Genomic DNA, 56048 nt, shown 5'->3' on the forward strand with positions numbered 1-56048 from the left:
GGCGGCAGCCTGGAGAATCTCGCGCAGGCCGCCCAGAGCGTGGTCCAGGCCGCCAACCGGCGCCCGGAGGTCTCGGGTGTGTCGACCACGTTCAACACGAACGTGCCGCAATACCGGATCGACGTGGACCGCGACAAGGCGAAGGCGCTCGGCGTGCCGATCTCGGCGATCTTCGACACGATGCAGAGCACCTTCGGCAGCCTCTACGTGAACGATTTCACCCTGTTCGGGCGCACCTACCGGGTGAGCCTCTCGTCGGAGCCCGCCTTCCGGCAGTCGCCCGACGACCTGCGGCACGTCTTCGTGCGCTCCGGCAGCGGCGCCATGGTGCCCCTCAACGTTCTCCTGACCACCACCCGCGTCTCGGGGCCCGACGTGGTCGACCGGTTCAACGTGTTTCCGGCCGCGAAAATCCAGGGCAATCCGGCGCCCGGCTTCTCATCGAGCCAGGCGATCGCCGCCATGGAGCAGGTGGTGGCCCAGACCCTTCCGTCCGATTACTCGATCGGCTGGACCGGCTCCGCGTATCAGGAGCTGCAATCGGCCGGAACCGGCACGCAGGGGTTCCTCCTGGGCCTCGTGATGGTGTTCCTGATCCTCTCCGCGCAATACGAGCGCTGGTCGTTGCCCTTCGCGGTCATCACGGCCGTGCCGTTCGCGGTCTTCGGAGCCATTCTGGCGATCTGGCTGCGCGGCATCGAGAACGACATCTACTTCCAGGTCGGTCTCGTCACGCTGATCGGCCTTTCGGCCAAGAACGCGATTCTCATCGTCGAATTCGCGGCCGAGCGCCATCGCGAGGGCGCCTCCGTCATCGATTCCGCGCTCGAAGCGGCGCGTCTGCGCTTCCGTCCCATCGTGATGACGTCGCTCGCCTTCATCCTCGGCGTCGTGCCGCTCGCCATTTCGACGGGCGCGGGCTCCGCAAGCCGTCACTCGGTCGGCACCGGCGTGATCGGCGGCATGCTGGCCGCGACCTTCCTGGCGATCCTGTTCGTGCCCCTGTTCTTCCGGCTGGTGACCCGCGACAGGAAGAGGCGGAGCGAGGAAGATGCCGTTACGGCACCGGAAGCGCAGCGCTGAGAACGCCGTTCCGGGACCGTCAACGCTCGTCTTGAGGGCTCAACAAAGGAAGGTGACGTCCTTTCATGTCGAGCCTGCAAGTCATGTCGAGCCTGCAAGTGAAATAAGCTCAAGTTATCGCGGGTCTCAACATGTAATAATATTTATGAGACAAAAGGCTTACTCATAAATTCCTGTGACGAGGAACAAGTCCCTCTCGAAAGCTTCTTTGTCCATGGGGGCAAGATCGCCATCGAGAGGAGATCCGGCGTGAGAACGTCCTTATTATTTGGAAGGCGCAGAGAGCTTGCTTGCGGCGTAGCAGTAATGCTTGCGTTATTCTTGATTCCTCAATCATCCGAGGCGCGCCAGGGCGGGGGCGGCAGCGCCTCCGGCAGCGCCACAGACAGCAGCGGCGGGTCTCGCGGCTCGCGCGCCGACGGAGGCGGGCTGGGCATCGGAGCCAGCGTCGGCGGCATCAGCGCCGGCGTCGGGGCGAGCCTCGGCGGCTCTGAAGGCCTGGGCGCGGGTCTCGGTGCGAGCATCGGCGGCTCCAACGGCGTCAATGCCGGCGTCGGAGCGAGTGTGGGCGGCTCCAATGGTGTCAATGCCGGCGTCGGTGCGAGTGTCGGTGGATCCGGGGGCGTCAATGCCGGCGTCGGCGCGTCGGTCGGTGGATCGAGAGGCGTCAATGCCGGATTGGACGCGTCCATCGGCGGATCGAGAGGCGTCAATGCAGGCCTCGATGCATCCATCGGCGGAGCAAATGGTGTCAATGCCGGCGTCGGCGCGAGCGTTGGCGGCTCCAGAGGGATCGATGCCGGCGTCGGAATCGGGATTGGCGAAGCCACCGGCCCTGGAGCAACTCCCGGCAATCCGGGACAACCCGGCACAGGTCGTCCCGGTGCCGGCGGCGTCATCGGCAGCCCGGGAACACCGCCCGGGCCCGGCGCGAATCCCGCTGTCCCAGGCCGCATGGCCGCCGAATGGAATGCGATGAGCGAGGCCGATAAACAGAGGCTTCGCAAGACATGTGCGGGTGTGCTCGCATCGCCCGACGGCTACGAGGCCGACCTGACCGCCTTGTGCCGGTTCATGGGTCGGGTATCCTCGCGATAGAGCAGCGTGAGAAGAAGTGGAACCCGGTTCTTCGCGAAGAACCATGCTTCATCAAAGAGAGAGAGCAAGCATTCTGATCCCATCAGGACGCAATTTGCTCCAGCGCGTCGTGCGGACCCAGCGGGCCGTACGATGCGCTGGATCGCCAAACAGGTGAGGCACTGGCGTGAGCCCTGAGTTGGCGAAGTTCACAGCGTAAGGGCGATCTACCGCGTTGCGCCTACAACAACCTAACGGTTGCGTTCTCATACCAGACATGAGTCAATATCTACGGTCGAGGATAGCAGCGATCCCGTCGAGAGGGAGGTGCTTATGAGGACCTACTACGTCTTTCAGTCTCAAAAATCACCCAGGCTTCAGGGCTTCACTGACGAGCCTCAAGGTCAGTATCTTCCCAGTGACGAAGGACCATGGAAGGCGGTCAGAAGGATTGAGCCTGACGAAGAGTGGGACGTCGATACCAGCAGAGCCGTCGTGGCCGCCGGGATACTAGAAAACGGCTACTATCTATCAGGTCCGATTGAGCGATCAGGACCGCTTCATCCCGAAATCGAAAGTGACCGTGTTGAAGGCACCCCGGTATTCAATAGCGCCAATGAGCGTATCGGCACCATCAAACGTCTACTGATAGAGAAGATAAGCGGTCGCGTCACAAAGGTGGACGTAACGTTTGGCGGCTTCCTCGGGGTCGGTGTTCATCACAGCACAATCCCCTGGGAGAGGCTTGAGTATGACCCTGATCTTGAGGGATACCGTACTGACATCGCAGGGGCCTAGCGCATCGTGCGGACCCGGCGGGTCGCTGACGCAGCCCGCCGGGTCCGCTCGAACGATGCGCGCCTTTCAAGAAGGGAGCATCGGATTCGATCCCAAAAGGGGAGCCCACTTTTACGTCCGACGCTCTCGGCCAGACTTGCTCCAAGGTTCCAAGGCGATGACCAGGTTGCCGTGGTTGCGAGCGTGACGTTCTGGCGGGTGTCGTTCGTTACAGCATCGGGGGTGATATCGAACCCACATCCGATGCTGTCAGTCTCTGTTGTCGAGCATCTTTTCACGCAAAACCCGCTCCCACTTCCCGCGTTCGAGGCTCTGGTGAGAGGGAGCGGTGGCGCGATGTGGGAATCGGCTTGGCTTACGAGAAAGAGTTGATGAGGGAAGGCGGTCCCGCAAATTGTCGAACTAAGTGGCTGTTACTCATCCTCATCGGAGGCAGTTTGCCACTCGGCAACTTCTTCGGGGGTGGCCGTCCTTTTGCCAATCAGATCAGAAAGCAAGGCAACCGGAAACGAAATGCTTTTCCATATGGTGCGAATGAAAGCGTCCTGATCCAGTTCCAACAAGCGGAGGGTCACCCTGTCGGGGTGCTCGGGATCGTACTCAATGTCAAAGGAGTAATGTGGATGCTCCAAGCCATCGTCACTTTCCGCTGGAACATTGAGGGACACAACTTGATCGTCCGGGGCTGAAAAGCCGAACCGGATGCCGCGAATTGGAGGATTGTGCATTTTTATCGTTGGCGTTTATCCATCAAGCTGCTGATGGTGATTGGGGTTACCGCCGCAAGGCTTTATGGCGAAAAGAGGTCATGCCGCAAAGTTTGCACAATTGTTTAGGTTTGAGAAGATTACATAAATGCGTACTTGTATGACTATTGTCTCTTGCCAGTAAGGTCTTTGGGCACTGGAAGCAAATATAAGAAAATGGGCCGCTCCCGAACTTGGATTTGATCACAATCTGCGGCCCTGCGCCCGTATGCCCCTACGGTAGAATTTAGCCATCTGGCTTGGTCTGCTGATGAACAGGTATCCGCAAGGAGTAGTATCGTTGGCTTGTGCCACTTCGCTGAACAGTCGTTTATTGTAACATAGTGTCCATGATTTGCCCCTATGGCTGACCACTGAGAAGTGCCTCTTTCGGGGGCTTTTCCTTTGTTGCCCCATAATCTTTCAATATGGGCCAGTGCTCTGCGAAACGTAATGTGAAGTAATGCGTTGGATCGTATCTATAATATTCGAGGGTACGGAAAGATGAAGAAGGTAACTTGGCTATTCGCAGCAGCGTTGATTGGGTCGGGTATTGTCACTTCGACGCCTTCATTTGCTCAAGTCCAGTTTGGTATCGGGCCGGATGGTCCGAGCGTCAGAGTTGGACCTGATGAGCGTCGTTACGAGCGCCGCTACATTGAACGACGTCGTGTGTACGACGAGGATGATCTAAGGACAGGAAGCGTCAATCGCTGCCGGACCGTAGTCATTCGTGAAGAGGACGACAACGGCGACTTGGTCACGCGCCGGATACGCCGCTGCCGATAACCTTTTACTTGCGAAGGCAGAGGGCTTGGGAGGCGGTTGGTGTCTCCCAAGCCTCTTGGCCTAATCAACCGTAGCCTTGGCCACCTTCTGAGCCACCTTTTCCGGTCTCAGGTGCGTATATCGACTCAATGTCCATGGGTCTCCAAGCCCGCTGATCAGAGCTACATCAGGAATAGTGAGGCCATACTCGAAGAAGCGGGAGACGGCCTCATGGCGAAGGTCATGAAGCCTTGGGTCTTCCAAGTCAGCTCTTTGCCTTACCCTTTCCCAAGCGAGCCGCACAGCATTGGGCGTAACGGGAAAGACCCGTTCATCCTCCCTCTCTATCGGAGTCAGGGCCTCGATAGCCTTGGGTGTGAGGGGAATGGTGCGAGGATGACCGTTCGTGTTCGAGCTTGGTGGAGCTGAGGGGAGGCGATCCAACATCGGAAAAAATCAGTAAGATCAGTAGCTTTTGAGGTCTTCGGTTGAGGCTGTGTACCGAGCTTGTGTACCAAAATTCCTTTGCGAAGGGCCGTCAACGATTGTTCTCAGGCTTGGTGAGGCAACAAAGCCATAATGATGAGCGAGGGCATAGCCTCCTTTATTTTGTCCAGCACGCCGTCTGAGGCGTCTTTGCATACAAAAACGCATCTTTTGCTACATAGGTATTGCTCTGCGTATAGTCGAATAAAAAATATATCGCTGTAAGAAATGTAGCTCTCGTCGTGTACTATATATACAGTATCGCATTCCATCATCAATTTGATGGTGTCTGGGTCTGCTTTGGGGCGGTGGCCTAACCTAATTTGAATTGAGCATTTCACGAGCGCCGAAACGTCATTCGGTTCTCTGACAAGAGCAACTATTGTCTCGTTCTCTAATCCGTTATGAGATGATGAGAAAACTAAGCGATCTGCGAATTGATTGATAATGCAAGAAATCGACATTGCGCCTCCGCCATGCCGTTCTTCACTGAATATCGATGTATAGTTGTAGGGAGACCCGTTGTCTCTCAATGTGACTTTCAGCTTTTCTACTGTTAGCGAGAAGGTCGTTGCTCCTCCATGCACGAGTGCATTTCGGGCGATCTCTATGGAGAGGTCGCGAATAGCATCAGCTACATCCCGGCCCCATACTTCACGTAGGCAGCTGTATAGTATTGCGTCGCCAATAGTCTTGTTCTCCTGCCCGAGCTCGGTCACCTGCACTGCTTCGTCGGCAAGCCCAAGATCAGGAAGAAGGGTCATCGATAAATTAATGTCACGCCCATGCTCGTGCTCTAACTGTGCTCGGCGTTCCGCAACTTTCCGCCAGTGCTTGAGCATAGGAATAGTGAACCTTACCTCGTCTGTGTCGATTAGTTTTCCATGGCTGAAGCACATCCAGATGCCGTTCTCTATTGATGAGAGTTCCGCCGCTGTCATGCCCGGAATAACCCGGCGAGCTCCCGGTCCTCCAGAGGCCGCAGCAATATGGCATGCCATCCCTGAGCTTGATGACTTTTCAGGCCCTTCAGTACTGGGGCCAATTGTGCTAGCCCGGCATCCAGGGAAGGAGCACTTGAACCCAGCACGCTTGGCCAAAGCATCTTTGACCGTTTGCGAAAACTCGACCCGAGCCATGAACGCTTATTCTCCTACGTAGTGAGGTCCTTGTCTGTCTCCTGGGGCACGCTCTTGCAAGGGGCCGTCACGCAAGCCTCAGCCCAATCAGAGATTAAAATTCTGGTTGCGAGTGCTCATGGGTCTCCAGTCATGCGGGTCCGATCCTGTGGGATTTACCAACATTACAGGTATCTAAAGCGGGGGCATTGCCCGTAGCCACGATCCAGGTAATTTTGGAGCCGAAGACATATAACAGTGCTAGATGCGACGACAGAAAATCTGTTAATAGCGTGATAACATAGCCTCGGCAGGCAATAGGGAGCGCATTTGGCGGAAGATCAGCTTCAGAAACGAGTACAACGTTTCATCCTAGACGCAAGGGCCGCTCGCTCATCCAATTCCGTTGGAGGGCACGCCATTGGAACCGGGATCGGTGCAGTCAGGCGCGAAAACCAAGATCGAGCCCTGATCGTGCAGGCCGTTTATCAAGGTATGCCTGAGAGAAACTTTACCATGGGGGTCGTTTGCGACGGCATTGGCGGCATGTCGCACGGCGAAGATGCTGCCGTTACGGCAATCAGCGTTTTTGTGTCGCGAGTGCTGCGCTCCCCTGGTCTCGGGCCTGAAAGCCGTCTCTTTCATGCGGTTGAGGCGGCAAACGATGCTGTCTTCTCCCAACTCCGGGGGCGGGGCGGCTCAACCATAGCAGCAGCATTCTTTGATGATAATGGTCGTATAACAACAGTTAATGTCGGCGATAGCCGAGTGTACGCACTCATGCAGACCGGTGCGCTCCAGCGGTTAACGAGAGACGATACCCTTGCCGAGTTTCTCCGTAACTCGGGCAAGGAGGCTGGGCATCATGCGAACAGCCTCGTACAGTTTGTCGGAATGGGAGAGGGCATTGAGCCTCACGTCCGATCTCTATACGACATTGGTGTATTCCAACGACTGCTAGTGTCTTCCGACGGTATCCATAGCGCTCCTGAAGAGGTCTTTGGGAGCGTGCTGCGATCTGCCGAAACTAGCTCGGAGGTTATTCGCCGGTTGTTGTTGCTGTCCGAGATAATGGGCGGTCGAGACAACGCAAGTGCTGTCGTATTTGATGTACCAGCGAAGCCAAACAGATATGAGGCTCAGCAAGGGCTCAACGTAACTCTGGTCTCGTCCTTTTCACAGCTAGAGGTTTGGATACCAATTCTTGCTGAAGGTCAGAGCCGTAACGAGCGACTTACGGCGTCGTTGACAGAGGCGGCAACCCCCGACCAACGGCCGGGGAAGGCTGCGCAAGAGGGGCGGTCTACGCCGGGACGTCCACGTTCTAACAAGCGGCGTAGACCCGCCGCCAATGTGGCCGAGCAGGAAAGCGAGTTGCCGCTGGACGATCAAACTCAGCCCGAACTGAATGTTGAGTTTCCCAATAAACAAGAAGAGTAGCGCCGGTGAAGCTCCCAAGCCGTTATGTGCCTGTTGGTAAGAGCTTCCCGGGTGGAGGCATGTCAGACACTTTTGTCTGCACTGACACTCATCTTGAGAGGCCTGTTCTCATTAAGAGATTGAGGCCTGGGGTCGACCCGAAACGTATCTTGGACGAACTATCTGCTCTACAAGCCGTTCGGTCAAAGCACGTCGTCCAGATATTCGACGTAATCCGAGACGATAAGGGCAACGTAGAAGCTCTAGTTGAAGAATATTTGCCGGGAGATGAGTTTACCTCTGCTCCTACTCCATCTACTGCTGACGAGTTCTTGAAGCTCATTTTCCCTGTCGCTGAAGGCATAGCAGATATCCATCTGCATCAGCGGGTCCATCGTGACATCAAGCCGAACAATATGAAGTATGATGGTGAAGGGTGCCTAAAAATCTACGATTTTGGCCTTTCACGCTTGGACGATAACGCCAGCACGGGGGAAGTGTTTGGTACACGTGGATACATTGCTCCCGAGCTGCTTATTGCAGGCGCAGACGGTCGCACAGGGTTCACAGCTGCCGTAGATACATTCGCGTTCGGCGTTACGGCGCTACGTTGCATTCTAGGCCAGATACCGGCTGCACTAATGAATTTGCCTCCCACGCTGCCGTGCCCTGATGCAGACTTCTCGATCTTGCCCTTAGGATTGCCTCCTGAGGTTGCTTCCATACTCAACAGCTGTTTGGCAGAAGACCCAACATGTCGCCCGACAATGGTTGCGGTAAGGGACATCATAGCACTCCACCTGCTTCGTGATCGCCACCGCGCTCTACTCACGGCGCGGACTAGTGTGTTTCAACTGGATAGTTCGCGAAGAGTGGTTGGCCTTTCGGCTGCAGGTCAAGGCAGTCTGAAAGTTACATATGATGGTCTGCGATTTGTAATCAGCGATGTTTCTGGCGACGTCAGTATCAATAACATGCCCGCCAAGAATGGAGATGTTCTTCCTGGGTCCTGTGTGATTGTACTAGGTGCAGCCGCCCTCGCTTCGAGACGGACCTTCGTTACAGTAGATGTCTCACACCCTGAGGTCACAATATGACAGGGATACACCAGACTGGAGACGTGGTTGGTGGGCGGTACAATGTAGTTTCCTACATTGGCGAAGGTGGCATGCAGGAAGTATATCTTGCCACCGACCGTCTGCTCTCACGAAACGTTGCGTTGAAAGCTCCAAAGAATAGCTCCGCCACAAAACGTTTTCAAAGAAGTGCGGTTGTTAGCGCGAAGGTGAACCACGCAAACGTAGCCAAAACACTTGATTATGTTGAGACGAACGAACGCTCATACCTCATTGAGGAGCTGATCCAAGGAGAAGACCTAGGTGCAATCCTAAAATCTAGGGTGCGCTGTCTCGATCCACATATGGCCGCTCGCACACTCCATCACCTTGCGAAAGGATTAGCGGCCTCGCATCACGCAGGAGTAGTCCACCGAGACTTGAAGCCAAGCAATGTCATGGTGGTCGGTGGTGCCAACTTTAATACGCTGAAGATAACAGATTTTGGCATTGCAAAAATGGCGGCTGAGGAATTGGCGGACGCAGTTGAGGGAGGCGAGAGCACCATAACGGCATCCCAGACAGCAATTGGTGCCATCCCTTACATGGCTCCAGAAGCCATCGAGGACATTCGTAATGTCGGCCAGGCTGCTGATGTTTGGTCCTTGGGCGCTATGATGTATGAGCTTATCTCAGGAACAAAGCCCTTCGGGACAGGATACAAAGCTATTTTGGCCATCAGCAAAGCAGAGCCGCTGAAGCTGCCTGCTGCCATTCAGGAGCACGTGCAGTTTAAAGCGCTCGGTGAGCAGATATTCGCAATAATCCAGAGGTGTGTCTCCGCAGACCCGAATACTCGGCCAACGGCAGATGAGATTGTTCAAGAATGCGAACAGCTATGTTACCAAAATACCGAGCGGGAGTTTGGGGTTATCAAGCGCTTTGATAATCCTGCTTGGGGGTTCATTTCAGCGGATAAGGGCAAAGACGTTTTCTTCCACGCGCAGAGCGTATTCCCTTCGCAAAAGCTGAAAGTGGGTGATCATGTTTGGTTCGCCCGGCACCAGGGAGGTGGCAGTGATCGTGCTTTCCCGGTCCTCAAAGTGGCTCATCCGCCAGACTAGTTGTTCAGATGGGGTATTCGGCTTGAGCCCTATCAGCAGCGGCAATGGTTAGAAGGCAGCGCTTCGAGCTGATGATAGCGTGAGGGTGTTCCCTCACAAGCATCAGGAAAGGGCGCGCAGCATGAAGCACTACGCCGGACTGGACGTCTCCCTCAAGGAGACCTCAATCTGTATCGTGGACGAGATGGGTTCGATCTGCCGTGAGCTGAAGGTCCCCAGTCATCCGGAAGATCTCGCCCAGGCTCTTCAGGATCCCACTTGGCGGCTGGCTCGGATCGGGCTTGAGGCCGGGCCCCTGTCGCAGTGGCTGTTCAGCGGATTGGCCCATGCCGGCTTGCCGGTGGTCTGCATCGAGACCCGGCATACCAAGGCGTTCCTCAAGGCGCAGGTGAACAAGACCGATCGCAATGATGCTCGCGGCATCGCCCAGATGATGCGTGTCAACCTGTTCCGACCGGTGCATGTCAAGACCGTGACAAGCCAGCAGCGTCGGGCCCTGCTGACCGCCCGCAAGCTGCTACAGGAGAAGGCCATCGCGGTTGAGAACGACATCCGCGGTCTGCTGCGCAACTTTGGTCTCAAGGTCGGTGTGATTGGGCCGGTCGGATTTGACACGCGGATCCGGGAACTCGTGGACGGCAGGCCGGAACTGGCCGACATCGTGGCATCCCTGCTCGCCGCCAGGCAGAAGCTGCGGGAGGAGGTGGCCCGCCTCCATCGGAAGGTCCTAGCGATCGTCAAGGATGATAGCACCTGCCGGCGCCTGATGACGGTTCCGGGTGTCGGGCCTGTGGTTGCCCTGGCCTTCGCCAGCACCATCGATGTGCCGGCCCGCTTCCGGCACTCGAAGGCTGTTGGAGCCGCCTTGGGGTTAACGCCAGTCCTCAAGGAATCCGGAGAAAGCAAACGCATCGGATGCGTCTCCCTCTGCGGAGACGGGATGATGCGAACGCTGCTCTATGAGGCAGCGCAGGTCATGCTCACCCGCGTCAAGAAGTGGTCCTGGCTGAAAGCCTGGGCGATGAACATCGCCAAGCGAGGCAGCCTGCGTAAGGCCATCGTCGCGTTGGCCCGGCGCCTGGCTGTGATCATGCATCGGATGTGGAGCGATGGGACAGATTTCCGCTGGACCAGAGATGATGCCACGGCCTGTGTCTGATCCAGCGGCGAGGTCTCAACGATAGAGAACGCATTACAGGTTCCACCCTCCGGTGGACAGGTGTCCTTCGCGGGACGAAGGATGAAGCAAGGGCGTGCCGGGACTTGGTCGGGCGCGGCAACGTGTTCAGACCGCTGTTTAGATTGCCCGCTTCATTCTCCTGATCCCATACTGGGACGGCTTAAGAGCCGATCCCGAAGAGAAGCAAGGCCTCGCGAAGAACATTCAACACTGGGGTGTCGGACAGCTCGGAAGGCGCTTGACTTCAACCCGCCGAATAGAGAAGTCCCGGCATTTGATGGACCGGATCAAGTTTGAAGCGTTTGGGCTCGTTGAGCCAGGTTTTGCAGATGAACTCGTAGGGTGTGAGCCCTTTCAGGGCCTTGAGCCTTCGGGCGAAGTTGTAGGCGCTCACAAAGTCAGCCAGATGCTGCCGGAGTTGGTCATGGCTGTCGTAGTAGTAGCGTTTGACTGTCGCGTCCTTGAGGGTGCGGTTCATCCGCTCAACCTGACCATTGGTCCAGGGATGTCTCGGCTTGGTTAGGCGATGGTCCACATCGTTCTGGGCACAGGCATACTCAAAGGCATGCGCCCAGATGATCTCGCCGCGTTTCATCGCTTTCTTGATCAGCGGGACTGCCGAAGCTGTGTTGCTGGGCGTGGTGAAGTGAATGCCATGGTCGGTCAGGACCGTGTGCACCGTAAGCGGTGTTCTCGCCGCACCTTACATTCGCATGTGTGAGCAGCGAGACTGACGATCTTGGATTGAGGATCGTTTTGTGCCGATGGTTGACCATATGCTTGAGCCGCCGCGGCCGGTGCGGCGCCTGGAAGTGATCACCGGAGCCAGTGGACGCCGGCGCTGGTCAGCCGATGAGAAGGCGCGGATCCTGGAGGAAGCCATGGCGCCGGGCGCGGTGGTGTCCGAGGTGGCCCGCCGAAACGGGATAGCGCCGCAGCACCTGTTCACCTGGCGCCGTCAGGCCAAGTGCGCGGCGGACGATCATCCTCTCGCCTTTACCCCGGTTATTGTCGCCCCTGACGGGCCGCAGCCCACCCCGGCAGCCTGCCGGGAGGCGGTGATCGAGATTGTTGTGGCGGGCACTGTCATTCGCATCCCTCCGGGGGCCGATGGCGCAACGCTGGCTATGGTCCTGCAAGCGCTCAAGAGCCTGCGATGATCGGGCCGAGCGGGACTGTCCGCGTCCTGGTGGCCACCAAGCCCGTCGACTTCCGCAAAGGGGCGGATGGCCTCGCTGCGCTCGTGCGCGACACCATGGGGGCCGATCCGTTCTCCGGGACGGTTTATGTCTTCCGCGCCAAACGCACGGATCGCGTCAAACTGGTGTTCTGGGATGGCACCGGCGTGGTTCTCGTCGCGAAGCGATTGGAGGATGGTGAGTTCCGCTGGCCCAAGCTGCAGGATGGTGCCCTTCACCTGTCAGCCGCCGAGCTCTCCGCTCTGCTCGAGGGTCTGGACTGGCGCCGCGTGCATGCGCCACGACCGACCTCTGTGCCTGTGGAGCCCAGCTGACCCGATCCCATCCATAAGAGCCATCGCGGCTCCCGTCGAAGCATGATTCACTTCGTCCTGTGACCAGCGCGATGCAAACTCTCCCGGATGATCCTGAACTGCTCAAAGCCATGCTCCTGGCCGAGCGGGCCCGCGCTGAACGTCTGGAGCAGATTATCAAGGCGATGCAGCGTCATCGCTTCGGCCGCAGGGCCGAGAGCCTGCCTGAGGATCAACTGCTGCTCGGGCTGGAAGAGGCCGAACAGACTGAGGCCGCCGAAGGCGCCCAACACGAGCAAGCGGATCTGGCCGAGCGTCAAAGCCGAGCGGCCCAGCGGCGTCGGAACCGCGGATCCTTGCCGGCCCATCTGCCGCGCATTGAGACGATCATCGACATCGAGGATCCAACCTGTCCCTGCTGCCGCAATGCCCTGCACCGCATCGGCGAGGATGTCTCCGAGCGCCTCGACATCGTGCCGGCGCAACTGCGCGTGCTGGTGATGCGACGGCCCAAATACGCCTGCCGCCACTGCGAGGATGGGGTGGTGCAAGCCCCGGCTCCGGCCCGCGTGATCGAAGGCGGCCTGCCCACCGACGCGCTGGTCGCGCAGGTGCTGGTGTCGAAATACGCCGACCATCTCCCGCTCTACCGGCAGTCTCAGATCTACGCGCGTCAGGGCATCACTTTGGATCGTTCGACCCTGGCTGATTGGGTCGGGCGCGCCGCCTGGCACCTGCGGCCGGTACATGAGCGCCTGCTGGCGCAGCTGAAGACCTCACCCCGGCTGTTTGCCGATGAGACCACCGCACCGGTGCTCGATCCCGGCCGCGGCCAGACCAAGACCGGGCAGCTGTTTGCCTATGCGCGGGACGATCGGCCGTGGGGCGGCACGGATCCGCCTGGGGTGGCCTACGTCTATGCGCCGGATCGCAAGGCGGCCCGGCCGATCGAGCATCTGTGCGGTTTTGCCGGCGTGCTGCAGGTGGACGGCTACAGCGGCTATCGGGCTCTAGCTGGAGGCAATCAGGTCACCCTCGCGTTCTGCTGGGCGCACGTGCGACGGCGCTTTTACGAACTGGCCGTGGCCGGAGCGGCGCCGATTGCCAGCGAAGCGCTCACCCGGATTGCGGAGCTCTACCGGATCGAGAGCGAGATCCGTAGCATGAGTGCGGCGGAGCGCTGCCGGATTCGTCAGGCCAAGAGCGGTCCGGTACTGGACGCTCTCGAGCCGTGGTTGCGCGGCAAACTCGGTCTGATCAGCCAGAAGAGCAAGCTGGCCGAGGCGATCCGCTACGCGCTTGTGCGCTGGGACGGGCTGACCCGCTTTGTCGACGACGGGCGGATTGAGATCGACTCCAACGTGGTCGAGCGGGCAATCCGGCCTTTGGCCTTGACGCGCAAGAATGCACTGTTTGCCGGCTCGGATCGCGGGGGCGAACACTGGGCGATCATCGCCTCATTGGTCGAGACCTGCAAACTGTGCGGGGTGGATCCGCAGGCTTATCTCGCCGACGTGTTGAGCCGCATCGCCACCGGCCATCTCAACACCCGCATTGATGATCTACTGCCGTGGGCCTATGCCACCGCGCCGGACCTCAAGGCCGTGGCCTGAGAACACCGCTAACTGTGCACCTTGTACGGCACCGCCTTGATCAGCGCACGCAGGAAGTCGCCGGCGATCGCGGTCGTCACCTTCTCGTGCAGTTCCACGAAGGCAAACTTGCTGGTGCGGTCAATCGCAACCAGCAGATAGAGCCGTCCCTCCTCAGTGCGCACTTCGGCAATGTCGATATGGAAGTAGCCGATGGGGTAGGCCTTGAACGTCTTCCTGGCGGGCTTGTCGCCGGTCACCTCGGGCAGGCGACTGATGCCATGCCGCTGCAGGCAACGATGGAGCGATGACCGCGTCAGGTGCGGGATTGTGGCTTGCAGGGCGTAGAGACAGTCATCCAGCGGCAGGAGGGTATGCCGGCGGAAGGCGACGACGATCGCCTCTTCCTGGACCGAGAGCACCGTGGAATGCGGTGCTCTCGGCCCCGTCGGGCGATCTGCGGTGGTGTCCCGCTTCCTCCATTTGGCGACGGTCTTGGGGTTGAGGCCATGGCGTTCGGCCAGGGCCCTCAAGCTCGCTTGACTATTTTGTATTGCTCGACGGATCGCCTCAGTCGTTGTGGCGCTCCCATGGAGAACTTGGCCCATAGCGCATCCCTCCATTCCAAGGATAATATCGCACCATCAAACCCTGGGATCAAACACCTAATCCCGCTATGAACCCTAACGCAGCCCATCAATGGGAGAACATGTATCTAGAGGCAGGGGGGGCTGAGAGAGGAACGCGCTATGATTTTCTAATCAGCAGACTGCGTATCCAGATCCGCAAATTGGATGATTGGCTTGAACAGCATTATGGGATTGAGGCCGCCGAAATCGAGGCTGAGCGAGATAGGAAAGTTGCTTTAAGGGACCGCTTCGAACGTGAATTTGATCGAGCGATGGCCGAAAAGCCAGTATGGGAGAAAGCTGTACGTCGGTTCGATGTAAAACAAAGTGAACGTTCTACATTGGAGGGCCGCACACATACAAGGCGTGGATCAGACGAGGACGGTACGGGATGGTGATCGCAATAAAACCACCTATGTCACTCACCGCTTCCTATTACGCTTAGCTTGCTGGTCATAGAGGCGCGTGATTTCTGCCTCACCGGCTTGGTAAGCTTTTCGCTCTGCGCCTGTTATGGTGCCGGTTCTAACAGGGAGCATACCATCCAACTTGTATACTTCCCATTGCCATACAGCTGCGTGCCCGACACCTCCGCGAGGGCGAACTTTCACAGTATAAAAGATCTCGTCATCACTCATACTTGTCACCATGGCACATGCGGACATTGTCGGCTACAATTTGGTTAGGAGAGCTAATGGCAAACTCCATCCTCAACCACTTGTCTCTCTTGCTCATGTAGGAACGCCAGATCAAGGCCTTCGAACTTCATTTTGGCTATCTCTCTTGCTAGAGTACTTGCTCTAAACCCGTCTCCATAATTGTCCTCCGTGCGGCCGCTTGACCAACCGCCTAGCGCCTGGACCCTTTCTGAAGAGATGTTGGCCTCCCTTAGCGCATCGCGATATGTATGGCGGAACGAATTGTCGTCCGAATTGAGAAACTGACCCCCTGACGAAAGGAAGACCTGACCCCTCCTTGGCAAAGGAGGAATAGATGTCGATTGGGGTTTCAGTGGATCCTGCATTGTCGCGCACGATGCGGGGAGACGAGATGCTTCAGGCTGAGGAGGTGGCTGCGATGCTGCGGCTGCATGGGCTTGGCTGGGGTGCCAAGCGGCTGGCGAAAGAATTTGGGTGCGCGCGCAATACGGTGCGGCGCTATCTGCGCCAGGGCGGGGCTGTTGTTTTCCGCAAGCCCGTGCGCCGGACTGTTTTCGACGGGCTGGATGAGTGGCTGCGGGAGCGCTTCTTCCGGCATAGCGGCAACGCCGACGTGGTGCGCCAGGAACTGGCGAGCGAGCACGGCATCGTCATCGGGCTTCGCTCGGTGGAACTGCGGGTGCAGCGCTGGCGCCGGGAGTTGAAGGCGCAGATGCGGGCTACCGTGCGGTTTGAGACGGCCCCGGGCCAGCAGATGCAGATCGACTTCGGCGACACGCGGGTGTGGATCGGCGGTGAGCGGGTGCGGGTGCACCTGTTCGTGGCAACGCTTGGCTACTCGCGCCGGCTGCATATTCGACCCTCCCTGCGCGAGCGCCAGGCGGACTGGTTCGAGGGCATGGAAGGCGCCTTTTTGCGCTTCGGCGGGGTTCCAGCGGAAGTGCTGTTCGACAATCCCAAGGCGCTCGTCGAGCATCACGATGCGGCCACCCGGGAGGTGCGGTTCAACGGGCGGCTGCATGCCTTTGCCCGCTACTGGGGATTTGCACCCCGCGCGTGTGCGCCCTACCGGGCGCGCACGAAGGGAAAGGACGAGCGCGGGGTCGGCTACGTCAAGAAGAATGCCATTGCCGGCCGCCGGTTCGAGAGCTGGGCCGCCCTCGAGGCGCATCTGGATCGATGGACGCGTGAGGTCGCTGATCAGCGGGTGCATGGCACCACCGGCGTGGCTCCGGCAGAGCGCTTTGCGGACGAGGCCGGGGCACTTCGTCCCCTCGGCGGGCGGGCGCCGTTCGGGCAGCTGCGGGATCTGGTGCGCAAGGTTCAGGCTGACTGCGCGATCGACCTGGACACGAACAGCTACTCGGTGCCCTGGCGGCTGATCGGGGAGAGCGTCCAGGTCGTGGTGCTGGGCGGACGCGTGATCGTGCGTCATGCGGGCGAGGTCGTCGCCGATCATGCCCTGTGCCGGGGCCGCCGCCAACGGATTGTCGAGCGTGCGCATCTGGCCGGCGTGGTCGGCGCCGCGGGGCCGGTGCGGTCGGCGCCGACGGACATCGTTGTGCCGCCCGCCCTGCTGCGGCCGCTGGCCGAGTATGAGGCGCTGGTGGGAGGAGGCTGGTGATGACGGCCATCGATCACGAGGCGCTGGTGGCGATGCTCGATCGGCTCAAGCTGACGGCGATCCGCGACCAGCTCGACACGCTGCTGGACGAGGCGGCTCGGTCGGACATGACCTTGCGCGAGGCCCTGGCGTTCCTGGTCCGGTGCGAGATCGCACGGCGCGACGAGCGGCGGATCGCCATGGCGAGCAAGATCGCCCAGTTCCCGTTCGTGCGCGAGCTCGACGGCTTTGACTTCGACGCGCAGCCGTCGCTGGATCCGCGACAGGTCCGGGAGTTGGCCACCTGCCGCTGGATTGCGCATGGGGATGCGGTCTTGCTTTTAGGGCCGCCGGGCACCGGCAAAACTCATCTGGCGGTCGCTCTCGGACGCGAGGCGATCCGGCAGACCTATAGCGTGCAGTTCGTCACGGCCGCGACGCTGGTGGCAATGCTGGCCAAGGCCCATGACGATGGCTTGCTCGACAAGCAGCTGACGATCTTGGCGCGGCCGAAACTGCTGATCATCGACGAACTTGGCTATCTGCCGTTTGAGGCCAATGCGGCGCATCTGTTCTTCCAGCTGGTGTCGCGCCGCTACGAGCGGGGCTCGATCCTGATCACCTCCAATCGCTCCGTGGGCGAATGGGGATCAGTTTTTGGGGACGCCGTCGTGGCGACAGCGATATTGGATCGCCTGCTTCATCATTCGACGGTGATCACCATCCGCGGCGATAGCTACCGGCTTCGTGAAAAGCGCCGATCCGGCCTTCTGCAGAAGGCCGGAGTAGCCCTCGAAACTGAGGGAGACACAAAGCGATGAGAGGGGGTCAAACCTTCAATTCGCCCAAGGGGTCAATTCTTCGGTTCGGTTGACACGAATGAAAGGTTTTTCCATTCTCAGTAATTCCGAGCTTCTTTCTGAAGTTTGCAAACCACTTTGAAAAGTTGTCGGAAAAATAGCCTGTGCTTGCCATTGCGAGCTCTGGGAAGAGCCTTGAGCGGAGCGGGTACTTAGCTCTATTAGCGGCTACGAACGACAGGAACCCTATTCGTATCAGCTCGGGATGAATGGGTACGAAGCGCACTCCAGACGCAGTCTTGACGCGCTTCGTATCATCTTCACCTTCGCCATCAACGCTCCTGATTAAGATAACATCGGTTCCATCCAGCACCGCGATGTCATCCTCTGTCAGTTGGCATATCTCGTTCAGGCGCATCCCGGAGAACAAAGCTACCAAGGGTACCCAGAAGCGACTTCGACGGGGCCTATTAGGGCCAACCCTGGCATACCCTGCTTCATCATCCATGCAGCCCGTATAGAGCGGGGCTGAGAAAATGATCTTCAAGTCCTCTGGTTTAAAGGAGTTGCGCCGATCCTTCGCTCTAATACCGTCAGATGGTAGCTTAAGGCCGTTCGCTGGCGTGCGTTCAATTAAATGTTCGTCTGCTGCATACTTCATGATGCCCGAGAAGGCGTCTAGGTAGGTATTTGCGGTGACTGGAGACATGGGCTTGCCGACCTTTGCAGGATCAAGCTCCAGCACCCTAGAAGCACTCATTCCTTTAAATCTCTTTTCCCAATTGGGCGGCAGGCGATGAATGATTTTCAGCAAACGGTCCACTCGCTCCCGATTGATATCAACCAAAAGCGTCTTCGCGCCGATGATGTCCTTAAATACCTTGTCCTGGCTGTCATGCTTCGCCTTGGTCTTAGGTGAGCGAGCAGGCCTCCTGGGGTCGCTACGGTAACGCTCCAGCAACTCAGAAAAGGTCATCGTTGCACCGGGGTGCATTTTAGTCGCTGCCGTTAGAGCACTAAAATGTGGATCGAGTGCGAATGAGGCATTCGCCAGACGATTGAGAAGTCGCTTTTCGTGTTCGATAGCGGCTCGATGAATTACCCGGCTCAAGCGCTCAACTGCGCCTGCTTCGGAAGATAGTTTGATGCCCTGTTCCTCTAAGAAGCGCACTGTCCGCCCATAGATGGAAGCCGTAGCGCTCGAAGATGGGTCCTGATTGGATAGATACCCAAAATCCTCAAATCGCGTTTCGACGTCATCCTCAGATAGAGATAGCGTCTCTGTCTTTGCCTCCTGCTCGACGAACCATTTAGTAGCTAGTGCCCAAATCTGCGCGTCAGTAAGTGTTATAAGATTTCTGTGTCCATCAATGTGGACCGCACGGGCAGCTAGTGTTTGTTCTGCTCTGTCGATTTCGGCATGAACCTTGATCTGCTCAATCGAGCTAATACCACGTCCTGGTGAGAGCGACTCGTCGCAGCGTCAAAGCGCCTGAGATGTGATTCAACATGGCAAGCGAGGAGGTTTGCCATGTCCATTCCCGTCGCCCTCCGGCCCGATTACGATGCCGTTCGTCTGCGCCAACTTGCCCGCCGGAGCAAGGATGCCCCGCAGACCCGCCGCTTGCTGGCCCTGGCGGTGATCTACGAGGGCGGCTTGCGCACCCAAGCGGCCGAGATCGGCGGGGTCAGCCTGCAGACGGTGCGTGACTGGGTCCTGCGCTTCAATGCCCATGGGCCCGATGGGCTTCTGGACGGGAAGGCGCCGGGACAGCCTTCGATCCTGAGCGACGCGCATCGGCAGCGCCTGAGCGAGATGATCGAGAGCGGCCCGATCCCAGCCGTCCACGGGGTAGTGCGCTGGCGCCTGGCCGACCTGATGCAGTGGCTCTGGGAGGAGTACCGGATCCGGATCTCGAAGCAGACGCTCAGCCGTGAGCTGCGGTCTCTGAGCTTCCGTAAGCTGTCGGCTCGCCCGCGTCATCACGCCAGGAGCGACGCGGCCGTGGCTGCTTTTAAAAAGACTTCCCCACGCGTCTGGAGGAGATCGCGACCAACGAGGCCGGCGGCCGGCCCATAGAGATCTGGTTTGCCGATGAGGCCCGCATCGGCCAGAAGAACAAGATCACCCGGCGCTGGGCCAAGCGCGGCACCCGTCCCTCCGCCCCACGCGATCTGCGGACTGCGTCTGCTTACATCTTTGGGGCGATCTGCCCGGCCCAAGGCAAAGCCGCCGGCCTGGTCTTGCCCCGCTGCACGACCGAGGCGATGTCCCTGCATCTGGCCGAGATCTCGCAGGCGGTGGCGCCTGGCGCGCATGCTGTGCTGCTGCTCGACCAAGCTGGATGGCACGTCTCGAGGAAGCTGAAGGTGCCGCCCAACATCACTCTGGTGCCGCTGCCGGCAATGGCGCCTGAGCTGAACCCCGTGGAGAACATCTGGCAGTTCATAAGGGAGAACTGGATCTCCAACCGGATCTTCACGTCCTACACGGACATTCTCGACCACTGCTGTGCGGCTTGGAACAAGCTGATCGATCAGCCTTGGACCATCATGTCGATCGGCTTGCGCGAGTGGGCGCACCAATGATGATCAGCGGGAATTGGTATAAGTCGTTTCGCTTCGCGATAATCTGAGGTTTTCAAAGAATAGTGATACTCGGTCCTGCCTATAATCGCCCTGAGCTTCGCTGGAACTCTGTAACGAAAATAGTAGGTGCCGTCGCGCATTTGGATGTAGAGGGGGCGACGAGACATACATAAGCTCGGGCGTGAGTGTGTACCAGTAGATGGTACCAAACAGACCCAAGAAGCCTATGAAATCAAATGTTTTTTAGCGCGCTCAACAGCTTATCTGGAGCTTGGTGGAGCTGAGGGGATTCGTTGTTGTGCATATGGAGACTCAGGGAAGAAGTGCTTACGAAGGCTGGCCTGAGCCGACAGGCTGGGTCAATGGCATTGAACTTTGAGGCACGCCGTCCTATCCCGTGCTCTGCAATTCTCGCGTTCTGATGTTACAAACAATTCGACATCTGGGTCGCGATTTGGTTTAATCTAAATACAGTTGCAGAAGCGAGTGACTGCTCGCTCCAGCTTATAATTCGCTCAGGAGTGTACAGGGGCCACCTCCGCCCCGAGAACAGCAACCGGGACCTCTGACCGGCAAGACTGTAGGGAGAGCGACCCAACGAGACGGACATCCCGCCCCAGATGGTAGGGAGCAACGGCTGCTCGGCGGACAGGAGTTCCGCAAGAAGGCATTCAGAAAAAGAGGAGAAGTGTGTCTTGGTCGCTTTGACACCTCTCCGCGTACGCCGATCCTCCAACAGTCTGGCGTACGAGCTTTGATCTCAGATCAATAACCGTTTCGATCTCAACGTTCACCGGAGTTGCAAGGTCCGTCAGGTGCAAAAGGCTCACAGAGCACACCTAGTCGGGCAGCCCACAAACTCACCAGTAGGTGGAGCGGATCGGGGATGGGGCCGCCGATGCTGGTCACGGGAAACCGCCAGCCGCCGATTAAACCGGCACGTGGCTTGTTGGACGAATTGGAACTCAGGGTACGAGTCGTCGTGTTCATCTCCCCCTTGCCTTGCTCATCATTATCATCGGGCAAGGCAGGGGGGAGAAGTGCGTCAAATCTAGGGTACGAGATGAGAAGATAATTGCTTGAGAGAGATTGAGATCACCTCAGCAAATTACCGCTGGTGGCCTGAGTGAGAGCGATCACGCGTGATCGCGAGCAACGAAGGTTATCAGCGGCTCAGGGATGCGTAGCAGCCCTGCCCCCATGATCCCTTTGCTCATGCACCAATCCAAGAGCCATCTCGTGAAGACCGAAGTTCGTGATCAGCCAGAGTCCTCCGTGAGAATATCGACGGCAAAGAGCCCACTGCGGTAGGTTCTGATTATCGGCCTTGAGCGCCGTTTATAATTTTAAGGCATTTTATAATGGCATATAAACATCACCACACAGTCATGACGACGGGCTTTAGCCCGTACGACGTGGCCGAAGCCGCTCACGAACTTCTTCTCATCACATCAGGACTGCTTGGTCCCGAGGGTACGACTTGGACTCTCGATATCGAGAAGGACGCAATCAGCTTCCGCTTCCAGGAGCACGGCGATCTTCATCGCCTGCGTCAGCGCCTGGACGAGCTTCTGCCGTCCTCCGTCGATCCCGAACCATGCACCTATGGGGCGGTCATGGGTGCGGAGGTCAGCGGTTATGCGCACTGACCACTCCTTCACACATGTCGTCTCTGAGGAAGACATCTGGCTGAAAGCCAAGGAGCTAAAGGCTCGGATGGAGAGCACAGGTCTCGACATCGAGGGGCTGTACTTCGAGGACCTCGCGCATCAGGTCATGGTGCGCGATCTGCGGGAGCGGGCGTACGAGATGGAACTCGACGATCCCGAGATCGCCTGGGACTTCAACCACCTCACAGGCGAATTAGAGGTCGAGTGCTCCTTCGCAACTGTGACCGACATGGTGGCCTTCAGGCTCGCTATTGCCTGATACCGTGATGGCCTGGGGGATCGCCTCCAGGCCATTCCGTCAGGCGGCCTCGACGAGATCACTGGCTTGTGCCCGCCCGGCCCGCAGAGCCGCGTAGTAGGACGACCGGCTGATCCCGAGGACGCGGCAAGTCTCGGGTACCGTGCTGGCTGGATCATCGTGGGCCAGCATGACTTGTCGGATGAGGGCATCGGTCAGCTTCGGGGGGCGGCCAAAACGAACATTCCGTTGGCGAGCCAGCGCGACCCCAGCCTTGGTTCTCGACATGATCAGATCGCGTTCGAGGCACCCAATGCTCCCAAGGATCGTAACAAAAAACTTTCCAATTGGAGAGGACGTGTCGATGGTCTCACGCAGCGAGACCAGGACTGCGCCCTTGGCCTCGATCTCCTCGACGATCTCCAGCAGGTGCAGCGGGCTTCTCCCGAGTCTGTCGAGGGCAAACACCGTCAGCCGATCCATTGGGCGAAGGAGGTCGAGAACACGACGAAGCTCGGTGCGATCCTTCTTGACCCCGGATGCCTTCTCACGAAACACGTCGCGGTCGTCCACGCCTGCTTTGGCGAGCGCTTCAAGCTGGATCGCCCAGTCTTGATCCGATGTTGAAACGCGCGAGTAGCCGTAGTTCCGCCCCATCGTCAAAAATCTCCCGTCCGAAAACTGCCAAGTGCTGCGCAATTGTTGCACGGATTTTTTGGATTGGAAGGAAATGGCCGAACTTCGTCCAACAACGAGTCCAGAAACTCGTGCGCCAACTTAAGACATTTTAGATTGGCAGATGCAGGACGACAGATTGAGGTGACAGGTAAGGTCGCGAGATGGACCTTACCTGCACAGGTAACACCAGGATGGCTGTCCGGAGGTCACAACTCGATGTTTGTAAGCACACCCGTACGCGAACTTCGCGAGGTCCCGCAGGCACGGAAAAGCAAGGGTTTGCGAGGACGGGCTAGGCCGCGAAATCCGGAGGGGCTCTTGGTACGGAGTATAGGATTTATAAGGTTGATCAGTGTTCGATAGGTGGGGTACTCAGTCCCCACCTATCAACCGGCTTACAGCCCGAGATGGAACCGCATCCGTTCAATCCGTTTCAATTTTTCGCGAATGAGCTTTCGCGCATACGCGCGACCACGGCAATGCCAAAGAGTTGAGTTGTTATAGGCTGCACGCTCATCACGCTCGTGTGCATCCAGGGTTGCCCAGGCAGTTTGCCAAGACATAGCTTCAAGCTGTTTAAGAGTAGGAAGGCGCATCGCGCTTCTCCTTGTGAAAGACAAGTGAAGAGGACCTGAGGAGAGACTCAGGTTGCCGCTGATGCGATGCGTTGAAGGCGGCTAGTAGCGGAGCAGCTATGAGGCTACGAGCACCGTGACCTCGGAGGTCGGTGGAGCGCATATACGAACTCAACGAGATCGTCAACACAAGGCTCCGTGCTCCTTTGCTCGAAGAATCCCTCGTCGAGCTTTTTGATTGTGAAGCCTTCCTCTAAAAGGCATCCGCCTCCCACGGCGGACCATCAACTGGAAAGGTTGGGTTCGATATATCAAGATGATCTTCTTACCGAGCAGGTCCACTATTTGCACCTAGTACGATAAATCCTTGTATGAGGATCACGTGCTGCTCTCAGAACCGTTGTGGACAGATCACCTGCAAGCCCTGCGCTCGCCGGTATGCAGGTCGAATGGCGCGCCGCATGCTTACTAAGGCAACCGGCAGCCTGCACGTGATAGAGATCGACCTTGCAGCGTTCCGATATTCGGATTTCTGGCAATGGCGCGTCGCGGCTCGAAACCGAATAGATTATCGCCGCCGAGGAGATCGCTGGATGCGCGACTTCTCCATGACCGTCTGGTTGTCTTCAGATGGCCGCATACGGGGGATTGTCGTACTCGGATCGCTAACCGCGTCCGAGGTCATATCGACCTTCGATCCGCGTTGGAGGACGAGCCTCCGCCCTATTGAGCCGGACAACCTACGTAGTGAAATCCTCGCTGTCATAGACCCAGCGATGATTGCAGCCCCACCGTTATCCCGTGGGCGCTACCAGCACGTAAAGTTTTCGATATGGCCGCAGCAGCTTCGCGCCAAAGCTGCATCGCTTCCAGCTTCGCGTCCGCTAACCTCCTATGTCGAACCCATGCCGGTCTTGATCTAACGCAGCAAGTTCATGAAAAATAGCACCTCCAAACCCGCCTTCTATGATCGTACCCTTGACGAGATCACGGACCTTATCTGCCGCCGTCGCCTTCTTCGCTGCGAGCCCGTCATCATCTACGGCTTTCACTTCTCGACGATGAGTGACCTGATCGCCGCACGTCTGAGTGTCGAGGGTGGCATTGTATCGGATGGCATGGTGATCATGGTTCCACCCAGCCAACAGGCGGATGTTGAGAGCACCATCCGTCGCATAGGGATGGAAACGCGTGTCCAACAGTTCGAGGTGGTCGGCGTCAGGTTCTGGGATTCCAAAGAGCGTACTGTTTTCGATGAGGAGTTCGGCCCGCCACTCCAGTAGACTGTGTTTCCCTTTAACAGGTCGGCGGGACATCGTTACCGCCGCACACGCTAACCAGATTTTGTTTGAGCACCTGCTTGCCTGTAAACCCGATCCCGGCGATGCCATGTCCTACGCAGACACGATTCGCATAAAACTTTTGATCCAAAACGTTATGGACTTTGCTGCTGCCATTCGCGACGCTCGGACCTCGTCGGGGCTCACTCAATCCGAACTTGCACAAAAAGCAGGGGTAAGCCTTCACGCCGTTTGGGAGATCGAGAGCCGAGGCAACGGCTCCGTTGCCCTGCTCACATCGGTCTGCGCGGCACTCGATCTGCGTTTCGCTGGGTTGCCACGTGGGACGACCTTTGCCGAACAGGTAAGGATATTACGCACCCGGCGCGGCTGGAGCCAGGAGCGTCTTGCTGGACGGGCGGGCGTTTCGATCCCAGCCATCGTCCGATTGGAGAGAGGCAACGCCCGCATTGCGACCCTAAGCGCTGTCCTGTCGGTATTGGCTCCGAAGGCTCGGGCTCGGAAGCCGGAAATTGCGAATTGGGGCCAAGGCTCACGAGATGAGAGATTCACCTCAGCAGACTTTCTGGAGAAGGTCGTTTCCGTGATTGGGCCGATTAGCCTCGATCCTTGCGGTCACCGTCAGAGCAAAGTCGTGGCCGACCGATATCTCTTTGTCGAGGACGACGGATTAGGTCAGCCTTGGGTTGCGGACAGTGTCTATGTGAACCCACCCTACTCGGCGACAGGGGCTTTCGTTCGCAAGGCGCATCGGGAATGGGAGGAGGGAAGATGCAAGGTGGTGTTCGCGCTCTTGCCGGTCCAGACCCATCACTTGTGGTTCCATGAGGCTGTTGTCGGAAGTGCCGACGTATTCTTTCTAAAGGGAAAATTGACATTCGACCGGCTCGGCCAGCCCAATACTCGCGCACCGTTCGCCAACCTCATCGCGTTGTATGGTGGGGATGAGGCGATGATCGAGCGTCTGCTTGCAATTTTTGACTGCGTGCATCTGCCCCGGATGGCAACCCTCGGAGGAAAGCGAGAGATTGATGGCTCAACGACTGAAGGCTCGGAAGCCAAGCACAAAACCAAGTATGAACCAAAATATGCCGACCAGGACCCGAGCGGCGAGGCCAATCATCCACAGCGCAACCCAGAAACATTGCTGCACGATCCAGATAATTGTCAGCAAGATGACGATGCCTATTGGGGTTTGTGCGCGTAGCGTCTGCCAAGCGTCCGCGTAGGCCACAGTGGACGTGTCCCGCACACCTATTTGCGAGGCGGACGGAACGTCAGGTGGTTTTGGGCTTAGGTTGGGAGGTTCAGGAAACAGGTCGCGTACTCGCCGCAATGCCTCCGCAGCGGGGACTTCCTGTAGCCGCAGCTGATGGTACATGCTTTCCGGTGACGCGCCGTATAGCAGCACGTGCTTGGGACGCGGAGGCATCGAATGGATCGTCATCGCTCCTGAGTGCTCCTCGGAACATATTGGCTGTCGATGAGGTCGTACTCGGTTCCATCCCAGTCCATCCAGGTCGCGTGCTTCTCCTTGTCGTCGTATGGAGGCTCCCTGAGGAGCCACTTCATAACATCGTCCCCATCTAGCCCCTCGGGCATGGTGTAGACTCTTTGAGGGGCGTTGCTGTCGAGGCCAAGCGCCTCGATGAACTCTTGCGGAATAAGGCGGCGCTCACCCGTTTGCGCATCAGTAGAGTAGACCGGCGGCATAAAGGGCCGGGCGAGCCAGCGGGTATGCTCCTGATCGGCATCGTCGAGCTTGATCTGTTCAGGGGCACGGTTGAGCCGTGGAAAACGGGCGAGAAGAGCGTGGCGAGCCTGCCCATAGACCGCCTCATCGGGGATCGTTGCCACCCAGTCAGCCAAGACAAAGGAGGGGGTGTCGGGGAGCGCCTCAAAGCCAACTAAGAGCGCTTGGAGGATATCGCCATTAGTCCTGATCAAGGCATCCCTCCGGTGTCGGGTCCACATACTGCGAGTGTGGCTCGGCTGGCAGCGCCGCATCGAGCCGGGCACCGAAGAACGCCTCGAAACTGGCGAGGTCACAATTGGATCGAAAGCGCACGTACCCGTCCTGAGTGGGCTCGTAATCGGCGTACCACAGATCGCACGGATGCTGCCTGAGCCACCTGAGCGTCTCTCTGCGGATCGCTCGGCCAAAGAACCTGATTGCGTACGGAAGCTCCCGGTCCATCCACAAGAGCCCCTCCCAGTACGCGGGCGTCCCGCGTCGAATAGCAACCTGTCGCCCTCGAACGGAGACGCAGGCTGGTGGACTGGTAGAGAGTGATAGGCTGGTATGGATAATCACCATCAGCCGACCTGCTTCGAGATATAGAAGCACCGACCCTCGGAACCGTCTTTGCTCTCCCTGCCATCCAGGGACTGACCCCATTCCAGCAGAGGTCTCGCTCCGTCGTATGGGAGCAGGATATCGCCATCCATCAAACCAATGACCAAGCCGCGCACATGTGACTCGGCCATGCGGTCGATCCAAAATCTCTGTCCTGATGGGGTTAGGGACGGAGTGCTGACGATAGCATTGTATTGGTTGAGCAAGGTGTAGATAACGTTGGAGGTCCCTCCTTCCAGGCCAGAGGCACACCGACGCCACAGCGCCACCTGTGTTGCAGCGACCCCAAGCGGTTCGATCAGCTTGACTTCGTACCGCAGATAATAGGTCAGAGCAGCCTCATCCCTCTTGAACAGAAATATTTCACCGAGGTTGCCATACAAGATGTCGCCCAGGAGTGCGCTCCCGTCCTCCTGAAGCACCTTATAGGGAGCCGAGAGCAGTCGCTTTACGTAGTTCTGGCTTACCTCGGGGTGGGACAACCCGAAGTCATCAGGCATTGTATGGAGGACGGGTGTCACAAAGGACTTTCGGGACAATCCCATTTTGCCTCTTGAGTAATGGGCTTGCGCTAGACCGTTGCAGGCCACTCATCCCACGTACGTCCATCCAGCCGCCGCCCCGTCTTACTTTTCACCGTGCCACCCCATTGTTTGAAGTGGAATGCCACGCCCGATTCGAGGCAGGCATCACGGATGTCCCTGACCCAATTAGGATCAATAGGGCGCGCGCCGGGACCGCTTTCACCGCCGACAATAGCCCAATCTATGCCTGTAAGATCGAGGCCCGGCAATGGGCCAAGTAGTGGCTCTAGCGACAGAAACTTGACCTTAGCGTTAGTCTGCCGCAGTCGGTCCACGCGCCAGAGGTAATCTTGGTTCTCGACGCTCACTCCCATCCATGTGTTCTTCGGCCAAGTTAGCGCAGGGGAGAGTTCGAGTAAGCGGTCTGCGCGCTTTGTAAGTACCTGATACGTATGCTGAGGGGTCGCTGCCATGACGGCAAAGACATCTTGGATGAAGGCGAGCGGCACATCTTCATGGAAGAGGTCGGACATTGAGTTCACAAAAACTCGCCGCCCCTTATGCCATGCCTTTGGTACCGCCAGTGCGCCATAGTCGAGCACGATTCTGCCCGTCCACTTGTAGCGACCGCCTGTCTTCCTTGTGGTACCTGCGTACTTTCGCTGCCCCATTGCTTGGAGCCGAGCGGCCATGCGCATCGCATAGCAGTTCGTGCAGCCGGGCGAGACAATGGTACAGCCCGCAACAGGGTTCCAGGTTGCATCAGTCCACTCGATTGAGGAGGAACTACCCATTTCAGTTCCTCCTCGGGAACGTCACTCGGACGTTATCGCCGAATGTTGGCTGTCCTGCCCTTGGTTTGCGTTTCGCTGCCGGGGGATCGGCGATAATCCGGCCCGCAGCCTCCATTTCCCCGAGAACCCGCTTGTAGTTTTTAGCCACAAAAGGCCGATTAACGTGATGCTCGTCATACACCGCCCTCATGGTCATCGTGCGTCCAGCGAAGCGGACCGTGAGATCATCAGCAAGACCTTCGAGAGGCTGATTGAGCGAAAACAGGAGGGGGCATCGAGCGTCGGCGGGTGAGTAGGCGAACGAAGGCACGCCCTGGTCTTCTGTTGAACTCTCTCGCGCCATGATATCCTTCATTATGGTGTAGCCGAGAATGTTTTTGGACACGAACACCAAGGCATGGGACGTACGGCTTCCGTCTGCGCGCTTGAACCGGAAGGGCAACACATAATGCGCCCCAAGATCGCGGAGTGCGGCAGCAAGCTCCTCCAGAACAAAGGACTCGCGCTCATGTGGACGCATGTCGTCAAGGATGCCACGCATGCGCTCAATGCGTTCGCTTCCGAAGAGAGCATCCATATGCTTTCGGACGGCGTCGTTGTTAATACCTGCGTTGATCCTGCCGTAATTGAAGAAAAAGACACAGTCGCAACCCCAGTCCTTCACCATCGCCTGGATGAAGCCACGGGACAGACCCTTGTAGCCGAAGGGATCAACGAATGAGAAAGTGGGGCACATCTTGATGCCCCTAAACATTGCTTCGGCGTCAGCGCCTACTTCGCCGCAAAATATTTTGGGCTCGTGTCTCAACGCAGCAAGTCCGGGTAGCTCCTTGACGGCCTCCTTCAGCGAAGAAACATTATTTCTGTCCTTGTCGTTAAACATCGTAACGAGGATATCGTTGAGCCCTGGAGTCGCGAGCGCCTGTTCGAGAACCAGGAGCGGAGTGGATTTCGAGCCATCGGCGTACCTACCCGGTCCTGCAAAGAGGTCGATGTAGCCGAGGCGATCAATCTTGCCATGCTGCGCCTTGACTCCGAGCATGACCTTAGCCCACGCCACGAAATATTTCGCGACGATGTTCGCCTTTACCTCTGACTGATCGGTCTGCTCTTCAAAGAAGCCGAGTGATGCCATGCCCCCCTCCACTTTAGAGGCAGGGTAGATCAGATCAGACATGAACGAAATGGGAACATGGGAAATATTCACAATTTCACGACAGCAGGCAACTCTGGCGGTTTTCCCAAACCAAGTTAGGGTGGTATTCCTTGTCGCAAAACGCTCGCAAGCGCCGAAGGGGGGACCTTGTGACTGAACTATCACGGGAGATCGTTGAGACTTATCTCCGCCGCATGGTCGAGATTCGCTCGACGGGAGGGGCGACGAGTGAGACCTCCTACTACAGCGCGCTGGAGAACCTGCTCAATGCGGTAGGTAAAACCCTAAAGCCTCGGGTCATTGCCAACGGCCAAATCAAGAACCAGGGGGCGGGCCACCCCGATTTCGGCCTTTATACGCATGTTCAGTGCCGGGGAGGCGAGCCGATCCAGGGTCAGGGTGCGAACCCTGAACGGGGCGTCGTTGAGGTCAAGGGACTCACTGACGAGACCTGGAAGACCGCTGCGACCGATCAGGTCTCACGATACTGGAACCGCTACGGGCTCGTTCTTGTCACCAATTACCGCGATTTCCTCCTCGTTGGTCGCGATGCGAGTGGGCAGGCAACCCGCCTGGAGAGCTTCACGCTTGCGAACACCGATGCTGCATTCTGGCAGGCATGCTCAGCACCGCGTCAAGCCGCCGAGGATAAGGCCGAGGCTTTCGTTGAGTACCTACGCCGAGCACTCCACCACCTGGCCCCCCTTTCCCGCCCTGCCGATCTTGCGTGGCTCCTGGCATCTTACGCCCGTGACGCGCTGCGCCGTGTTGAAAGTGCGAGCCTTCCAGCCCTGTACGACGCCAACTATGATGGCCGCCTGATGACGACAGAGATGGCCGGTTAGGTGTGAGATGCATCAATCTTTCCCGCGATTGCGGGAGAAGGTTGATGCCGGGCATGCACGTCACCGACCGCCAGGTCAGGCGCTATATGAGTTCACGCAAGGACGGATATTCTCAGGCCGCCGCGGCGGCACGGGCCGGCTTCAGCGAGCGCACCGGTCGGCGCATCGAAGCCGACCCGGTTCTTCCCAGCCAGCGCGAGGGCCGGCGCTACCGGACGCGTCCGGATCCGTTCGCCGAAGTCTGGCGCGACGAACTCGTGCCGATGCTGGAGGCCGCGCCCCAGATCCGGGCCACCACTTTGCTGGAAGAGTTGCAACGGCTGCATCCAGGGCGCTATGGCGACGGCCATCTGCGCTCGCTGCAGCGCCGGGTGGCCCATTGGCGCGCCACCGAGGGACCGGAGCGTGAGCTGATCTTCCGACAGGAGCATCCGCCCGGTCGGCAGGCCCTCTCGGATTTTACCAATGGCGCCAAGCTCGGCGTGACCATCGCCGGCCGACCCTTTCCCCATCTGCTCTATCATTTCTGGCTCGCCTATTCCGGCTGGCGCTTCATCAAAGCCATCTGCGGCGGCGAGAGCTTCACGGCTCTCACCGAAGGCCTGCAGGAGGCGCTCTGGCAGCTCGGCGGCGTCCCGCGCGAGCATCGCACCGACCGGCTCTCGGCCGCCTACCGCAATCTCATTGATCGCGAGGACGAGGCCAAGGCCTATGCCGCGTTCTGCAACCATTATGGTCTGCAGCCCACCCGCAACAATGCCGGCATCGCCCACGAGAACGGATCGGTCGAAGCCGCCCATGGCCATCTCAAGCTCGGGCTGCGCGAAGCTCTCGACTTGCGCGGCTCGAAAGACTTCTCGGACCTGGAGGCCTACCAGGCCTTTCTGCAGGACTTCGCCATGCGCAAGAACGCAGCCGTGCAGGCGGCGCTTGCCATCGAGCGCAAGGCGCTGGCTCCTCTGCCGCGCTTTCGCACCAGCGACTACTCGGTGGCGACGGTCACCGTCACACGCTCCGGCACGATCTCGGTGCGCAATGTCCTTTACACCGTGCCCTCGCGCCTCGTCGGCTGTCGGCTCAAGGTGCATATCTACGATGATCGTCTTGTCTGCCATCTCGGCCTGAGCCCGGTGCTGACCGTCCCCCGCCGCTACTTCAAACGCGGCGGTCCCGGTGTCCGCGTCGTCGATTACCGCCATCTGGTCCATGCTCTCGTGAAGAAGCCGCAGGCCTTCCGGCACTCGGTATTCCGGGAGGATCTGTTCCCGCAGACTGCCTTCCGACGGGCCTGGGAGGTGCTTGATGCCAGGCTCGATCCAAGACAGGCGTGCCGGGTCTATGTCGGCCTGCTGCATCTGGCCGCCACGCACGCCTGCGAGGCCCAGCTGGCCGATCATCTCGCGAGCGTCCTCGCCGGCGGCGGGCTCCCGGATCTCGATCAGGCCCGGGCCCTCGTGGCCGGGCCGTTGAACGTCCAGGCGCCGGTGGTTCATGTGAGGGCGCCGGATCCGAGCGTCTATGACTGCCTGATCCCTGTCGATCCCATCGCCGCTTCAGAAGGGGCCGCACCATGACCCGATCCTCATCCGCCGCGCCGCCGGTCGACACGGCGAAGTTGCCGGTCCTGCTCACCACCTTGCGTCTGCCGACCATCTCGCGGCTCTGGCAGGAGATCGGTGCCCGGGCCGATGCGGAGGGCTGGGGATCGGCTCGCTTCCTGGCGGCCCTGTGCGAGCACGAGATCCATGAGCGACACAGTCGACGCATTGCCCGCCATCTCGCCGAGGCCGACCTGCCCCCCGGCAAGACCTTTGCGACCTTCGACTTCGCCGCGGTGCCGAGCCTGCGCAAGGCGCAGGTCCTGGCTCTGGCGGACGGGGATGCCTGGCTCGATCAGGGCGCCAACATTTTGCTGTTCGGCCCCTCTGGGACCGGCAAGACGCACCTCGCCGCGGCGATCGGCACGGCCCTGATCGAGGCCGGCCAACGGGTGTTGTTCACGCGCACCACCGACCTGGTCCAGAAGCTGCAGGCCGCCCGGCGCGATCTGAGCCTGCCGGCGACCCTGGCCAAACTCGACCGCTTCGATTGCCTGATCCTCGATGACCTCGGCTACGTGCGTAAAGATCAGGCGGAAACGAGCGTCCTGTTCGAGCTGATCGCCGAGCGTTATGAACGACGCTCTCTGATCACAACCTGCAATCAGCCCTTCAGCACCTGGAATCAGATCTTCCCGGATCCCGCCATGACGGTCGCGGCGATCGACCGTTTGGTCCACCACGCCACCATTCTGGAACTCAACACCGAGAGCTACCGGCGCCGAACCGCGACGGAGGCCAAGAGCGCCGCTGTCTAATTGTCGTCGGACGCGTCCGGCTAGTTGACGCCGCCCCCGGTGACAGGTCCACTGGGGCATGTCCTGGAAAGATCCCAACGCCCTCCAGATCAAGATCACGCTGGCCGAGATCGACCCGCCCGTGTGGCGGCGGCTGGTGGTGCCGTGGACCTGGCACCTGGGGCAGTTGCACCTTGCGATCCAGGCGGCGTTCAACTGGTGGGATTATCACCTGCACGAGTTCCGCATTGGTGGCCTGCGCTATGGCGATCCGGAGCTGCTCGAGGACGGGGCTTTCGAGGATGACGCGCGGGTGTTCGACGAGCGTGAGGTGCGGTTGCGCGACTTCGACCGGGAGCCGGGCACCTGCTTTAGCTATCTCTATGACTTCGGGGACAGCTGGCTGCACACCGTGGAGATCGAGAAGCTGCTGGCTCTCGATGCGCCTCCTCGTTTGGGGGCCTGCATCGCAGGAGCCCGTGCCAGACCGCCGGAGGACGTGGGTGGCGTGAGTAGCTATGAGCGCTTTCTCGCCATCATGGCCGACCCGAACGATCTTGAGCACACTGAGACCCGGATCTGGTGCGGCGGCCACTTCGATCCGGAGTGGTTCGATCTGGCGCTCACCGACAAGGACGTCAGGAACGCCCTCAAGCCCAATGTCCGGCGCCGCCTGCACCAGCCTAAGCCCACACGAAAAAGTCGGTCATCGTAGTTGACGCTACCCGGACATGAAAATTGTCGTTGCACACAGCCCTCAATACGGTGCGCGAGGGGCTTGAGCAGGCTCTCGGACTACACTTCGAGGGAGCTAAAGGCGAGCACTTCTTCCGCTCGACCCTGGTCCAAACTCTTTTCTACGGAGTTTTCGCCGCCTGGGTTCAGTGGTCGCGCGAACAGCCGCCAGGATCGACCGCGCGGTTCGACTGGCGAATGGCGGGATGGTCCCTACACGTGCCAATGGTGCGCAACCTCTTCGAGCAGGTCGCAACCCCAACTCACCTTGGCCCGCTTGGACTCGTAGAAGTGCTTGATTGGACTGGCACCGCACTCAACCGAGTGGATCGGGCGGCTTTCTTTTCGGCGTTCGATGTAGCCCAAGCAGTTCAGTATTTTTACGAACCTTTCCTCGCCCAGTTCGATCCGGAGCTACGGAAGCAACTCGGGGTCTGGTACACACCACCCGAAATTGTGCGCTACATGGTTGAGCGCGTGGATGCGGTGCTGCAAACTGAGTTCGGCCTCACGGACGGGTTAGCAGACCCAAATGTGCATGTGCTCGATCCATGTTGTGGTACTGGCTCTTTCCTCATAGAGACGCTGCGCTTGATAGAAGGCCGCCTCCATGCACAGGGAAGTGGGGCTCTTCTTGGTCAGGACCTGAAGCACGCCGCGATGAACCGGGTGTTTGGATTCGAGATCATGCCAGCACCCTTTGTAGTGGCGCATTGGCAAATCGGCCTGCTGCTCGCGGAGGCAGGAGCATCCTTGTCGGCAGGCCATGAACGCGCTGCGGTTTATCTTACCAACGCCCTTACCGGCTGGGAGCCGCCTCAAGGGCCGCGCGCCCAATTGATCCTACCTCAACTTCAGCCTGAGCGGGACGCCGCCGAGCAGGTTAAACAAGCGACACCTATCCTCGTTGTGATCGGCAATCCTCCTTACAATGCCTTCGCCGGAACAAGCCCGGACGAGGAGGATGATCTCGTCGTGCCATACAAGGAGGGGTTGCGGCGCGACTGGGGCATCAAGAAGTTCAATCTCGATGAACTCTATGTCCGTTTCCTGCGAGTGGCTGAGCGACGTATCGTTGAGCAGACTGGTCGAGGAATAGTCTGTTACATCTCCAGCTACTCGTATCTGAGCGATCCATCGTTCGTAGTCGCTCGCCGCCGTCTACTCGACGGATTTGATGCGATTTGGATCGACAGCCTCAACGGCGATAGTCGCGAGACTGGTAAGTTGACACCTTCAGGTGAACCTGATCCTTCGGTATTCTCGACGGAGTTCAACCGCGAAGGCATCAAGCTCGGGACCGCAGTGGGGCTGTTTGTACGAAGGGACCCACATGACGCTGGTCAGCCAGTCGTGCGGTACCGGGACTTCTGGGGTAGACAGAAGCGCGAGGAGCTAGAGGCATCACTCGCCCTCACGCCGTTCAACGACCAATATGCGGTTTCTGTCCCAACTTCGGCGAACAGGTTCAACTTTCGCCCTCAAGCCGTTTCTACCGACTATGATGCGTGGCCGAGCCTTCGAGAACTGGCCGAAGTGGAGCCTTTCAGCGGTCTGAGCGAGAAGCGCAAGGGCGCTCTCATCGACTTCGAGCGCACGTCGCTGGAGGGGAGCATCCAGCGTTACCTTGATCCCAATCTCTCATTCGAGACTGTCAAGGCATCTGGCGACGGACCGGTCGAGGATGCTGCTCGATTTGATGCACGCAGTGCACGAACCAAGATAATTGCGCGCGAGCCATACAGTGTTTCACGGGTAGTCCGCTATGCGATGTACCCTATGGACCTTAGGTGGGCATATCATACCAATATTCGCCCGATCTGGAATGAGCCCCGCCCCGAGTTCTCGGGACAGGTTCGCGACCGCAATCTTTTCGTGGTCAGCCGAATGGCTGGACGAAGACCAGATGAGGGTCTGCCTGTTATTGCGACGAGAGCCTTGGCAAATCACCACCTACTCGATCCAAATGCCCATGCGATACCCACTCGCCTGTTTACTACTACAAATGCGTCTAATGATTTGTTTGGCGGTAGCGTTCCGGTATGTCGTGCTAATCTGTCCGCTGCGGCACGTACGTGGTTGAGTGATTTAGGCTGGCCCGATCCGGACTCGGATCAAGAAACAGGGTCAGCACCATGGCTTCATGCGCTTGCGATCTGCTGTGCTCCGGAGTGGCTCTCAGAAAACAGAGCTGCCATCCTCGCGGGCTGGCCGCGCGTTCCGCTCCCGAGCGACGCAGATACGCTTAGGCAATCGGTTGCCTTCGGTACGCGGATCGCAGCGCTTCTTGACCCCGACGAGACAGTAACAGGTGTAACGGCTGGTAACCTCGCTGCTCCATTCACTGTCGTCGGCACCATTACACATGCCGGTGGCGGCCAGCTTGGTGCTAGTGACCTCGCCATCACTGCCGGATGGGGACGCGGAGGCAATGGTCGTCCAGTGATGCCCGCGCAGGGACGTATTGTCGAGCGGGACGCTTATGGTCAGGGCGAGTTGGCTGCAATTACCAGCGCGGCTCAAGCCAAAGGCGAGCATGTGGATAGCTTCATCTCGCGCCTTGGTCCACCTGTCGATGTCTATCTCAACGAAGTTGCATACTGGAGTACCGTCCCACGCTCCGTCTGGGACTTCAGTATAGGCGGATATCAGGTGTTCAAGAAGTGGCTCTCATATCGTGAAGAGGCCGTACTCGGGCGTCCACTAACCACCACCGAGGTGCGTGAAGCGACGAGCCTTGTGCGCCGCCTGACCGCGCTTATCATGATGGGGCCAGAACTCAACGCCAACTATCAACAGGTTAAGGCTGCGCTTTACGATTGGTCAGTTGCTCTGGCACAGAGTTCCGAACAGGCAGAGCAGGAAGCTGCCGAATAGTTAGCACTCGAAGCCAACACATGGACCGTTAAGAGTACTCCACCTGCCAGGGCTCTCGGAGTTTGATAGCTGATCCTGCCGTGCCCTTTGCAGATGCAGGCGAGATAGTGATCGAACCTCGCTCGTCGATGCTTCGTCCTGCATCTGCCAATCTAAAATGTCTTAAGTTGGCGCACGAGTTTCTGGACTCGTTGTTGGACGAAGTTCGGCCATTTCCTTCCAATCCAAAAAATCCGTGCAACAATTGCGCAGCACTTGGCAGTTTTCGGACGGGAGATTTTTGACGATGGGGCGGAACTACGGCTACTCGCGCGTTTCAACATCGGATCAAGACTGGGCGATCCAGCTTGAAGCGCTCGCCAAAGCAGGCGTGGACGACCGCGACGTGTTTCGTGAGAAGGCATCCGGGGTCAAGAAGGATCGCACCGAGCTTCGTCGTGTTCTCGACCTCCTTCGCCCAATGGATCGGCTGACGGTGTTTGCCCTCGACAGACTCGGGAGAAGCCCGCTGCACCTGCTGGAGATCGTCGAGGAGATCGAGGCCAAGGGCGCAGTCCTGGTCTCGCTGCGTGAGACCATCGACACGTCCTCTCCAATTGGAAAGTTTTTTGTTACGATCCTTGGGAGCATTGGGTGCCTCGAACGCGATCTGATCATGTCGAGAACCAAGGCTGGGGTCGCGCTGGCTCGCCAACGGAATGTTCGTTTTGGCCGCCCCCCGAAGCTGACCGATGCCCTCATCCGACAAGTCATGCTGGCCCACGATGATCCAGCCAGCACGGTACCCGAGACTTGCCGCGTCCTCGGGATCAGCCGGTCGTCCTACTACGCGGCTCTGCGGGCCGGGCGGGCACAAGCCAGTGATCTCGTCGAGGCCGCCTGACGGAATGGCCTGGAGGCGATCCCCCAGGCCATCACGGTATCAGGCAATAGCGAGCCTGAAGGCCACCATGTCGGTCACAGTTGCGAAGGAGCACTCGACCTCTAATTCGCCTGTGAGGTGGTTGAAGTCCCAGGCGATCTCGGGATCGTCGAGTTCCATCTCGTACGCCCGCTCCCGCAGATCGCGCACCATGACCTGATGCGCGAGGTCCTCGAAGTACAGCCCCTCGATGTCGAGACCTGTGCTCTCCATCCGAGCCTTTAGCTCCTTGGCTTTCAGCCAGATGTCTTCCTCAGAGACGACATGTGTGAAGGAGTGGTCAGTGCGCATAACCGCTGACCTCCGCACCCATGACCGCCCCATAGGTGCATGGTTCGGGATCGACGGAGGACGGCAGAAGCTCGTCCAGGCGCTGACGCAGGCGATGAAGATCGCCGTGCTCCTGGAAGCGGAAGCTGATTGCGTCCTTCTCGATATCGAGAGTCCAAGTCGTACCCTCGGGACCAAGCAGTCCTGATGTGATGAGAAGAAGTTCGTGAGCGGCTTCGGCCACGTCGTACGGGCTAAAGCCCGTCGTCATGACTGTGTGGTGATGTTTATATGCCATTATAAAATGCCTTAAAATTATAAACGGCGCTCAAGGCCGATAATCAGAACCTACCGCAGTGGGCTCTTTGCCGTCGATATTCTCACGGAGGACTCTGGCTGATCACGAACTTCGGTCTTCACGAGATGGCTCTTGGATTGGTGCATGAGCAAAGGGATCATGGGGGCAGGGCTGCTACGCATCCCTGAGCCGCTGATAACCTTCGTTGCTCGCGATCACGCGTGATCGCTCTCACTCAGGCCACCAGCGGTAATTTGCTGAGGTGATCTCAATCTCTCTCAAGCAATTATCTTCTCATCTCGTACCCTAGATTTGACGCACTTCTCCCCCCTGCCTTGCCCGATGATAATGATGAGCAAGGCAAGGGGGATGATGAACACGACGACTCGTACCCTGAGTTCCAATTCGTCCAACAAGCCACGTGCCGGTTTAATCGGCGGCTGGCGGTTTCCCGTGACCAGCATCGGCGGCCCCATCCCCGATCCGCTCCACCTACTGGTGAGTTTGTGGGCTGCCCGACTAGGTGTGCTCTGTGAGCCTTTTGCACCTGACGGACCTTGCAACTCCGGTGAACGTTGAGATCGAAACGGTTATTGATCTGAGATCAAAGCTCGTACGCCAGACTGTTGGAGGATCGGCGTACGCGGAGAGGTGTCAAAGCGACCAAGACACACTTCTCCTCTTTTTCTGAATGCCTTCTTGCGGAACTCCTGTCCGCCGAGCAGCCGTTGCTCCCTACCATCTGGGGCGGGATGTCCGTCTCGTTGGGTCGCTCTCCCTACAGTCTTGCCGGTCAGAGGTCCCGGTTGCTGTTCTCGGGGCGGAGGTGGCCCCTGTACACTCCTGAGCGAATTATAAGCTGGAGCGAGCAGTCACTCGCTTCTGCAACTGTATTTAGATTAAACCAAATCGCGACCCAGATGTCGAATTGTTTGTAACATCAGAACGCGAGAATTGCAGAGCACGGGATAGGACGGCGTGCCTCAAAGTTCAATGCCATTGACCCAGCCTGTCGGCTCAGGCCAGCCTTCGTAAGCACTTCTTCCCTGAGTCTCCATATGCACAACAACGAATCCCCTCAGCTCCACCAAGTATTTGATTCTAAAGCATTATTCCCGAAATCGCGATATTCGTGTAGCACAACGGTGTCGTACACGCTCGCCGCTGACGCGGCCCTAAGCGCTTGGAACCGCTCGGGAAATCCCTCTCGCGACTGTCGCACATCACCGTCGCACAAACCGTCCCGAACCCGTCCTAAACACCGTCCGACCGGGCTCTGGTTGCGTGGGACTGTCTGGCAATATCGAGCAAGAGTGCCTGCGGTCATCGCGCAGATCATCGGACGGACCGTCATAAGCCAATCTCTCCGTACGTCCTCATACTCGGAGGCGACTCTCTGCGAGTAAAACCTGAAACCTACCCTTCACGGACCATCATACTGTGGCACCAGCCGCTCCTGCACGAGTGGTGCCTCTAAGCGGAAGTGAACTCCACTCGGCTCGAACTCGTACCGGATGTCGGCATGGCACTGGGTCGTGAGAATCCGGCGGATCAGGGTGGACCCGAACCCACGGCGACTTGGCTCCTCGACAGGTGGACCGCCCCTTTCTGTCCACTCCAGGCGCAGCTTGCGAGCCCCCTCGTGCTCCAGAACCTCCCACCGGACCTGAAGCTTGCCTTCAGGAACTGACAGCGAGCCGTACTTTGCCGCATTCGTCGAGAGTTCATGGATTGCCATGCCGAGTGGCACGGCGAGATCAGCCTGCAACTGAACATCAGGCCCCTCCAGGATGACGCGGTCTTCAGATGCGGATTGATAAGGGCCGAGTTCCGCCGAGAGGACTTCGCCCAGAGATGCGGTCTGCCAGTAGTCTTCCGTCAGCATCGTGTGTGTGTTCGCCAGCGCCACGATCCGGGCCACAAACGCATGGTAGAACTCATCAACCGACTTGGCCGAACGGGCTGTCGCACCGACCAGGGCTTGGACGGTGGCAAGGGTGTTCTTCACCCGGTGGTGAAGTTCGCGGATGAGAAGGGCCTGCCGCTCGTGCGTCCGTTGACGCTCCTCCAGGTGCGCCTGCACCTCGCGCTGGCGTTTTCTCGCCCGAAGAGCCGAGCCAACGGCATCGGCCAGCACGTCGGGATGGAAGGGCCGCTCCAGCACAGTGACGTTCGCCAGGAGCTTGCGCAGGCGCGGATCAGGCGTGAGGCCGCGCTGGGTCAGAAGGATGAAGGGGAAGTCCGACCAGGGTGGTTGCTGGGCGATCCAGTCCGCCAGCGCCTGTCGGTGAGAAGACAGCAGGGCCTCCTCGGTCAGAATGGCACAATCCGCATCGCTCAACCCTGTCACAACGCCGTTCAGATCGGAGCAGCGGGTGGAGCCAATGCCAACCTCTCTCAGGATTGCAGCGGCGACCTCCGCATCCCGCCCCACCGGGGCCAGGATCAGAACCGACGCGCGACTAACCTGCATGGCCGTCCCGGTCCTTCAGAAGGGAGGCTTCCGCGCCGTCATAGGTGGGCACGCCTGTGAGAACCCCACGGAAGTTCGTGAGCGGTTCGCCCACGCGGACACCTGCGCTGTCAATCCGGTACTCCCGGATCGTGTCCTCGTGCAAGCCGGTCCGCTTCTTGATCACCGAGATGGCGCGGCGAATCCGTCCTTGCGCCTCAAAGAACCGCATGAGGACCACGGCATCGCTGAGGTAGGTCATGTCGATGGGCGTTGCCATCTGCCCGACCATGCCATGCTGAGCCAGGATCAGGATCGTGACCACACCCTGCTGGTTCAGATACGTGAGGAGTTCGTGCATCTGGAGGGCGACGAACTCCTCCTCAGGCATGGCGTTGAGATAGCCCGTCAGACTGTCGATCACGACCACCCGCGCACCTGCTGCCTCGACGCTCTTTCGGATGAGGGAAGAGAACTCACCGGGAGACAGGTATGCCGGATCAACCTGCTCGATTTGCAGTGTTCCGGCCTCTACGGACGCGGCAACATCCATCCCGATGCTGGCCGCCCGCTTCAGGAAGATGCGTTTGGTCTCGTCGAAGCTGATGATAAGGGACGGCTCGCCTCGACCGAGCGCCGCCTGGACATAGGCCAGCGCGAGAGACGACTTGCCGACGCCGGAAGGGCCGACAATGAGCGTGCTGGTTCCTCGGTGCAGACCGTCGCCGAGGAGCGTATCGAGTTCCGCGATGCCGCTCGTGGCAGCCCCGGTGTCGAAGTCCCGGTGGTGCTCGGCGGCGATGAGGCGGGGGAATACATGGACGCCGCCGCGCCGGATGACCATATCGTGGTAGCCGCCCCGGAAGTCCGTTCCCCGCATTTTGATGACGCGCAGCCGACGCTTCTCGGCCCCATACACAGGCGCGAGTTGCTCTAGGCGAATGACCGCATGGCTGATGCTGTGGAGGTTGAGATCGTCCTGCTCGGAGGTGAGATCGTCAAGCATCAGGACCGTGGCATTGTTCAGGAGAAAGAAACTTTTCAGCGCCAGCACCTGCCGCCGATACCGCAGGGAGCCTTGCGACAGGAGGCGGATTTCAGACAGGCTGTCGAACACCACCCGCGAGGGCTTCACCCGCTCGATCTCCTCCAAGGCCATCCTGACGGTCTCGCCGAGTTCGAGATCGGAGGAATGGACTAGGGTCTGGAGTTGCTTGGGATCGAGGCTCAGTTCGGGCGGGACAAGCTCATAGATTTCGATGCCATCCAAGGACCAGCCGTGCCGCTCAGCAACACTCAGGAGTTCACGCTTGCTCTCAGACAGGGTGATGTAGAGGCAGCGCTCACCAGCCGTGACACCATCGAGAAGGAACTGCAAGCCGAGGGTAGTCTTGCCACAGCCGGGGCGGCCTTCGATCAGGTGGGCGCGATTGGAGGCATAGCCGCCGTTCAGGATCAGGTCGAGACCCGGCACCCCCGTAGGAATGGCGGCAGCGTCGAGAGGGTGTTCATGCGTCATTGGGTATCCGAGGAGAAAAGGCTAGAGTTTCCCGCTAATATAGGGAGAGCGTCAGGAAGAAAGTATCTATGAGGTGTTTGTTCCTCCAGCACTGCCCCCATGGTTGCGCAACTCTGTCACACGCCAACGCTTATTCTGCATTAGGCAATCCATCGGGAGAGGAGCATTGACCACATCGTCCCTGGTCGAGGGCGGCCCCGATCTCTCAATTGGCAGGGAGCTTACTTCTCACCCAAGAACGGCGGGACGAGCACGGTCGCAGGGGAACATATCCCTGAGGGACATTTCACACTGCTGCATGTAGCGATATAAGATAACCTAAATTGAGGTCAGGGTAGTTCACTTTTGCGACCGCTTCTTCGAGCGTTGCAATACTGAAACCTCGACCGTAATTCTCAGCCGTCGCTGATCCATCGTCAGGTCCATCACCAGCCCACCCGCCCAGTGCGTAGGCGACTTCCTTCTCCACTCTGGCTTCCCGTAACGCGTCACGAAAGTTATGGCGGAAGGAATGGAAGGAGGTTCGGGGAGCTTTAGCTCCTGTCTTTTGTAGGAAGTTTGCGAACCACTTCGAGAAGGTGTCGGAGTAGTAGCCTGTGCAGGCGATAGGTAGTTCGGGAAAGAGCTTAGCATCGCGGTTGACTCGACGCGCTTGGACGTAATCCAGGAATCCCATCCCAACAAGACTTGGGTGTATCGGCACTACCCGTTCGGCGTTCTCGGTCTTGAGGCGCTTGTCTGTTGGGCAATCCAATCCGCCAGCCGTAACGACAAAGCAGTTGATCCCGTCGATAAGACGTACGTCGGCAAGATCGAGTTGACATATCTCATTGAGGCGCATTCCAGAAAACAGGCCAATGAGGGGAACCCAAAATCGCCCTCTTCGAGGACGATTGGGTCCAGGTTGCGCGTAGCCCGGTCCATCATCCTGGCATCCCCGATAAAGCGGGGCGTTGAAGATCAGACTCAACTGCTCCGATGAGAACGGGTAGCGCTTGTCCTTGCGTCGAACTTTGTCGATGACCTTCAGACCGCGCGCCGGATTACGGTCGATATAGCCCTCGTTCACTGCCCAGGTCAGTAGGGCGGAGAGTTTCTGGATGTGCCCATTGATCGTCAGCGCGCTAATCGGTGCCAGACCTTCGGCCCTCGCCCTTATCGCTGCCTCCCGGCCTGAGAGCCGTGGGTACCGTTTAGTTGCATTGGGTGGTAGATAACGTAGCGTATCAAGCACATCACGACAGACCTCCCGAGTGATCGCCTTGATGGGCATCTCGGGACTGATCAGTTCAATGAGACGACCGTAAGCGGACCGATACGCCAAGAGGGTCTTGGTGGATCGAACCACGGAGGGATCATCTAGGTAGCGGTTGTAGACCTGCTGGATTGAAGGCCCGCCTTGGCCGGTAATATTTCCTGATCTCCTCCTGGTATAAAGCGCTGTGTCACTTTCTTTACTTGGGGCGCTCGGTGGCTCGGCCTTTAGGTTGCAAACAGCCTCTCCAGGTAATGCGTATTTGGCCTCGGCGGGTGCAGTAGGTTCCGTCGTTGAGATCGGCTCCTCTGTTTCATAGGTGGGGGTAGGTGAGGGGCTCCATACCCGTTCCTGGTCTGCGGCCATCCGCCACTTTTGCTCCCACTCTCCCGCCATCCTTCGCGCCCGCCGGATCGCCTCCGAGTATGAGGACGTACGGAGAGATTGGCTTATGACGGTCCGTCCGATGATCTGCGCGATGACCGCAGGCACTCTTGCTCGATATTGCCAGACAGTCCCACGCAACCAGAGCCCGGTCGGACGGTGTTTAGGACGGGTTCGGGACGGTTTGTGCGACGGTGATGTGCGACAGTCGCGAGAGGGATTTCCCGAGCGGTTCCAAGCGCTTAGGGCCGCGTCAGCGGCGAGCGTGTACGACACCGTTGTGCTACACGAATATCGCGATTTCGGGAATAATGCTTTAGAATCAAATACTTGGTGGAGCTGAGGGGATTCGAACCCCTGACCTCTGCAGTGCGATTGCAGCGCTCTCCCATCTGAGCTACAGCCCCGGTCGATTTCCAGACCAAGCGGCCCGAGTTTTAGGCCTGCCGGCTTCGGTCTGTCAATCGGCGAGAGGGCGGTTGAAGGCGCCTTTTGGGGAAGAGAGGGCGTTTTTCAGCGCTCTCCGGGTTGTTCAGCCCCGCTTGGAAGGTTACATGAGCAGCGCCCGATCCCGACAGGTTTCCCATGCGCGCTCTGTTCGAAGTCATTCTGGTCGCCCTGCAGCTCTACACCTACCTCATCATCGCCTCGGCGATCCTGAGCTGGCTGGTGGCGTTCAACGTGGTCAACACCCGCAGTGAGTTCGTCCGCTCCGTCTGGAAATTCCTGGATGCCGTGACCGAACCCGCCTTGCGGCCGATCCGCAGCATCATGCCCAATCTCGGCGGCGTGGACATCTCGCCGGTCATCCTGATCCTGCTGATCATGCTGGTGGACCGCGCCATCCGCTATTACGTCCTGCCCTTCGTCTTCTGAGGAGAGGGGCTTGCGTCTTCTGAGGAGAGGGGCTTGAGCCAGCCCTGGCGCATCCGTCCCGAGGGCCTCGAGGTTCGCGTTCGCGTGACGCCCAAGGGCGGGCGCGATGCGGTGGACGGGGTGGCGACGCTCTCCGACGGCAGGCCGGTCCTGAAGGTCCGGGTGAGGGCCGCGCCGGAAGACGGGGCGGCCAACGAGGCCGTGAGGCGTCTGCTCGCCAAGGCCTTGCGGCTGCCGGCCTCCGCCGTGGGCCTGGAGGCGGGTGCGACTGCCCGGCTGAAGACATTTCTGATTGCCGGCGAGGGGCAAACCCTCGCCAATGACCTTGCCGTTTTGACAGGACCGACTCCATGACCGCCACGATCATCGACGGAAAAGCCTATGCCGCGGGATTGCGAGCCCGGATCGCGCATGCGGTCGGGGCCCTGTCCGGCCAGGGCGTGACGCCCGGTCTTGCCGTCGTGATCGTGGGCGAGGATCCGGCGAGCCAGCTTTATGTGAAGAACAAGGCGCGCCAGACCGTGGAAGTGGGCATGCGCTCCTTCGAGCACGTCCTGCCCGCCTCGACCAAAGAGGCCGAACTCCTCGCCCTGGTCGCCCGGCTCAATGCCGACCCGGCGGTCGACGGCATTCTCGTGCAGTTGCCCCTTCCGAAGCAGATCGACGCGCAGAAGGTGATCGAGGCCATCGACCCGGCGAAGGACGTGGACGGCTTCCATCCGATCAATGCGGGCCGGCTCATGACCGGCGTGCCGGGGCTCGTCTCCTGCACGCCCCTGGGCTGTCTCCTCCTCATCCAGTCGGTGCGCCGCGACCTGGCGGGGCTCAACGCCGTGGTGGTGGGCCGCTCCAACATCGTCGGCAAGCCCATGGCGCAGCTGCTGATCGCCCAGAGCTGCACGGTGACGGTGGCTCATTCCAAGACCCGCGATCTGCCCCGGGTGTGCCGTGAGGCCGACATCCTGGTGGCCGCCGTCGGGCGGCCCGAGATGGTGCGGGGCGACTGGGTCAAGCCCGGCGCCATCGTAGTCGACGTGGGCATCAACCGGGTGCCGAACCCCGCCGCCGGCGAAGGCAAGACCAAGGTGGTGGGGGACGTGGCCTATGCGGAGGCCGCGAAGGTCGCGTCCGCCATCACGCCGGTTCCCGGCGGCGTCGGTCCCATGACCATTGCCTGCCTGCTGCGCAATACCCTGGAGGCCGCATGCCTGCGCCGCGGCCTCGCCATGCCGGCGGTCGACTTCGCCGCCTGAACTTCGCCGCCCGATCAGTTTTCGGCGAAACAATAGAACAGGCCTGCGCCGCCCGTGCTCTTCAGGGCGTCCAGGCTGCACCCGCGCGAGGGATGCGACGAGTTCCAGGATCGTCCCGGAGGTCCCGGGTCGGTTCCCATCCGGTCGTGGTGTCCCAGCATGGCGGAGCCGTCCGCGCCGCTCTTCGTCCAGTTGCCGCAGGTCATGTCCTGGGAACCCGCGAAGGCGGTGCCGTCGGGCTGGGATCCGGTGAGCATGTCGTGTTCGTTCGGCGTGTCGCCCCGGCCCTTGACCGTCTCGCCCTTCTCGGTGAGGGCGGTCTGCTTGTTGAGGTTGTTGTCGGGGCCGTGCAGATCCGCCACGTTCTTGGCGATCACGACGCCCTTGACGTTCTGCCACGGCCCGCTCCCGATCCGGTCGCGGGCATTGACGGCGGCCGTGCCGCCCGCAGCCTGGGTGGACAGATAGGCGCGCCAGACCTTGCCGCGAATGCCGGCAGCCTCCGCGAGCGACTCGCAGTGCCGGTCGGCTCCCTCCAGGCCGCCGAGATCCGCACCCTTGCCCATGCCCACGCTGGTGACGAAGAAGCTCGTGCCGGCGGAAGCGCCGGCGCTCTGGGCGTGCGCGCCGGCGGGAATGGCGGCGAGAAGGCCCATCATCGTCCAAGCGAACGTCGTTCTCTTCATGCGATCCTCCTGTGCTTGTCCCGGCAGGTGCGAGACGCTGCCGCCGCGTCAAGGATCTTCGGCATCCTGCGGCGTTTTGAGGGCAGGAGGAGAGAAAAGAATTCCCAAAGCCGTGATCGGTCCCGGTGCACGGCCGACCCCGCTCTAAACCCTTCGCCGCAGATGCTCCGCCAGTTGACGGGCCGAGGGCGGCAGGTCCTTGAGCGAGCGGATGCAGAGGGTGAGATCGCGGGCGGCCCAGGGATCGTCCAGAACGACGCTCTGGATCGCCATGGTCCGGGTGGCGGGCTGGGCCGTGGTCTCGGGCACGATCCCGAGCCCCACCCCGGCTTCCACCATGCGGCAGACGGCATCGAAGCTGCGGAGCTGGACCCTCAGGCGCAAGGGTTTTCCGATCCGGCTGGCCTTGCCGGCGAGGAAGCGCTGAAGGGCGCTCGCCCGGTCGAGGCCCACGAAGTCATGCTCCAGCACCTCGGCGAAGGCGATGCTCGACCGGTCCGAGAGGGGATGCCCCTTCGGGACCACCAGGACGAAGCGATCGCTGCGGAAAGGATAGGTCTCGAGCTGGCCGGTCTCCACGGTTCCTGCAACGATCCCGATATCGCCCACGCCTTCGGCGATCAGTCCCACGATCTCGTCGCTCAGGCGCTCCTCCAGGTCGATGGAGACCTGCGGGTGCCGGGCCAGAAACGCGCCGAGGGCCTCGGGCAGGAACTCGGTCAGCGCGTTGGTGTTGGAGAGGATCCGGATCTGGCCGGCGAGCCCGCCCGTATAGGTGCCGAGATCCTCCCTCAGCCGCTCGGCCTGGGCGAGGAGCGTGCGGGCATGCTGGAGGAGGGTTCTGCCGGCAGGGGTCGGCGTGACGCCGGCCCGCGTCCGCACCAGGAGCGGGGCTCCCAGGGACTTCTCCATGTTGCGGATGCGGGTGCTGGCGGCGGCGAGCGCGAGATGGGCGCGTCCGGCTCCGTGGGTGATGCTGCCCGCCTCGACGACATGGCGGAACAGGCTCAGATCGGTGAGGTCGAATTGCATAAGCATCCTTCGTCGTTTGCGAAGGGAGATAAGAATAATTAAAAATTGCGCGTTATGCGAGCCCGGTGCATCTTCGTCACTGACGAAGTGTGCCTCTTGTAACCATCTTGGGCGGAAGGCGCATTGCGGTGTTCCCGCGCTTCCGATACGAACCATTCCAAACTACGGGCGATGATCTCGCCGATCAGGAGTGAAAGCTATGGCTGAGGCGAAAGTGGCCCCGCGGCCCTTATCCCCACATCTTCAGATTTACCGGTGGAGCTGGACGATGGCGATGTCCGTCTTCCACCGCGCGACGGGCATGGCCCTTTACGTCGGCATCGCGCTCTTCGCGATCTGGCTCGTGGCCCTCGCGTCAGGCCCTTCGGCCTTCGACGCCGTGCAGGGCTTCTTCGGCTCGCCCATCGGGTACCTGATCCTCTTCGGCTACACCTGGGTGCTCATGCACCACATGCTCGGCGGCGTCCGCCATCTCGTCTGGGATTTCGGCTACGGCATGGAAGCGGACCAGCGCATCGCCATGGCCCGCTTCACCCTCATCGGTTCGATCGCGCTCACCGTGGCGATCTGGGCCATCGCGTTCCTCGTGTTCTAAGGAGAGAGAGCCATGGCCGACAACAGGGCTGATACCCGCGTTTCCATGCGCACCCCGCTCTCCCGCGTGAAGGGCCTCGGCGCTTCCGGACACGGCGTCGAGCATTGGTGGATCCACCGCGTCACGGCGGTGTCGAACGTTCCGCTCATCATTTCCTTCGTGATCATCGTGGCGGCTCTGGCCGGCTCCTCCTATCAGGAGGCCATCGCCATCGTGTCGCATCCCCTGGTGGCGATCATCCTGATCCTCGCCGTGATCTCGGTGGCGAACCACATGCGGCTCGGCATGCAGGTCGTCATCGAGGATTACGTGCATGACAAAGGCACGAAGATCGTCGTTCTCATCGCGAACAACTTCTACGCGGTGATCGTCGGCGTGGCCTGCCTTTATGCCATCCTCAAGGTCAGCCTCGGCCGCATCCTGGTTTAAGGAATACTCTCATGGCTCAAGCAACGAACGGCGCAGCCATCAACGGCAAGGCCTACAACATCATCGACCACACCTTCGACGTGGTGGTCGTGGGCGCCGGCGGCGCGGGCCTTCGCGCCACCGTCGGCTGCTCGCAGGCGGGTCTTCGCACCGCCTGCATCACCAAGGTGTTTCCCACCCGCTCGCACACGGTCGCGGCGCAGGGCGGCATCTCCGCCTCGCTCGGCAACATGGGGCCCGACGACTGGCGCTGGCACATGTACGATACGGTGAAGGGGTCGGACTGGCTCGGCGACCAGGACGCCATCGAATACCTGGTGCGCAACGCACCGGCCGCGGTCTACGAGCTCGAGCACTGGGGCGTTCCCTTCTCCCGCACGGCGGAAGGCAAGATCTACCAGCGCCCCTTCGGCGGCATGACGACGGATTTCGGCAAGGGCACCGCGCAGCGCACCTGCGCGGCCGCCGACCGCACGGGCCATGCGATCCTGCACACGCTCTACGGCCAGGCGGTGAAGCACCAGACCAACTTCTTCATCGAGTATTTCGCCCTCGACCTGATGATGGACTCGGACGGCCGCTGCATCGGCGTGGTGGCTCTCGACCAGTCGACCGGCGAGATCCACCGCTTCCGCGCCCACATGACGATTCTGGCCACGGGCGGTTACGGACGCGCGTATTTCTCCGCGACCTCAGCCCATACCTGCACGGGCGACGGCAACGCCATGGTGCTGCGCGCAGGCCTGCCGCTGCAGGACATGGAGTTCGTGCAGTTCCACCCGACCGGCATCTACGGCGCGGGCTGCCTCATCACCGAGGGCGCGCGCGGCGAGGGCGGCTATCTCACCAATTCGGAAGGCGAGCGCTTCATGGAGCGCTATGCGCCGTCCGCCAAGGACCTCGCCTCCCGTGACGTCGTGTCCCGCGCGATGACCATGGAGATCCGCGCCGGCCGCGGCGTGGGCAAGAACAAGGACCACATCTATCTCCACCTCGACCATCTCGATCCGAAGATCCTGCACGAGCGCCTGCCCGGCATCTCGGAAAGCGCGAAGATCTTCGCGGGCGTCGACGTGACCAAGGAGCCGATCCCGGTTCTGCCGACCGTGCATTACAACATGGGCGGCATTCCCACGAACTATCACGGCGAAGTGCTCACCCTGAAGAACGGCAATCCCGACATGGTGGTGCCTGGCCTCATGGCGCTGGGCGAGGCGGCCTGCGTGTCCGTGCACGGCGCGAACCGTCTCGGTTCGAACTCGCTCATCGACCTCGTGGTGTTCGGACGCGCGGCCGGCCTGCGCTGCGCCGAGATCCTGGAGCCGAACGCGCGCCATGCGGACCTGCCCAAGGGAGCCGACGAGCTTGCGCTCTCGCGCCTCGACAAGTTCCGCTACGCCAATGGATCGACGCCGACCGCCCAGCTGCGCCTCCAGATGCAGAAGACCATGCAGAACAACTGCGCGGTGTTCCGCACCGGCGACGTTCTGGAAGAGGGCAGGAAGCTCATCCACGAGGTCTGGAACGCGGCTGCCGACGTGAAGGTCACGGACCGTTCGCTCATCTGGAACACCGACCTTCTCGAGACGCTCGAGTTCGACAACCTCATCGGGCAGGCGGTCGTCACCATGGAGGGCGCGGCCAACCGCGAGGAATCCCGCGGCGCCCATGCCCGCGAGGACTTCACCGAGCGCGACGACAAGAACTGGATGAAGCACACCCTGGCATGGCTCGACGACACCTCCCACAAGGTGACCATCGATTACCGTCCGGTGCACACCTACACCATGTCGAACGACATCCAGTACATCGAGCCGAAGGCCCGCGTGTACTAACAGCACCCGTCATGGCCGGGTCCGACCCGGCCATCCACGTCTTCCCACGCCCAAGCGGAGCAAAGGCGCGGATACCCGGTGCGAGGCCGGGCATGACGAAGTCAAGGCAAGGTAAGACCTCATGGCCCAATTCACGCTTCCCAAGAATTCCCAATATACCGAAGGCAAGACCTGGCCCAAGCCGGCCGGGGCCAGCAACGTCCAGGAGTTCCGCATCTACCGCTGGAACCCGGACGACGGTGCCAATCCGCGCATCGACACCTACTACATCGATCGCGACGATTGCGGCCCGATGGTTCTCGACGCACTGCTCTGGATCAAGAACAACGTCGACTCGACCCTGACCTTCCGCCGCTCCTGCCGTGAAGGCATCTGCGGCTCCTGCGCCATGAACATCATGGGCGGCAACACGCTCGCCTGTACGCTCGGCATCGACGATTGCGGATCGGGTTCGATCAAGATCTATCCGCTGCCGCACATGCCGGTGCTGAAGGACCTCGTGCCCGATCTCACGAGCTTCTTCGCCCAGCACGCCTCCATCCAGCCCTGGCTGCAGACGGAGACGGCGGCGCCCGAGACCGAGTGGCGCCAGACGCCGGAGGAGCGCTCCAAGCTCGACGGCCTCTACGAGTGCATCCTCTGCGCCTGCTGCACCACCTCCTGCCCGAGCTATTGGTGGAACGGCGACCGCTTCCTGGGCCCGGCGGCCCTCCTCCAGGCCTATCGCTGGCTCATCGACAGCCGCGACGAGGCCACGGGCGAGCGTCTCGACAACCTGCACGATCCGTTCCGCCTCTATCGCTGCCACACGATCATGAACTGCGCCAACACCTGCCCGAAGGGCCTGAACCCGGCAAAGGCCATTGCCGAGGTGAAGAAGATGATGGTCGCTCGGTCCGTGTGACGCTTCTTTGCAACACCCCTTCGAAAAGGCGCCTCGTGCGCCTTTTTTTGTCGGTGCGGTTCCCATAACTTCGGGCACCGAATTCCTCGGCATATGTCCGACTCCCCGTACACGGGCCGCCGAAACCCTGTGCCCAAGGCGACAGCAACATGAGGACCACAATGAAGAGCCGCTCCTGGATCGTGACCGCAACGCTCTGTTCCACGTTGGCGCTCGGTGCATGCTCCTCCACGCGCTTCAGCGGACCGGGGATGGGCGGCGCATCCGCGGCGCCCGTGTCGCCCGCGCCGATCGAGGCGATCCCGTCCGGGCCGGTGGAATCCGCGCCGCTCGCCCCCATCGAAGGCCAGCCGCTTCCGCCGATCGCGGGCGCACCTGCTCCCATGGGCTCGGGCCTCGCTCCGGCTCCGGGAACGGAGGTCGCCGGCTTGCCTCCGGCCGCGGCACCGGCTCCAGCCGCGCCTTCCAGCCGCACCGCCATGGTCGGCAACTGGAGCGCACGTGACGCATCCGGGAAATCGTGCCGCATCCAGCTGTCGAGCACGCCGGCGCTCGACCTCTACCGGGCGTCGGCTTCGGGCTGCTCCAACCAGGACCTCTCGAAGGTCAATGCCTGGGATTTTCGTGACGGCGAGGTCTATCTCTATCAGACCGGCGGCTCGGTCGCGGCGCGCCTGCGCGGTTCCTCGTCGGGGCTCTCGGGCGTGCTCGCCAAGTCCGGCGCTCCGCTGTCGCTGTCGCGATAATCGCATTGCCCTTGCGTCAGGCGAACGGTATCGGTTGACCCGTGACCGATACCGATTTCCATCCCCCGCATTCCATCACCGCCCGTTATGACGCGCTCGTAGCCTCGGGGGCGATCGAGCGCGATCCCGCGCAGGTGAAGCTTCTGCGGCAGCTCGAGATTCTGGCGAACGGTCTTAGCGGCTATCGCCTCGCCCGCAAGCCCAGCGCCCTGGGCTGGCTCTTCAGCAAGAAGAATCCGGCGCCGCCGAAAGGCCTCTACGTCTGGGGCTCGGTCGGACGCGGCAAGACCATGCTCATGGACCTGTTCTTCGAGGCGCTGCCGGTCAGGCGCAAGCGCCGGGTCCATTTCCACGCCTTCATGGCCGATGTGCATGAACGCATCCACGACTTCCGGCAGAAGCTGAAGGCGGGTGCCGTCAAGGGGGACGATCCCATCGCCCCCGTGGCCGAGGCCCTGGCCGCGGACGCGTGGGTTCTCTGCTTCGACGAATTCACCGTCACCGACATCGCCGACGCGATGATCCTGGGACGGCTGTTCACGGCGCTCTTCGCCCATGGGGTCGTGGTGGTCGCCACCTCCAATGTGGAGCCGCAGGATCTTTACGAGGGCGGCCTCAACCGGGCGCTCTTCCTGCCCTTCATCGCCCTGCTGCAGGAGCGGATGACCGTCCTCAAGCTCGAATCCCGCACGGATTTCCGGCTCGAAAAGCTCGCAGGCAGTCCGGTTTTCTACACGCCTGCCGACGAGCGATCCCACGCGGCGCTCACACGCGCCTTCAAGAGCCTGACGGGCCGCGAGCAGGGCAAGCCCGTGACGCTGACGGTCAAGGGCCATCCCGTCGACGTGCCGCAAGCCGCCTCCGGTGTCGCGCGCTTCGCCTTCGCGGACCTGTGCTCGAAGCCGCTCGGCGCAGCCGACTATCTTGCCATCGCCGATGAATACGAGACGGTCATCCTCGAAAACATCCCCAGGATGACGTTCGAGCGCCGCAACGAGGCCAAGCGTTTCATCATGCTCGTCGATGCGCTCTACGATGCCCGCGTGAAGCTGCTGGCTTCCGCCGAGGCCGAGGTCCACGAGCTTTATCACGCCGACACGGGACGCGAGGCGTTCGAGTTCGACCGCACCGTGTCGCGCCTCATCGAGATGCGTTCGGAGGACTATCTCTCGCTTCCCCATGGACGCGAGGAATCCGGCAGCTCGGAAGGTCTGGTCGAAACGTGAGGCCCGTCAGCCGAGAAACAGGCTCGCGATCAGGCCGACGACCGTCAGCCCCATCAGCACGGTCGCGCCCCATCCGGCCCAGGCGAGCCAGGCCTTGACCGTGTAATCGCCCAGCACGCGCCGGCTGGTGACCATGCCCATCATCATTCCCATGATGGGGGCGGCCGCGACGCCGTTGATCACGGCGCTCCAGAGCAGGAGCCTGATCGGGTCGATTCCGGAAAAGGCCAGCAGGATGCCCAAGGCCGTTGCGCCGCCGAGAATGAGATAGAAGCCGCGGGCCTGGAGCACATTCAGTTCGAGGCTGCTTCGCCACCCGAAGGCATCGGCCACCGCATAAGCGGCGGCGCCGCCGAGAACCGGCACGGCAAGGAGGCCGGTTCCGATGATTCCGGCGGCGAACACGAAGAAGGTAAAGGGGCCTGCGATGGGACGCAGGGCCTCGGCCGCCTGCGATGCGGTCTGAATATCGGTGACGCCGCCCGCATGAAGCGTCGCGGCCGTCGTCACGATGATGAAGAACGCGACGGTATTGGAGAGCGCCATCCCGATCCAGGTGTCGATGCTGATGTCGGTCAGCCGGATCTTCGCCCTTTGAGGTGAGCGCGAGAAGCTCCTGAGGTGCTTCAGGTTGTCTTCCTCCACCTCTTCGGAGGCCTGCCAGAAGAAGAGATAGGGGCTGATGGTGGTGCCCAGGATGGCGACCACGAGGAACCAGTAATCCGCATCGGGCGGAAAATGCGGCAGCACGGCCGCGGCGAGAACCTCGCGCCAGGGCACGTCGACGCTGAAGGCCGCCGCCACATAGGCGAAGAGGACGAGGGTCAGGAATTTCAGATAGGGGGCGTAGCGCCGATAGGAGATGAAGACCTGGAGCACGAGGCAGAAGAGGCCGAAGGCGGCGGCGTAGGCATGGGGCGGACCGCCGATCAGCATCCGCAGGGCCTCGCCCATGGCCGCGAGATCCGCCGCGATGTTGATGACGTTGGCGCCGCAGAGCAGGGCGACCAGCGCCAGCACGAGAGAGCGCGGATAGATGGTTCGCGCATTCGCAACGATCCCGCGCCCCGTCACCGCGCCGATCCGGGCGCTGATGATCTGGATGGCCGCCATGAAGGGCGTGGTCAGGAACACCGTCCAGAGCAGGCCGAAACCCGTCTGGGCGCCGGCCTGGGAATAGGTGGCGATCCCGCTGGGATCGTCATCGGCCGCGCCCGTGATGAGCCCGGGACCCAGCAGGTTGAACAGGGATCGGCGATGTCTCGGCACGGGCCTGGTCATGCTTGATCCTATCAGAGATCGCGTCTCGGCGCTTGCCTGGAAGATGCGAGGGGAGCGGCAGCCGTCAAGCTCGGTTCCGTCTGGCGCGGATCGCGGCGCGATGCTATCGCTGCCGAGGCATTCTCAAGGCTTGAGGATCGATCCGGCCTGCCCGATTCCGATCCTCTCCTATCCGGGCCGGACATCATGAAGAACGCGCGCCATACGGTGCCGGTGGACGTACAGCTTCTCAACATCGCAGCCGATCAGCTGCGCCGCCACGGGCCCAAGCACGTGACCGTGGTGGGCATTGCCGAGGCCGCCGGCATGACCCATGCCAATGTCTACCGCTACTTCGCCTCGAAGGCCGCCCTCATCGATGCGATCGCGGGGCAATGGCTGCGGCGGATGGAGGCGATCATCGCCGATATCGCCGACTCTCCCGACCCCGCGGACGACAAGCTGGAGCGGCTGATCCAGGCCTGGGCCCATACGCATCGGGAGCTCCTGAAGGAGGATCGCCACCTCTTCAACGTCTATTGCTCGGCTACCGAAACCTCCAGGGCCCTCGTGCGCAAGCACCGCGCCCGGATGAGGGTTCTCATCGAGCGGGTGCTGGACGAAGGCATCGTCACGGGAAAATTCGATCCGCGGGACCGGGAAAGAGCTCTTCATTTCATCAGCGATGCTGTCTATCGCTTCATCAATCCCCTGACCGTCCGCCTCGATGCGGACGTGCCGCAGGATATCCTGGACCAGCGTCTGGCCGCGATGACCAGGGTCATTCTCCGGTCCCTCGAGATCGGCACGATCTAGGTTTCGTTACATTTTCTGAAAAATGTAACAGGAAATATTGCCGCACCCGATGGCGAGTAAACTCTTGAAAGGACGGGTTTATTTTAAACGGCCCGAGCGGCGGCCGGGTTCGGAACGGCCCAGCACCTGACCGGTTAACCTTTTGCTGGCTTGAAGCGCCCCCATTTCTGGTGTCAAAGAGCGCCACCTCTTATAAGGCGTTAGCCCTTACCAACATCCAAGGACAGACCATGGCCCGGAAAAAGATCGCGCTCATCGGTGCAGGCCAGATCGGCGGAACGCTCGCCCATCTCGTCGGCTTGAAGGAACTCGGCGACGTCGTTCTCTTCGACATCGCGGAAGGCATCCCCCAGGGCAAAGGTCTCGACATTGCGGAATCCGCGCCGGTCGACGGTTTCGACGCCAAGTACAAGGGCGCCAATGACTATGCCGCCATCGAGGGCGCCGACGTGATCATCGTCACGGCCGGCGTGCCGCGCAAGCCCGGCATGAGCCGCGACGATCTGATCGGCATCAACCTGAAGGTCATGGAAGCGGTCGGCAACGGGATCAAGCAATACGCCCCGAACGCCTTCGTCATCTGCATCACCAACCCGCTCGACGCGATGGTCTGGGCCCTCCAGAAATTCTCCGGCGTGGCGCCCGAGAAGATCGTCGGCATGGCCGGCGTTCTCGACAGCGCCCGCTTCCGCCACTTCCTGGCCGAGGAATTCAATGTCTCGGTCGAGGACGTGACCGCCTTCGTGCTCGGCGGCCACGGCGACGACATGGTGCCGCTCGTGCGTTATTCCACGGTCGCCGGCGTTCCGCTGCCCGATCTCGTCAAGATGGGCTGGACCAGCCAGGCGAAGCTGGACGCCATGGTCGAGCGCACTCGCAAGGGCGGCGGCGAGATCGTCAACCTGCTCAAGACCGGATCGGCCTTCTACGCTCCGGCCGCGTCCGCCATCGCCATGGCCGAGAGCTACCTGAAGGACAAGAAGCGCGT

At 60.2% G+C, this 56048-nt stretch carries 54 protein-coding genes, 1 tRNA gene and 3 pseudogenes (2 of these 58 cut by a window edge); 35 read left to right on the forward strand and 23 right to left on the reverse strand.

Features of this window, described 5'->3' with window-relative positions:
* From RE429_RS02170 to RE429_RS02180, 3 genes are all read left to right on the forward strand, one after another.
* Positions 1-1083, forward strand: partial view of an efflux RND transporter permease subunit gene (locus tag RE429_RS02170; RefSeq protein ID WP_414474285.1) — the 3' end only. The gene continues 2052 nt to the left of window position 1, outside the view; only the last 1083 of its 3135 coding nucleotides appear in the window; the start codon falls outside the window, past its left edge; the stop codon is at positions 1081-1083.
* Between the two features lie 321 nt (positions 1084-1404).
* Positions 1405-2181 carry a hypothetical protein gene (locus tag RE429_RS02175; RefSeq protein WP_414472761.1) on the forward strand — a complete coding sequence of 259 codons (777 nt, stop codon included), beginning with the start codon at positions 1405-1407 and terminating at the stop codon, positions 2179-2181.
* Positions 2182-2493: 312 nt separating this feature from the next.
* A complete protein-coding gene (locus RE429_RS02180; protein WP_414472762.1) occupies positions 2494-2958 on the forward strand; it encodes a PRC-barrel domain-containing protein in 465 nt (154 codons plus the stop codon).
* A gap of 413 nt (positions 2959-3371) precedes the next feature.
* Here RE429_RS02180 and RE429_RS02185 read toward each other — a convergent pair whose 3' ends face one another.
* The 3 genes from RE429_RS02185 to RE429_RS02195 form a co-directional block, all read right to left on the reverse strand.
* Positions 3372-3686 carry a hypothetical protein gene (locus tag RE429_RS02185; protein WP_414472763.1) on the reverse strand — a complete coding sequence of 105 codons (315 nt, stop codon included), beginning with the start codon at positions 3684-3686 and terminating at the stop codon, positions 3372-3374.
* An 867-nt stretch (positions 3687-4553) separates the two neighbouring features.
* Complete coding sequence (locus RE429_RS02190; RefSeq protein WP_414472764.1) at positions 4554-4919, reverse strand: tyrosine-type recombinase/integrase; 366 nt, start codon at positions 4917-4919, stop codon at positions 4554-4556.
* 104 nt (positions 4920-5023) lie between these two features.
* The gene (locus RE429_RS02195; RefSeq protein WP_414472765.1) at positions 5024-6097 is read right to left on the reverse strand and encodes a hypothetical protein; all 1074 of its coding nucleotides are present in this window, start codon (positions 6095-6097) and stop codon (positions 5024-5026) included.
* 309 nt (positions 6098-6406) lie between these two features.
* Between RE429_RS02195 and RE429_RS02200 the strand changes: the two genes are divergently transcribed.
* The 4 genes from RE429_RS02200 (at position 6407) to RE429_RS02215 (ending at position 10833) form a co-directional block, all read left to right on the forward strand.
* Positions 6407-7516, forward strand: a complete 1110-nt coding sequence (locus RE429_RS02200; RefSeq protein ID WP_414472766.1) for a PP2C family protein-serine/threonine phosphatase — start codon at positions 6407-6409, stop codon at positions 7514-7516.
* A 59-nt stretch (positions 7517-7575) separates the two neighbouring features.
* A complete protein-coding gene (locus tag RE429_RS02205) occupies positions 7576-8592 on the forward strand; it encodes a serine/threonine-protein kinase (RefSeq protein ID WP_414472767.1) in 1017 nt (338 codons plus the stop codon).
* A gap of 71 nt (positions 8593-8663) precedes the next feature.
* Complete coding sequence (locus RE429_RS02210; protein WP_414472768.1) at positions 8664-9674, forward strand: protein kinase domain-containing protein; 1011 nt, start codon at positions 8664-8666, stop codon at positions 9672-9674.
* 121 nt (positions 9675-9795) lie between these two features.
* The gene (locus tag RE429_RS02215) at positions 9796-10833 is read left to right on the forward strand and encodes an IS110 family transposase (protein ID WP_414472769.1); all 1038 of its coding nucleotides are present in this window, start codon (positions 9796-9798) and stop codon (positions 10831-10833) included.
* Positions 10834-11098: 265 nt separating this feature from the next.
* Here RE429_RS02215 and RE429_RS02220 read toward each other — a convergent pair.
* Positions 11099-11422 (reverse strand): annotated as a pseudogene (locus RE429_RS02220) (integrase core domain-containing protein); the annotation flags it as partial.
* A 196-nt stretch (positions 11423-11618) separates the two neighbouring features.
* Between RE429_RS02220 and tnpA the strand changes: the two are divergent.
* The 3 genes from tnpA to tnpC all read left to right on the forward strand — a co-directional run bounded on the left by tnpA (position 11619) and on the right by tnpC (position 13959).
* A complete protein-coding gene (tnpA, locus tag RE429_RS02225; RefSeq protein WP_414471471.1) occupies positions 11619-12014 on the forward strand; it encodes an IS66-like element accessory protein TnpA in 396 nt (131 codons plus the stop codon).
* Complete coding sequence (tnpB, locus tag RE429_RS02230) at positions 12011-12367, forward strand: IS66 family insertion sequence element accessory protein TnpB (RefSeq protein ID WP_414471472.1); 357 nt, start codon at positions 12011-12013, stop codon at positions 12365-12367. The genes tnpA and tnpB overlap by 4 nt, the downstream gene beginning before the upstream one ends.
* Positions 12368-12438: 71 nt before the next feature.
* Positions 12439-13959: an IS66 family transposase gene (gene tnpC / locus RE429_RS02235; RefSeq protein WP_414474126.1), complete on the forward strand. Its 1521-nt coding sequence runs from the start codon at positions 12439-12441 to the stop codon at positions 13957-13959.
* A gap of 11 nt (positions 13960-13970) precedes the next feature.
* Here tnpC and RE429_RS02240 read toward each other — a convergent pair.
* Positions 13971-14546 (reverse strand): annotated as a pseudogene (locus tag RE429_RS02240) (IS481 family transposase); the annotation flags it as partial.
* A gap of 1014 nt (positions 14547-15560) precedes the next feature.
* Between RE429_RS02240 and istA (RE429_RS02245) the strand changes: the two are divergent.
* Together istA (RE429_RS02245) and istB (RE429_RS02250) are read left to right on the forward strand one after the other, a co-directional pair.
* A complete protein-coding gene (istA, locus tag RE429_RS02245) occupies positions 15561-16850 on the forward strand; it encodes an IS21 family transposase (protein ID WP_414471375.1) in 1290 nt (429 codons plus the stop codon).
* The gene (istB, locus tag RE429_RS02250; protein ID WP_414471376.1) at positions 16850-17650 is read left to right on the forward strand and encodes an IS21-like element helper ATPase IstB; all 801 of its coding nucleotides are present in this window, start codon (positions 16850-16852) and stop codon (positions 17648-17650) included. The genes istA (RE429_RS02245) and istB (RE429_RS02250) overlap by 1 nt, the downstream gene beginning before the upstream one ends.
* A gap of 7 nt (positions 17651-17657) precedes the next feature.
* Here istB (RE429_RS02250) and RE429_RS02255 read toward each other — a convergent pair whose 3' ends face one another.
* Positions 17658-18800 (reverse strand): hypothetical protein, encoded by a 1143-nt coding sequence (locus RE429_RS02255; RefSeq protein WP_414472770.1) that lies wholly within the window; start codon positions 18798-18800, stop codon positions 17658-17660.
* Between the two features lie 360 nt (positions 18801-19160).
* Here RE429_RS02255 and RE429_RS02260 point away from each other — a divergent pair.
* Positions 19161-20218 (forward strand): IS630 family transposase gene (locus tag RE429_RS02260; RefSeq protein ID WP_414472771.1). Its coding sequence is split into 2 segments (ribosomal slippage): positions 19161-19653 and positions 19653-20218, totalling 1059 coding nucleotides; the frame shifts between segments, so codons are not numbered across the junction.
* On the opposite strand, the gene RE429_RS02265 is transcribed toward RE429_RS02260, so the two are convergent.
* Positions 20167-20385 carry a DUF6538 domain-containing protein gene (locus tag RE429_RS02265; RefSeq protein ID WP_414472772.1) on the reverse strand — a complete coding sequence of 73 codons (219 nt, stop codon included), beginning with the start codon at positions 20383-20385 and terminating at the stop codon, positions 20167-20169. The genes RE429_RS02260 and RE429_RS02265 overlap by 52 nt on opposite strands.
* A gap of 1221 nt (positions 20386-21606) precedes the next feature.
* Here RE429_RS02265 and RE429_RS02270 point away from each other — a divergent pair.
* Together RE429_RS02270 and RE429_RS02275 are read left to right on the forward strand one after the other, a co-directional pair.
* A complete protein-coding gene (locus tag RE429_RS02270) occupies positions 21607-21867 on the forward strand; it encodes a hypothetical protein (protein WP_414472773.1) in 261 nt (86 codons plus the stop codon).
* Positions 21868-21934: 67 nt separating this feature from the next.
* Positions 21935-22147 carry a hypothetical protein gene (locus tag RE429_RS02275; RefSeq protein ID WP_414472774.1) on the forward strand — a complete coding sequence of 71 codons (213 nt, stop codon included), beginning with the start codon at positions 21935-21937 and terminating at the stop codon, positions 22145-22147.
* Between the two features lie 39 nt (positions 22148-22186).
* Here the strand turns inward: RE429_RS02275 and RE429_RS02280 are convergent, their stop codons facing one another.
* Both RE429_RS02280 and RE429_RS02285 read right to left on the reverse strand, forming a co-directional pair.
* Positions 22187-22783: a recombinase family protein gene (locus RE429_RS02280; RefSeq protein ID WP_414472775.1), complete on the reverse strand. Its 597-nt coding sequence runs from the start codon at positions 22781-22783 to the stop codon at positions 22187-22189.
* A gap of 416 nt (positions 22784-23199) precedes the next feature.
* The gene (locus tag RE429_RS02285) at positions 23200-23400 is read right to left on the reverse strand and encodes a hypothetical protein (RefSeq protein ID WP_414472776.1); all 201 of its coding nucleotides are present in this window, start codon (positions 23398-23400) and stop codon (positions 23200-23202) included.
* A 914-nt stretch (positions 23401-24314) separates the two neighbouring features.
* Here RE429_RS02285 and RE429_RS02290 point away from each other — a divergent pair.
* On the forward strand, positions 24315-24662 hold the full coding sequence (locus RE429_RS02290; protein ID WP_414472777.1) for a hypothetical protein: 348 nt from the start codon (positions 24315-24317) through the stop codon (positions 24660-24662).
* Between the two features lie 106 nt (positions 24663-24768).
* Positions 24769-25887 (forward strand): DNA N-6-adenine-methyltransferase, encoded by a 1119-nt coding sequence (locus RE429_RS02295; protein WP_414472778.1) that lies wholly within the window; start codon positions 24769-24771, stop codon positions 25885-25887.
* Between the two features lie 236 nt (positions 25888-26123).
* On the opposite strand, the gene RE429_RS02300 is transcribed toward RE429_RS02295, so the two are convergent.
* From RE429_RS02300 to RE429_RS02315, 4 genes are all read right to left on the reverse strand, one after another.
* On the reverse strand, positions 26124-26627 hold the full coding sequence (locus RE429_RS02300; protein WP_414472779.1) for a hypothetical protein: 504 nt from the start codon (positions 26625-26627) through the stop codon (positions 26124-26126).
* 369 nt (positions 26628-26996) lie between these two features.
* Positions 26997-27581: a hypothetical protein gene (locus tag RE429_RS02305; protein WP_414472780.1), complete on the reverse strand. Its 585-nt coding sequence runs from the start codon at positions 27579-27581 to the stop codon at positions 26997-26999.
* 26 nt (positions 27582-27607) lie between these two features.
* On the reverse strand, positions 27608-28354 hold the full coding sequence (locus RE429_RS02310) for a DUF5131 family protein (RefSeq protein ID WP_414472781.1): 747 nt from the start codon (positions 28352-28354) through the stop codon (positions 27608-27610).
* Between the two features lies 1 nt (position 28355).
* Entirely contained in the window at positions 28356-29489 is a 1134-nt protein-coding gene (locus RE429_RS02315) for a three-Cys-motif partner protein TcmP (protein ID WP_414472782.1), read from the reverse strand.
* Positions 29490-29704: 215 nt separating this feature from the next.
* Between RE429_RS02315 and RE429_RS02320 the strand changes: the two genes are divergently transcribed.
* The 6 genes from RE429_RS02320 (at position 29705) to RE429_RS02345 (ending at position 37185) form a co-directional block, all read left to right on the forward strand.
* Complete coding sequence (locus tag RE429_RS02320; protein ID WP_414472783.1) at positions 29705-30355, forward strand: hypothetical protein; 651 nt, start codon at positions 29705-29707, stop codon at positions 30353-30355.
* A 44-nt stretch (positions 30356-30399) separates the two neighbouring features.
* Positions 30400-31929 (forward strand): IS21 family transposase, encoded by a 1530-nt coding sequence (istA, locus tag RE429_RS02325; protein WP_414471409.1) that lies wholly within the window; start codon positions 30400-30402, stop codon positions 31927-31929.
* Positions 31926-32711 (forward strand): IS21-like element helper ATPase IstB, encoded by a 786-nt coding sequence (gene istB / locus RE429_RS02330; protein ID WP_414471408.1) that lies wholly within the window; start codon positions 31926-31928, stop codon positions 32709-32711. Before istA (RE429_RS02325) ends, istB (RE429_RS02330) begins: the two co-directional genes overlap by 4 nt.
* A 58-nt stretch (positions 32712-32769) precedes the next feature.
* A complete protein-coding gene (locus tag RE429_RS02335) occupies positions 32770-33405 on the forward strand; it encodes a plasmid pRiA4b ORF-3 family protein (RefSeq protein WP_414471407.1) in 636 nt (211 codons plus the stop codon).
* Positions 33406-33434: 29 nt separating this feature from the next.
* Positions 33435-36302 (forward strand): type ISP restriction/modification enzyme, encoded by a 2868-nt coding sequence (locus RE429_RS02340; RefSeq protein ID WP_414472784.1) that lies wholly within the window; start codon positions 33435-33437, stop codon positions 36300-36302.
* Between the two features lie 286 nt (positions 36303-36588).
* Entirely contained in the window at positions 36589-37185 is a 597-nt protein-coding gene (locus tag RE429_RS02345; RefSeq protein ID WP_414472775.1) for a recombinase family protein, read from the forward strand.
* A 39-nt stretch (positions 37186-37224) separates the two neighbouring features.
* On the opposite strand, the gene RE429_RS02350 is transcribed toward RE429_RS02345, so the two are convergent.
* Both RE429_RS02350 and RE429_RS02355 read right to left on the reverse strand, forming a co-directional pair.
* Positions 37225-37437, reverse strand: a complete 213-nt coding sequence (locus RE429_RS02350) for a hypothetical protein (protein ID WP_414472774.1) — start codon at positions 37435-37437, stop codon at positions 37225-37227.
* 67 nt (positions 37438-37504) lie between these two features.
* On the reverse strand, positions 37505-37765 hold the full coding sequence (locus RE429_RS02355) for a hypothetical protein (RefSeq protein WP_414472773.1): 261 nt from the start codon (positions 37763-37765) through the stop codon (positions 37505-37507).
* Positions 37766-38850: 1085 nt separating this feature from the next.
* Here RE429_RS02355 and RE429_RS02360 point away from each other — a divergent pair.
* Positions 38851-39198, forward strand: coding sequence for a DUF6538 domain-containing protein (locus RE429_RS02360; protein ID WP_414472785.1), 348 nt, complete (start codon positions 38851-38853; stop codon positions 39196-39198).
* A gap of 17 nt (positions 39199-39215) precedes the next feature.
* Here RE429_RS02360 and RE429_RS02365 read toward each other — a convergent pair whose 3' ends face one another.
* The 5 genes and pseudogenes from RE429_RS02365 to RE429_RS02385 form a co-directional block, all read right to left on the reverse strand.
* On the reverse strand, positions 39216-40265 hold the full coding sequence (locus tag RE429_RS02365; protein ID WP_414472786.1) for a sensor histidine kinase: 1050 nt from the start codon (positions 40263-40265) through the stop codon (positions 39216-39218).
* Positions 40255-41763, reverse strand: a complete 1509-nt coding sequence (locus tag RE429_RS02370; RefSeq protein WP_414472787.1) for an ATPase domain-containing protein — start codon at positions 41761-41763, stop codon at positions 40255-40257. Before RE429_RS02370 ends, RE429_RS02365 begins: the two co-directional genes overlap by 11 nt.
* 286 nt (positions 41764-42049) lie before the next feature.
* Entirely contained in the window at positions 42050-43384 is a 1335-nt protein-coding gene (locus RE429_RS02375) for a tyrosine-type recombinase/integrase (protein ID WP_414474286.1), read from the reverse strand.
* A gap of 54 nt (positions 43385-43438) precedes the next feature.
* Positions 43439-43678, reverse strand: a pseudogene (locus RE429_RS02380) (DUF6538 domain-containing protein); the annotation flags it as partial.
* A gap of 55 nt (positions 43679-43733) precedes the next feature.
* A tRNA-Ala gene (locus tag RE429_RS02385) sits at positions 43734-43809 on the reverse strand.
* Positions 43810-43987: 178 nt separating this feature from the next.
* Here RE429_RS02385 and RE429_RS02390 point away from each other — a divergent pair.
* The 3 genes from RE429_RS02390 to folD are packed head-to-tail and all read left to right on the forward strand — an operon-like array spanning position 43988 to position 45531.
* On the forward strand, positions 43988-44278 hold the full coding sequence (locus RE429_RS02390; protein ID WP_414472788.1) for a YggT family protein: 291 nt from the start codon (positions 43988-43990) through the stop codon (positions 44276-44278).
* Positions 44279-44311: 33 nt separating this feature from the next.
* Positions 44312-44632, forward strand: coding sequence for a DUF167 family protein (locus RE429_RS02395; RefSeq protein WP_414472789.1), 321 nt, complete (start codon positions 44312-44314; stop codon positions 44630-44632).
* Positions 44629-45531 carry a bifunctional methylenetetrahydrofolate dehydrogenase/methenyltetrahydrofolate cyclohydrolase FolD gene (folD, locus tag RE429_RS02400; protein WP_414472790.1) on the forward strand — a complete coding sequence of 301 codons (903 nt, stop codon included), beginning with the start codon at positions 44629-44631 and terminating at the stop codon, positions 45529-45531. The genes RE429_RS02395 and folD overlap by 4 nt, the downstream gene beginning before the upstream one ends.
* A 14-nt stretch (positions 45532-45545) precedes the next feature.
* Here folD and RE429_RS02405 read toward each other — a convergent pair whose 3' ends face one another.
* Both RE429_RS02405 and RE429_RS02410 read right to left on the reverse strand, forming a co-directional pair.
* Positions 45546-46217 (reverse strand): hypothetical protein, encoded by a 672-nt coding sequence (locus RE429_RS02405; protein ID WP_414472791.1) that lies wholly within the window; start codon positions 46215-46217, stop codon positions 45546-45548.
* 144 nt (positions 46218-46361) lie between these two features.
* Positions 46362-47249, reverse strand: a complete 888-nt coding sequence (locus RE429_RS02410; RefSeq protein ID WP_414472792.1) for a LysR family transcriptional regulator — start codon at positions 47247-47249, stop codon at positions 46362-46364.
* Positions 47250-47448: 199 nt separating this feature from the next.
* Between RE429_RS02410 and sdhC the strand changes: the two genes are divergently transcribed.
* From sdhC to zapE, 6 genes are all read left to right on the forward strand, one after another.
* Positions 47449-47844, forward strand: a complete 396-nt coding sequence (sdhC, locus tag RE429_RS02415; protein ID WP_414472793.1) for a succinate dehydrogenase, cytochrome b556 subunit — start codon at positions 47449-47451, stop codon at positions 47842-47844.
* Positions 47845-47856: 12 nt separating this feature from the next.
* The gene (sdhD, locus tag RE429_RS02420) at positions 47857-48273 is read left to right on the forward strand and encodes a succinate dehydrogenase, hydrophobic membrane anchor protein (protein WP_414472794.1); all 417 of its coding nucleotides are present in this window, start codon (positions 47857-47859) and stop codon (positions 48271-48273) included.
* A gap of 11 nt (positions 48274-48284) precedes the next feature.
* Complete coding sequence (gene sdhA / locus RE429_RS02425; protein ID WP_414472795.1) at positions 48285-50108, forward strand: succinate dehydrogenase flavoprotein subunit; 1824 nt, start codon at positions 48285-48287, stop codon at positions 50106-50108.
* A gap of 121 nt (positions 50109-50229) precedes the next feature.
* Entirely contained in the window at positions 50230-51012 is a 783-nt protein-coding gene (locus RE429_RS02430; protein WP_370435839.1) for a succinate dehydrogenase iron-sulfur subunit, read from the forward strand.
* A 161-nt stretch (positions 51013-51173) separates the two neighbouring features.
* Positions 51174-51758: an AprI/Inh family metalloprotease inhibitor gene (locus RE429_RS02435; protein ID WP_414472796.1), complete on the forward strand. Its 585-nt coding sequence runs from the start codon at positions 51174-51176 to the stop codon at positions 51756-51758.
* 41 nt (positions 51759-51799) lie between these two features.
* Positions 51800-52984 (forward strand): cell division protein ZapE, encoded by a 1185-nt coding sequence (gene zapE, locus RE429_RS02440; RefSeq protein ID WP_414472797.1) that lies wholly within the window; start codon positions 51800-51802, stop codon positions 52982-52984.
* A gap of 6 nt (positions 52985-52990) precedes the next feature.
* Here the strand turns inward: zapE and RE429_RS02445 are convergent, their stop codons facing one another.
* Positions 52991-54265: an NRAMP family divalent metal transporter gene (locus tag RE429_RS02445; RefSeq protein WP_414472798.1), complete on the reverse strand. Its 1275-nt coding sequence runs from the start codon at positions 54263-54265 to the stop codon at positions 52991-52993.
* Positions 54266-54451: 186 nt separating this feature from the next.
* Here RE429_RS02445 and RE429_RS02450 point away from each other — a divergent pair, with 186 nt between their 5' ends.
* Together RE429_RS02450 and mdh are read left to right on the forward strand one after the other, a co-directional pair.
* Positions 54452-55060: a TetR/AcrR family transcriptional regulator gene (locus RE429_RS02450; RefSeq protein WP_414472799.1), complete on the forward strand. Its 609-nt coding sequence runs from the start codon at positions 54452-54454 to the stop codon at positions 55058-55060.
* 230 nt (positions 55061-55290) lie between these two features.
* Positions 55291-56048, forward strand: partial view of a malate dehydrogenase gene (gene mdh / locus RE429_RS02455; protein WP_414472800.1) — the 5' portion only. Its footprint extends 205 nt past the window's final position; the window shows 758 of its 963 coding nt (coding positions 1-758); the start codon lies at positions 55291-55293; the stop codon falls past the right edge of the window.

This window comes from Microvirga sp. M2, from assembly GCF_047497095.1.
In the GTDB taxonomy this organism is placed as follows: Bacteria; Pseudomonadota; Alphaproteobacteria; order Rhizobiales; family Beijerinckiaceae; genus Microvirga.

What these genes read in the sequence shown, in the direction of transcription:
- RE429_RS02180 (WP_414472762.1), top strand. Translation starts at nt 2,494, where the DNA reads ATGAGGACCTACTACGTCTTTCAGTCTCAAAAATCACCCAGGCTTCAG.
- RE429_RS02185 (WP_414472763.1), bottom strand. Translation starts at nt 3,686, where the DNA reads ATGCACAATCCTCCAATTCGCGGCATCCGGTTCGGCTTTTCAGCCCCG.
- RE429_RS02190 (WP_414472764.1), bottom strand. Translation starts at nt 4,919, where the DNA reads ATGTTGGATCGCCTCCCCTCAGCTCCACCAAGCTCGAACACGAACGGT.
- RE429_RS02195 (WP_414472765.1), bottom strand. Translation starts at nt 6,097, where the DNA reads ATGGCTCGGGTCGAGTTTTCGCAAACGGTCAAAGATGCTTTGGCCAAG.
- RE429_RS02205 (WP_414472767.1), top strand. Translation starts at nt 7,576, where the DNA reads ATGTCAGACACTTTTGTCTGCACTGACACTCATCTTGAGAGGCCTGTT.
- RE429_RS02210 (WP_414472768.1), top strand. Translation starts at nt 8,664, where the DNA reads ATGCAGGAAGTATATCTTGCCACCGACCGTCTGCTCTCACGAAACGTT.
- RE429_RS02215 (WP_414472769.1), top strand. Translation starts at nt 9,796, where the DNA reads ATGAAGCACTACGCCGGACTGGACGTCTCCCTCAAGGAGACCTCAATC.
- tnpA (WP_414471471.1), top strand. Translation starts at nt 11,619, where the DNA reads ATGGTTGACCATATGCTTGAGCCGCCGCGGCCGGTGCGGCGCCTGGAA.
- tnpB (WP_414471472.1), top strand. Translation starts at nt 12,011, where the DNA reads ATGATCGGGCCGAGCGGGACTGTCCGCGTCCTGGTGGCCACCAAGCCC.
- tnpC (WP_414474126.1), top strand. Translation starts at nt 12,439, where the DNA reads ATGCAAACTCTCCCGGATGATCCTGAACTGCTCAAAGCCATGCTCCTG.
- istA (WP_414471375.1), top strand. Translation starts at nt 15,561, where the DNA reads ATGTCGATTGGGGTTTCAGTGGATCCTGCATTGTCGCGCACGATGCGG.
- istB (WP_414471376.1), top strand. Translation starts at nt 16,850, where the DNA reads ATGACGGCCATCGATCACGAGGCGCTGGTGGCGATGCTCGATCGGCTC.
- RE429_RS02265 (WP_414472772.1), bottom strand. Translation starts at nt 20,385, where the DNA reads ATGTCTCGTCGCCCCCTCTACATCCAAATGCGCGACGGCACCTACTAT.
- RE429_RS02270 (WP_414472773.1), top strand. Translation starts at nt 21,607, where the DNA reads ATGACGACGGGCTTTAGCCCGTACGACGTGGCCGAAGCCGCTCACGAA.
- RE429_RS02275 (WP_414472774.1), top strand. Translation starts at nt 21,935, where the DNA reads ATGGAGAGCACAGGTCTCGACATCGAGGGGCTGTACTTCGAGGACCTC.
- RE429_RS02280 (WP_414472775.1), bottom strand. Translation starts at nt 22,783, where the DNA reads ATGGGGCGGAACTACGGCTACTCGCGCGTTTCAACATCGGATCAAGAC.
- RE429_RS02285 (WP_414472776.1), bottom strand. Translation starts at nt 23,400, where the DNA reads ATGCGCCTTCCTACTCTTAAACAGCTTGAAGCTATGTCTTGGCAAACT.
- RE429_RS02290 (WP_414472777.1), top strand. Translation starts at nt 24,315, where the DNA reads ATGAAAAATAGCACCTCCAAACCCGCCTTCTATGATCGTACCCTTGAC.
- RE429_RS02295 (WP_414472778.1), top strand. Translation starts at nt 24,769, where the DNA reads ATGTCCTACGCAGACACGATTCGCATAAAACTTTTGATCCAAAACGTT.
- RE429_RS02305 (WP_414472780.1), bottom strand. Translation starts at nt 27,581, where the DNA reads ATGGGATTGTCCCGAAAGTCCTTTGTGACACCCGTCCTCCATACAATG.
- RE429_RS02310 (WP_414472781.1), bottom strand. Translation starts at nt 28,354, where the DNA reads ATGGGTAGTTCCTCCTCAATCGAGTGGACTGATGCAACCTGGAACCCT.
- RE429_RS02315 (WP_414472782.1), bottom strand. Translation starts at nt 29,489, where the DNA reads ATGGCATCACTCGGCTTCTTTGAAGAGCAGACCGATCAGTCAGAGGTA.
- RE429_RS02320 (WP_414472783.1), top strand. Translation starts at nt 29,705, where the DNA reads ATGGTCGAGATTCGCTCGACGGGAGGGGCGACGAGTGAGACCTCCTAC.
- istA (WP_414471409.1), top strand. Translation starts at nt 30,400, where the DNA reads ATGCCGGGCATGCACGTCACCGACCGCCAGGTCAGGCGCTATATGAGT.
- istB (WP_414471408.1), top strand. Translation starts at nt 31,926, where the DNA reads ATGACCCGATCCTCATCCGCCGCGCCGCCGGTCGACACGGCGAAGTTG.
- RE429_RS02335 (WP_414471407.1), top strand. Translation starts at nt 32,770, where the DNA reads ATGTCCTGGAAAGATCCCAACGCCCTCCAGATCAAGATCACGCTGGCC.
- RE429_RS02345 (WP_414472775.1), top strand. Translation starts at nt 36,589, where the DNA reads ATGGGGCGGAACTACGGCTACTCGCGCGTTTCAACATCGGATCAAGAC.
- RE429_RS02350 (WP_414472774.1), bottom strand. Translation starts at nt 37,437, where the DNA reads ATGGAGAGCACAGGTCTCGACATCGAGGGGCTGTACTTCGAGGACCTC.
- RE429_RS02355 (WP_414472773.1), bottom strand. Translation starts at nt 37,765, where the DNA reads ATGACGACGGGCTTTAGCCCGTACGACGTGGCCGAAGCCGCTCACGAA.
- RE429_RS02360 (WP_414472785.1), top strand. Translation starts at nt 38,851, where the DNA reads ATGCACAACAACGAATCCCCTCAGCTCCACCAAGTATTTGATTCTAAA.
- RE429_RS02365 (WP_414472786.1), bottom strand. Translation starts at nt 40,265, where the DNA reads ATGCAGGTTAGTCGCGCGTCGGTTCTGATCCTGGCCCCGGTGGGGCGG.
- RE429_RS02370 (WP_414472787.1), bottom strand. Translation starts at nt 41,763, where the DNA reads ATGACGCATGAACACCCTCTCGACGCTGCCGCCATTCCTACGGGGGTG.
- RE429_RS02375 (WP_414474286.1), bottom strand. Translation starts at nt 43,384, where the DNA reads ATGGCCGCAGACCAGGAACGGGTATGGAGCCCCTCACCTACCCCCACC.
- RE429_RS02390 (WP_414472788.1), top strand. Translation starts at nt 43,988, where the DNA reads ATGCGCGCTCTGTTCGAAGTCATTCTGGTCGCCCTGCAGCTCTACACC.
- folD (WP_414472790.1), top strand. Translation starts at nt 44,629, where the DNA reads ATGACCGCCACGATCATCGACGGAAAAGCCTATGCCGCGGGATTGCGA.
- RE429_RS02405 (WP_414472791.1), bottom strand. Translation starts at nt 46,217, where the DNA reads ATGAAGAGAACGACGTTCGCTTGGACGATGATGGGCCTTCTCGCCGCC.
- RE429_RS02410 (WP_414472792.1), bottom strand. Translation starts at nt 47,249, where the DNA reads ATGCAATTCGACCTCACCGATCTGAGCCTGTTCCGCCATGTCGTCGAG.
- sdhC (WP_414472793.1), top strand. Translation starts at nt 47,449, where the DNA reads ATGGCTGAGGCGAAAGTGGCCCCGCGGCCCTTATCCCCACATCTTCAG.
- sdhD (WP_414472794.1), top strand. Translation starts at nt 47,857, where the DNA reads ATGGCCGACAACAGGGCTGATACCCGCGTTTCCATGCGCACCCCGCTC.
- sdhA (WP_414472795.1), top strand. Translation starts at nt 48,285, where the DNA reads ATGGCTCAAGCAACGAACGGCGCAGCCATCAACGGCAAGGCCTACAAC.
- RE429_RS02430 (WP_370435839.1), top strand. Translation starts at nt 50,230, where the DNA reads ATGGCCCAATTCACGCTTCCCAAGAATTCCCAATATACCGAAGGCAAG.
- RE429_RS02435 (WP_414472796.1), top strand. Translation starts at nt 51,174, where the DNA reads ATGAAGAGCCGCTCCTGGATCGTGACCGCAACGCTCTGTTCCACGTTG.
- RE429_RS02445 (WP_414472798.1), bottom strand. Translation starts at nt 54,265, where the DNA reads ATGACCAGGCCCGTGCCGAGACATCGCCGATCCCTGTTCAACCTGCTG.
- RE429_RS02450 (WP_414472799.1), top strand. Translation starts at nt 54,452, where the DNA reads ATGAAGAACGCGCGCCATACGGTGCCGGTGGACGTACAGCTTCTCAAC.